General features: G+C 64.7%; 41 protein-coding genes and 2 tRNA genes (1 of these 43 only partly in view). 17 read left to right on the top strand and 26 right to left on the bottom strand.

Annotated elements, in window-relative coordinates; translation table 11 throughout:
- The 6 genes from VIM61_16440 to VIM61_16415 all read right to left on the bottom strand — a co-directional run.
- On the bottom strand, positions 1 to 1,643 hold a 1,643-nt coding region (locus VIM61_16440), incomplete at its 3' end, for a VWA domain-containing protein (GenBank protein ID HEY8902000.1).
- Positions 1,625 to 2,644: a VWA domain-containing protein gene (locus VIM61_16435; GenBank protein ID HEY8901999.1), complete on the bottom strand. Its 1,020-nt coding sequence runs from the start codon at positions 2,642 to 2,644 to the stop codon at positions 1,625 to 1,627. The genes VIM61_16435 and VIM61_16440, both read right to left, overlap by 19 nt.
- On the bottom strand, positions 2,641 to 3,168 hold the full coding sequence (locus tag VIM61_16430) for a DUF4381 family protein (GenBank protein HEY8901998.1): 528 nt from the start codon (positions 3,166 to 3,168) through the stop codon (positions 2,641 to 2,643). The genes VIM61_16435 and VIM61_16430 overlap by 4 nt, the downstream gene beginning before the upstream one ends.
- Positions 3,165 to 4,049, bottom strand: coding sequence for a DUF58 domain-containing protein (locus VIM61_16425; protein HEY8901997.1), 885 nt, complete (start codon positions 4,047 to 4,049; stop codon positions 3,165 to 3,167). The genes VIM61_16430 and VIM61_16425 overlap by 4 nt, the downstream gene beginning before the upstream one ends.
- A 33-nt stretch (positions 4,050 to 4,082) precedes the next feature.
- Positions 4,083 to 5,072, bottom strand: a complete 990-nt coding sequence (locus tag VIM61_16420) for a MoxR family ATPase (protein ID HEY8901996.1) — start codon at positions 5,070 to 5,072, stop codon at positions 4,083 to 4,085.
- A 100-nt stretch (positions 5,073 to 5,172) separates the two neighbouring features.
- Positions 5,173 to 6,363, bottom strand: coding sequence for a 5-(carboxyamino)imidazole ribonucleotide synthase (locus VIM61_16415; protein ID HEY8901995.1), 1,191 nt, complete (start codon positions 6,361 to 6,363; stop codon positions 5,173 to 5,175).
- Between VIM61_16415 and VIM61_16410 the strand changes: the two genes are divergently transcribed.
- Positions 6,362 to 8,272 carry a glycosyltransferase family 9 protein gene (locus tag VIM61_16410; protein ID HEY8901994.1) on the top strand — a complete coding sequence of 637 codons (1,911 nt, stop codon included), beginning with the start codon at positions 6,362 to 6,364 and terminating at the stop codon, positions 8,270 to 8,272. The two genes, VIM61_16415 and VIM61_16410, sit on opposite strands and share 2 nt — an antisense overlap.
- Here VIM61_16410 and VIM61_16405 read toward each other — a convergent pair.
- Genes VIM61_16405 through VIM61_16385 form a run of 5 tightly spaced genes read right to left on the bottom strand, consistent with a single transcriptional unit; the run spans position 8,269 to position 11,708 of the window.
- Positions 8,269 to 8,757, bottom strand: coding sequence for a hypothetical protein (locus VIM61_16405; GenBank protein HEY8901993.1), 489 nt, complete (start codon positions 8,755 to 8,757; stop codon positions 8,269 to 8,271). The two genes, VIM61_16410 and VIM61_16405, sit on opposite strands and share 4 nt — an antisense overlap.
- A 5-nt stretch (positions 8,758 to 8,762) precedes the next feature.
- Positions 8,763 to 9,323, bottom strand: coding sequence for a ribosome recycling factor (gene frr / locus VIM61_16400; protein HEY8901992.1), 561 nt, complete (start codon positions 9,321 to 9,323; stop codon positions 8,763 to 8,765).
- Position 9,324: 1 nt separating this feature from the next.
- Positions 9,325 to 10,098: a UMP kinase gene (pyrH, locus tag VIM61_16395; protein HEY8901991.1), complete on the bottom strand. Its 774-nt coding sequence runs from the start codon at positions 10,096 to 10,098 to the stop codon at positions 9,325 to 9,327.
- Positions 10,099 to 10,127: 29 nt separating this feature from the next.
- Positions 10,128 to 11,072 (bottom strand): methionyl-tRNA formyltransferase, encoded by a 945-nt coding sequence (gene fmt, locus VIM61_16390; protein ID HEY8901990.1) that lies wholly within the window; start codon positions 11,070 to 11,072, stop codon positions 10,128 to 10,130.
- Between the two features lie 15 nt (positions 11,073 to 11,087).
- On the bottom strand, positions 11,088 to 11,708 hold the full coding sequence (locus VIM61_16385) for a nucleoside monophosphate kinase (protein HEY8901989.1): 621 nt from the start codon (positions 11,706 to 11,708) through the stop codon (positions 11,088 to 11,090).
- 247 nt (positions 11,709 to 11,955) lie between these two features.
- Here VIM61_16385 and VIM61_16380 point away from each other — a divergent pair, with 247 nt between their 5' ends.
- The 3 genes from VIM61_16380 (at position 11,956) to VIM61_16370 (ending at position 17,240) form a co-directional block, all read left to right on the top strand.
- Positions 11,956 to 13,614 (top strand): GspE/PulE family protein, encoded by a 1,659-nt coding sequence (locus VIM61_16380; protein HEY8901988.1) that lies wholly within the window; start codon positions 11,956 to 11,958, stop codon positions 13,612 to 13,614.
- Between the two features lie 31 nt (positions 13,615 to 13,645).
- Positions 13,646 to 15,340 (top strand): ATPase, T2SS/T4P/T4SS family, encoded by a 1,695-nt coding sequence (locus VIM61_16375; GenBank protein HEY8901987.1) that lies wholly within the window; start codon positions 13,646 to 13,648, stop codon positions 15,338 to 15,340.
- A gap of 181 nt (positions 15,341 to 15,521) precedes the next feature.
- Positions 15,522 to 17,240, top strand: a complete 1,719-nt coding sequence (locus tag VIM61_16370; protein HEY8901986.1) for a tetratricopeptide repeat protein — start codon at positions 15,522 to 15,524, stop codon at positions 17,238 to 17,240.
- Here the strand turns inward: VIM61_16370 and hemB are convergent.
- A complete protein-coding gene (hemB, locus tag VIM61_16365) occupies positions 17,227 to 18,219 on the bottom strand; it encodes a porphobilinogen synthase (GenBank protein ID HEY8901985.1) in 993 nt (330 codons plus the stop codon). The two genes, VIM61_16370 and hemB, sit on opposite strands and share 14 nt — an antisense overlap.
- Positions 18,220 to 18,336: 117 nt before the next feature.
- On the opposite strand from hemB, the gene VIM61_16360 reads away from it, so the two are divergent.
- From VIM61_16360 to VIM61_16335, 6 genes are all read left to right on the top strand, one after another.
- Positions 18,337 to 18,993, top strand: a complete 657-nt coding sequence (locus VIM61_16360; protein HEY8901984.1) for a MotA/TolQ/ExbB proton channel family protein — start codon at positions 18,337 to 18,339, stop codon at positions 18,991 to 18,993.
- On the top strand, positions 18,990 to 19,427 hold the full coding sequence (locus VIM61_16355) for a biopolymer transporter ExbD (protein HEY8901983.1): 438 nt from the start codon (positions 18,990 to 18,992) through the stop codon (positions 19,425 to 19,427). Before VIM61_16360 ends, VIM61_16355 begins: the two co-directional genes overlap by 4 nt.
- An 18-nt stretch (positions 19,428 to 19,445) precedes the next feature.
- The gene (def, locus tag VIM61_16350; protein HEY8901982.1) at positions 19,446 to 19,997 is read left to right on the top strand and encodes a peptide deformylase; all 552 of its coding nucleotides are present in this window, start codon (positions 19,446 to 19,448) and stop codon (positions 19,995 to 19,997) included.
- Positions 19,998 to 20,027: 30 nt separating this feature from the next.
- Complete coding sequence (locus VIM61_16345; GenBank protein HEY8901981.1) at positions 20,028 to 23,102, top strand: glycosyltransferase; 3,075 nt, start codon at positions 20,028 to 20,030, stop codon at positions 23,100 to 23,102.
- Entirely contained in the window at positions 23,099 to 25,933 is a 2,835-nt protein-coding gene (locus tag VIM61_16340; GenBank protein ID HEY8901980.1) for a DUF2723 domain-containing protein, read from the top strand. Before VIM61_16345 ends, VIM61_16340 begins: the two co-directional genes overlap by 4 nt.
- Before the next feature lie 168 nt (positions 25,934 to 26,101).
- A complete protein-coding gene (locus VIM61_16335) occupies positions 26,102 to 26,605 on the top strand; it encodes a hypothetical protein (GenBank protein ID HEY8901979.1) in 504 nt (167 codons plus the stop codon).
- Positions 26,606 to 26,667: 62 nt separating this feature from the next.
- Here VIM61_16335 and VIM61_16330 read toward each other — a convergent pair whose 3' ends face one another.
- From VIM61_16330 to VIM61_16300, 7 genes are all read right to left on the bottom strand, one after another.
- Positions 26,668 to 26,913: a hypothetical protein gene (locus tag VIM61_16330; protein HEY8901978.1), complete on the bottom strand. Its 246-nt coding sequence runs from the start codon at positions 26,911 to 26,913 to the stop codon at positions 26,668 to 26,670.
- Entirely contained in the window at positions 26,906 to 27,118 is a 213-nt protein-coding gene (locus tag VIM61_16325; GenBank protein HEY8901977.1) for a hypothetical protein, read from the bottom strand. Before VIM61_16325 ends, VIM61_16330 begins: the two co-directional genes overlap by 8 nt.
- A gap of 85 nt (positions 27,119 to 27,203) precedes the next feature.
- On the bottom strand, positions 27,204 to 30,044 hold the full coding sequence (gcvP, locus tag VIM61_16320; GenBank protein ID HEY8901976.1) for an aminomethyl-transferring glycine dehydrogenase: 2,841 nt from the start codon (positions 30,042 to 30,044) through the stop codon (positions 27,204 to 27,206).
- Entirely contained in the window at positions 30,041 to 30,421 is a 381-nt protein-coding gene (gcvH, locus tag VIM61_16315) for a glycine cleavage system protein GcvH (protein HEY8901975.1), read from the bottom strand. Before gcvH ends, gcvP begins: the two co-directional genes overlap by 4 nt.
- 6 nt (positions 30,422 to 30,427) lie before the next feature.
- A complete protein-coding gene (gcvT, locus tag VIM61_16310; protein HEY8901974.1) occupies positions 30,428 to 31,501 on the bottom strand; it encodes a glycine cleavage system aminomethyltransferase GcvT in 1,074 nt (357 codons plus the stop codon).
- A 5-nt stretch (positions 31,502 to 31,506) separates the two neighbouring features.
- Positions 31,507 to 33,441, bottom strand: a complete 1,935-nt coding sequence (gene speA, locus VIM61_16305) for a biosynthetic arginine decarboxylase (GenBank protein ID HEY8901973.1) — start codon at positions 33,439 to 33,441, stop codon at positions 31,507 to 31,509.
- Between the two features lie 83 nt (positions 33,442 to 33,524).
- Positions 33,525 to 34,745: a hypothetical protein gene (locus VIM61_16300; protein ID HEY8901972.1), complete on the bottom strand. Its 1,221-nt coding sequence runs from the start codon at positions 34,743 to 34,745 to the stop codon at positions 33,525 to 33,527.
- Between the two features lie 27 nt (positions 34,746 to 34,772).
- Here VIM61_16300 and larC point away from each other — a divergent pair, with 27 nt between their 5' ends.
- Positions 34,773 to 35,996: a nickel pincer cofactor biosynthesis protein LarC gene (gene larC, locus VIM61_16295; GenBank protein ID HEY8901971.1), complete on the top strand. Its 1,224-nt coding sequence runs from the start codon at positions 34,773 to 34,775 to the stop codon at positions 35,994 to 35,996.
- Between the two features lie 7 nt (positions 35,997 to 36,003).
- On the opposite strand, the gene lpxA is transcribed toward larC, so the two are convergent.
- Positions 36,004 to 36,813 (bottom strand): acyl-ACP--UDP-N-acetylglucosamine O-acyltransferase, encoded by an 810-nt coding sequence (gene lpxA / locus VIM61_16290; GenBank protein ID HEY8901970.1) that lies wholly within the window; start codon positions 36,811 to 36,813, stop codon positions 36,004 to 36,006.
- Positions 36,810 to 37,508: a DNA repair protein RadC gene (gene radC, locus VIM61_16285; GenBank protein HEY8901969.1), complete on the bottom strand. Its 699-nt coding sequence runs from the start codon at positions 37,506 to 37,508 to the stop codon at positions 36,810 to 36,812. The genes lpxA and radC overlap by 4 nt, the downstream gene beginning before the upstream one ends.
- Before the next feature lie 114 nt (positions 37,509 to 37,622).
- On the opposite strand from radC, the gene VIM61_16280 reads away from it, so the two are divergent.
- Complete coding sequence (locus VIM61_16280) at positions 37,623 to 39,182, top strand: IMP dehydrogenase (GenBank protein ID HEY8901968.1); 1,560 nt, start codon at positions 37,623 to 37,625, stop codon at positions 39,180 to 39,182.
- Here VIM61_16280 and VIM61_16275 read toward each other — a convergent pair.
- Complete coding sequence (locus VIM61_16275) at positions 39,179 to 39,625, bottom strand: hypothetical protein (protein ID HEY8901967.1); 447 nt, start codon at positions 39,623 to 39,625, stop codon at positions 39,179 to 39,181. The two genes, VIM61_16280 and VIM61_16275, sit on opposite strands and share 4 nt — an antisense overlap.
- A 124-nt stretch (positions 39,626 to 39,749) precedes the next feature.
- Here VIM61_16275 and VIM61_16270 point away from each other — a divergent pair, with 124 nt between their 5' ends.
- Positions 39,750 to 41,606 (top strand): hypothetical protein, encoded by a 1,857-nt coding sequence (locus VIM61_16270; protein HEY8901966.1) that lies wholly within the window; start codon positions 39,750 to 39,752, stop codon positions 41,604 to 41,606.
- Between the two features lie 60 nt (positions 41,607 to 41,666).
- Here the strand turns inward: VIM61_16270 and VIM61_16265 are convergent, their stop codons facing one another.
- The 4 genes from VIM61_16265 to pdxH form a co-directional block, all read right to left on the bottom strand.
- Positions 41,667 to 42,263: an OmpH family outer membrane protein gene (locus VIM61_16265; GenBank protein HEY8901965.1), complete on the bottom strand. Its 597-nt coding sequence runs from the start codon at positions 42,261 to 42,263 to the stop codon at positions 41,667 to 41,669.
- An 80-nt stretch (positions 42,264 to 42,343) separates the two neighbouring features.
- Positions 42,344 to 44,659, bottom strand: a complete 2,316-nt coding sequence (bamA, locus tag VIM61_16260) for an outer membrane protein assembly factor BamA (GenBank protein HEY8901964.1) — start codon at positions 44,657 to 44,659, stop codon at positions 42,344 to 42,346.
- A gap of 160 nt (positions 44,660 to 44,819) precedes the next feature.
- On the bottom strand, positions 44,820 to 45,803 hold the full coding sequence (locus VIM61_16255; protein ID HEY8901963.1) for a ferritin family protein: 984 nt from the start codon (positions 45,801 to 45,803) through the stop codon (positions 44,820 to 44,822).
- A complete protein-coding gene (gene pdxH, locus VIM61_16250) occupies positions 45,800 to 46,435 on the bottom strand; it encodes a pyridoxamine 5'-phosphate oxidase (GenBank protein ID HEY8901962.1) in 636 nt (211 codons plus the stop codon). The genes VIM61_16255 and pdxH overlap by 4 nt, the downstream gene beginning before the upstream one ends.
- 251 nt (positions 46,436 to 46,686) lie before the next feature.
- Here pdxH and VIM61_16245 point away from each other — a divergent pair.
- The 4 genes from VIM61_16245 to VIM61_16230 all read left to right on the top strand — a co-directional run.
- Positions 46,687 to 46,762: transfer RNA gene (locus VIM61_16245), tRNA-Thr, on the top strand.
- 47 nt (positions 46,763 to 46,809) lie between these two features.
- The gene (gene tuf / locus VIM61_16240) at positions 46,810 to 47,994 is read left to right on the top strand and encodes an elongation factor Tu (GenBank protein HEY8901961.1); all 1,185 of its coding nucleotides are present in this window, start codon (positions 46,810 to 46,812) and stop codon (positions 47,992 to 47,994) included.
- Positions 47,995 to 48,018: 24 nt separating this feature from the next.
- A tRNA-Trp gene (locus VIM61_16235) sits at positions 48,019 to 48,091 on the top strand.
- Between the two features lie 103 nt (positions 48,092 to 48,194).
- Positions 48,195 to 48,289 carry the 5' portion of a preprotein translocase subunit SecE gene (locus VIM61_16230; GenBank protein ID HEY8901960.1) on the top strand. Its footprint extends 121 nt past the window's final position, so only the first 95 of its 216 coding nucleotides appear in the window; it begins with the start codon at positions 48,195 to 48,197; its stop codon lies off the right edge, out of view.

Below are 48,289 nucleotides of genomic sequence, written 5' to 3'. Positions count from 1 at the left end.
TGCTTCTGATCCTGCTTCTGATCCTGCTTCTGATCCTGCTTCTGATCCTGCTTCTGATCCTGCTTCTGATCCTGCTTCTGATCCTGCTTCTGATCCTGCTTCTGATCCTGCTTCTGGTCCTGCTTCTGGTCCTGCTTCTGCTGTTCCTGTTGCTTCTTCAGGTCCTCGAGCATCTTTCTGACGATGTCGCGGTTTGCCTTCGCATCGGCGTCGTTCGGTTTGATCTGCAACGTCTCGTCGTAGTGCGAGATCGCATCCTTCCAATCCTTCTCCTTCGCCTCGGTTGCCGTCGCCTTCTCCCCGCGACGCACCAGCGCATTCCCCAGGTTATAAGCCGCGCGCGCCCGCAGTGAGCGATCCTCCGACAACAACGCACCGGTGAAATGATCGACCGCCTTCGCGAAGTCCCCCGATTTGTAGGCGGCGGCGCCGGCATCGAACCGCGCCTTTTCCTTCTCCGGCGTCGTCGTCGCGCTTTGCTCGAACGACTTCATCGCGCCCGCGTAGTCGCCCTTCTGATACTGCTCCAGCCCGGTGTCCGCCGCATGACCCGAGGCCAGCGTCGCCAGCAAAAACGCCGCCACTCCCGTCGCCGCCCGGGCTGCAACGGCCCGCGTCTTCGCCCGGCCGCGGCCTTCCCCGAGGAGCACCCACGCCATCAGGCACAGGATCGCCGCGCCGAGCGGCCACTGGTATTGCTCGATCGGCTGCCGCGCCGACAGCATGCCCGTCTCGTGGGCGGCCATCGGCTTGATGCCCTTCGAAAAAATCTCCTTCGCGACATCGGGCGACAGCGCCGCGTAAAATCCGCCCGTCGCCTCGGCGATCTCCGTCAGCCGGCGGGAATCGAGTTTGGACTGCACGGGCTTGCCCGATTCGTCGCGCACGTAATCGCGCCGGCCATCCTCGGTCTCGATCGGGATCAGCGATCCCTCACCCGAACCAATGCCTACCGTAAAAATCCGCACGCCCTGCGAAGCGGCCTTCTTCGCCGCCGCGATGCCATCCGCATCGAGCTCCTCGCCATCGGTCATGATGACAAGCGCGCGCACCACGCCCTCGGCCTTGCCGAACGCCTCCGTGGCCGTCTGGATGGCCGCCGCGATGTTCGTGCCGCCGCGTGGAATCACATTCGTATCGAGCTCATCGAGCGACGCGCGCACCGCGTTGTAATCCAGCGTGAGCGGAGCCTGCAAAAAGGCGCCGCCCGCGAAGGCCACGAGCCCGATGCGATCGCCCTGAAGCAACCGCAGCAAATCTTCCGAGAGCAGCTTCGCCCGCGCGAGACGGGTCGGTGACACGTCGGTCGCCAGCATGCTGCGCGAGGTGTCGATGGCGAAAATCACATCGCGGCCGTGCGTCTTGATCTCTCGCTCGATCGTTCCCATGCGCGGCTTCGCCAGGGCGAGCACCGCAAATACAAGCGTCAGCAACACGAGCCCCGCGCGCAGCCCCCGCAACAGCGGACTCACTCCCGCGGCGAGCTGTTCCCGCAACCGCGGCGCCACCACGAGCGCGATCAAAGTCTTCCGCTTCGCCTGCGCCCAAAGGAACAGGCCGCCGAGCGCCGGCACCAGCAGCAGCGCCCACAGCCACATCGGCTCGCCGAAGGTCAGTCCGGTATTCAGGGCAGTCGTCTCCATATCGTTTGCGAAGCCGCGATTTCCAGCACGAGGAAGGAAATGCCCGCGGCGAGGAACCACGGGAAAAGGTCGCGATACTGCGCGATCTTCTCCACCTCGATCCTGGTCTTTTCGAGCTTGTCGATTTCCCCGAAGATCTCCTGCAACGACTGCGTGTCCGTCGCGCGGAAGTATTCGCCCCTGGAAATCTCCGCGATCTTCTTGAGCGTCTCTTCATCGATCTTCACCGGCATGTTCTGGTAGAACGTGCGACCGAAGGGATCCTGCACGGGGAACGGCGCCATGCCGCGAGTGCCGGCGCCAATCGTGTAAACCCGAATGCCCAGCGCCTTCGCAGCCTCCGCAGCCGTCAGCGGCGGCACCTTGCCGGCGGTGTTGTCGCCATCGGTGAGGAGCACGATGATCTTCGTCTTCGCCTTCTTGTCCTTGAGACGACTCTCTGCCGAGGCGAGCGCGGACCCGATGGCCGTGCCGTCCTCGACCATGCCGAGCTTCACGCGATCCAGATTCTGGATGAGCCAGTCGTGGTCGAGCGTGAGCGGACTCACGAGATACGGCCGACCGGCGAAGGCGACAATGCCGATGCGATCATTCGGGCGTTGTTCGATGAATTTCTGCGCGACCTGCTTCACCGCATCGAGGCGATTCGCACGCTGCCCGCCGATCGAAAAATCCTCGGCCATCATCGATCCCGACACGTCGAGCGCGAGCATGATGTCGATGCCGCTGGCCTGCGTGCGCGTGATCGTCTTGCCGAGCTGCGGCCGGGCGAAGGCAATGACGAAAGCCGCAAAGGCCGCCAGCGCCAGCGCCGTGAGCAGATCGCCGGCCCTCGAACGCCGCCGCACGCCGATGCTCCGAAGCGTTTCCGTGGACGAGAAGATCACGCCGGGAGTTCCGCCGAACCGCCCCTTCAGCCAGGCCAGCAGCGGAATGAGCAGCAGCAACGCCAGCGCCCAGGGCAGCGCAAACGTGATCCCGAAGAAATCCACGCCGCTCATTTTGCCGCCGCCTCCGTTGTTTGTTCCGTCCCACTTTTCACGAGACGTTCCGCGCTCTCGAGCAGACCTGCACAGTCATCCGCCGACGCATCCATGCGGGCAAACTTGATGAGGTCCGCCTTTTCCAGAAACGCCGCCAGGGCCTCACGCTCCTCGTCCCGGAAGACCTGTCCGCGACTGATGCTCTCCAGAAACTCTCGCGAAGTTTGCGTGGTGGCGCGCAGGCCGCGCGCCTCGCTGAGATAGCTGCGAAGCACGTTCGAAACCGCGATACTGAAGGCATACGGCTCCGTCGTCGCCACTCCGCCGCGCAGCCGGGCGAGTTCGGCCATGGCCCGCTCCGCGGGAGTCGGCACCGGCCCCGGACGTCGCGCCCGGAAAAAGAAAAACCACCCGAGGAGGGCAAGCAACGCCAGAGCCGAAACGCCTGCAGCGGCGACCACCCAGATCGGATACGGAAAGAATGCAATGGGCCCGGCAATGTCGTGCAGCGGAGCCGGCGTGGGAGCGGCTTGCGGGTTCACGCGGCCTGCCTCCGTTCACGGGTTTCGAAAAAGGAACGCAGCGGCAGCAGGTAATCGGTGTCCGTGCGCAACGGGATGGAATCGATCCGCCGCTGCCGGAACAACCGGGCGAGATCGACGTGCCGCTTTTCTTCGATCGCCGCGTAGGCATTCGCCACGACACGGCTGGAAGTATTGATGTCGATCTGCTCGCCGGTCTCGGCGTCCTCGAGCGTAAGAATACCGACGGACGGCAGCTCCTCCTCACCGGGATCGATCACGGGCATCGCCACGAGATCGTGGCGCTTTGCCGCGACGGTAAGCGGCTTCACGAAGTCCGGGCTCAGGAAATCGGAGATCATGAAAACGACGGCCCGACGCGAGGTGACCTTGTTCAGATATTCCAGGGCGGCCCCCACATTCGTGCCGCGGCGCCTGGGCTCGAAGTAGAGCATCTCGCGGATCACGCGCAGCGTGTGCAGGCGGCCCTTTTTCGGCGCGATGAACAACTCCACCTCGTCGGTGAAAAGGATCAGCCCGACCTTGTCGTTGTTCTGGATCGCGCTGAACGCAAGGATGGACGCGACTTCCGCCGCCAGCTCGCGCTTGCTGCTCTCGACGCTGCCGTAGATTCCCGAGGCGCTCACATCCACGAGCAACATCACCGTCATCTCGCGTTCCTCGGTGAACTTCTTCACATAGGGCGTGTTCATGCGCGCGGTGACGTTCCAATCGATCGAACGAATGTCGTCGCCAGCGGCATATTCGCGCACCTCCTCGAAGTTCATGCCACGGCCCTTGAACACGCTCTGGTAGGCGCCCGCGAACGAAGCGTTCACGAGGCGGCGCGTGCGCAATTCGATGCGACGAATCTTCCGCAGAATTTCTCCCGGCTCTTGCATGGCAGTAATGAGACGACCTGGCGTCGACGAAAATCAGGGGACCGGCAGACCGGCAAAGATCCGCTCGACGATGCTCTCGCTGGTCACCGACTCGGCCTCGGCCTCGTAGCTCACCGCGATGCGGTGGCGGAGGATGTCGGCGCCGATGTCCTTCACGTCCTGCGGCGTCACGTAGCCGCGGCCGGAGAGGAAGGCGCGCGCCTTCGCGGCAAGGGTGAGATTGATCGTTGCGCGCGGCGACGCCCCGTAGCGGATGAGGCCGTCGAGCTTGAGATTGAACGAGCGCGGCTCGCGCGTCGCCCAGACGATGTCGACGATGTAATTCTTCACGCGATCATCGACGTAGATCGCATTTACCACGTCGCGCGCGGCGATGATATCGGACGCGGACACGACGGGCGTAACCTCGAGCCGCGGGGCGGACGTCGCCATCGCGTCGAGGATCGAGCGCTCCTCGATCCGCGTCGGGTAGCCGACGTGCACCTTGAACATGAAGCGATCGAGCTGCGCCTCGGGCAGCTGGTAGGTGCCCTCCTGCTCGATGGGGTTCTGCGTGGCTAGAACCAGGAAGGGATCGGGGAGCTTGAACGTCTGGTCGCTGATGGTGACCTGGCGCTCCTGCATCGCCTCGAGCAAGGCGCTCTGGACCTTCGCGGGCGCTCGATTGATTTCATCCGCGAGGATGAGGTTCGAAAAAATCGGCCCAAGCTTGGTGGTGAATGCGCTGTCGCGGGGATTATAGATCAGCGTGCCGATGAGATCGGCGGGAAGAAGATCGGGCGTGAACTGCAGGCGCTGAAACCCCGTCTGGATGCACGAGGCCAGGGTGCGCACGGTGAGCGTCTTGGCGAGGCCGGGCACGCCTTCGAGAAGCACGTGACCATTCGTGAGCAGGCCCATGAGAAGCCGCTCGACGAGGGATTTCTGACCGACGACGACGCGACTGACTTCCTGAAGGAGGGGCTGCACCCATTGGCTGGATTGCTGGACCTGATTGTTGAGCTCTTGCGTGGTGACCGACATATGGGGTGAGGAGATGAGTAAAACCGAGCGGGGGGAAACCCGCGAATGGTGAATCTGACAGCCCCGGCGGGCGGGCGTTCATTTTTTCCGCCGGATTTTGCTACCGCCCGGAGAGACGAGACTTGATCTCCTCGGCGCGCTCCAGCGCCTCGTCCGAGGAATCCGCGAGCACGCAAAGGTGCCCCATTTTGCGCCCCGGACGCGCCTCGCCCTTGCCGTAAAGATGGAGCTTCACGTCGGGATCGCCGAGCACGCCGGCCCAATCTGGCTCACCCTCGGACCACAGATCGCCGAGCAGATTCAGCATCACCACGGGACGCAGCAATTCGGTCGAACCGAGCGGCAGCCCGCAGACCGCGCGCACCTGCTGCTCGAACTGGCTCGTAACGCAGGCATCGATCGAGAAGTGCCCGGAATTGTGCGGACGCGGCGCCAGCTCATTCACCAGCAGGCGACCGTCGGCCGTGAGAAAGAACTCCGTCGTAATGAGACCGACCACGTCGAGCGTCTCGGCGATCCGCTCGGCAATCACGCGAGCCTGGGCCTGCACGGCGTCGGGGATGCGCGCCGGCACGATCGAGAAATCGAGGATGTGGTGCGTGTGCCGGTTTTCCACGACGGGAAACACGCTCGTCGCGCCGTCCATGCCCCGGGCGCACACGATGGACAGCTCGTGCGAGAACTCCACCCAGCCCTCGAGCACGGCTCGATCGGAGCCGAAGCGCGCCCAGACATCGGCGGCCTCGTCACCGGTGCGCACGCGCATCTGCCCCTTGCCATCGTAGCCGAAACTCGCGGTCTTCAGGACGCCCGGACCGTTCAACTCCTCGAGCGCGGCCGCCAGTGTCTCCGCGGAATCCACCACCCAGAAGGGCGCGCAGGGGATGCCGTTCGCCCGCAGAAAATTCTTCTCCCGTTCGCGATTCTGGCAGATGTGCAGCGCGCCGCCGCGGGGACGCACCGACGTAAACTCCGCGACGGTATCGAGCGCGTGCAGCGGGATGTTTTCGAACTCGTAGGTCGCGACGTTCACCCCCGCGGCGAAGCGCCGGAGCGCCGCATCATCGTCATAGGGAGCATTCACTTCGCCGACACTCACCTGCCCTGCCGGGCAGCCGGTCTCGGGCTCGAAAATGCTGACGCGATAGCCGAGCCGGGCCGCCTCGATCGCGAGCATGCGCCCAAGCTGACCGCCGCCGAGCACGCCGATCGTGGCGCCGGGCAGGACGGTTGAATTGCTTGGCGTTCGCTCCGGGGAATCCGTAGTTTCGGGCTTTTCGTTCAAATTCATGGACCGCGTGGTTTACGCCATCGTGCTCGTGGTGGTCACGGCCATCCGGGCGCTTCCGCTCAAAGTTTGCTTCGCCCTCGGTTGGTCGATCGGGGCGGTGCTGTGGGCGATCCTGCCGGGCTACCGCCGGCTCGCAAGGGAAAATTTACAGCGGGCGTTCGACGGCGAAAAATCCCCGGCCGCCGTGCGCCGGCTGACGTTTCGCCACTTCACCGCGCTGGGCGCCAATGCGTGCTGCGCCTTCAAGATGGCGGCGATGACCGAGGCGCAGATCCACGATTGCCTGACGATCGAAAATGGCGAGAGGGTCCTCGAAGCCCTTCGAAAGAACCGAGGCGTCGTCCTCATCATCAGCCACATCGGCAACTGGGAACTCTTTGCGCAGCTCAGTCATCTCGGGCCCGGTTACCAGTTGGCCACGATCTACCAGGCGATTCGCAATCGCGGTGTCGACGAGCTCATCAACGGCGACCGGCGGCGGAAGGGCGTCATTCCCCTCGACCGCAAGCGCGGCGTCGCGCGGGCGATGTCCATTCTGCGCGAGGGAGGGCTCGTGGGTGTGCTCATCGACCAGCACGCGGGAGATGCCGGCATCTGGATGCCGTTTTTCAACTCGCTGGCATCGACCTCGCCGCTGGCGGCCACGCTCGCGACCCGCACGAATGCCGTGGTGCTGCCCTGCGCGATCTATACGGACGGATTCGCCCGCTGGCGTTTTGTGGTCGACGCAGAAGTCGATTACAATGATTCCGACGCCGATGCCCTTACCGCCACGCTCAATCGCACGCTCGAAACCCAGATCCGCCGCTCGCCCGCCGACTGGTTCTGGGTTCATAACCGCTGGAAGGTTCCCCATCCGGACTTCCTGCTCGCGCAGACGAAGCGCGGCCTCTATTTACCCGCAGGCACCGACCCCATGACCCTCCGCCCCTTCCGCATTCTTATCCGCTCGAGTAACTGGCTCGGCGACGCCGTGATGAGTTCCCTCGCCGTTCGCGCGATCAAGGAAGGCCGCCCCGATGCCCGCGTGACCGTGCTCACGCGCGACAAACTCGCGGACTACTGGCGCTCGATGCCCGAGGTCGACGAAGTGATCGGCGTGCCCGAGGACGCCGGTGTTTTCAAGGTCGGCTGGCGCCTGCGCGGTCGCTTCGACGTCGCGGTGCTGTTTCCGAATTCCGCCCGCAGTGCGCTCGAAGTCTGGATCGGAGGCATTCGCCGCCGCGTCGGCTATCTCGGCCACAATCGCGAGTGGATGCTCAACCAGATCATCCCCGAGCCGAAGAAGGAGATCCGCCCGCGCCATCATGCCGCCCGCTATCTGCGCATGGCCGAGAAAATGGGCGCTCCGTCGATCCCCCTCTCGTTCCCCACGGCCCCCTGCCCGACCGGGCCCATCCGCATCGGCGTGTGCCCCGGCGCGGAATACGGGGGCGCGAAGCGCTGGTATCCGCAGCGTTTCCGCCGGATGATGCAGCAGGTCTCCGCGCAGATCGACTGCACGTGGGTGGTCGTCGGCGTCGGCAGGGACGTGCCGCTGGCGAACGAATTACTCGAAGGACTCGACGGCAAGGTGGAGAACCTCACCGGACGCACATCCCTCGGCCAGCTCATCGAGGAGCTGCGCGACATGCACACGCTCGTGACGAACGACACCGGCACGATGCACCTTGCCGCCTCGCTCGGCACGCCGGTGGTCGCGCTGTTTGGCTCGACGGAGCCGCTGCTCACGCGCCCGCTCGGTCCCGATCACACGATCATCCGGCACCAGGTCGAATGCAGCCCGTGCTTTCAGCGGGAATGCCCTCTCGACTTCCGCTGCATGGAGGCGATCACGGTCGACGAAGTCGCCGAAGCCGTGATCGCAAAGGTGAACCAGCGGATGAATTCCGCCGTCCCAACGAACTAATCCCGTCGCAGCTTCTCCTGCACGGCGAAGCTCGCGTTCATGATGTCCAGCAGGCGCTGGGCGGGAACGACCTTCGTCGAGAGATAGTCGAGATTGCCGTCGGGCCCGATCACCGCGATGGTGAATCCTTTCGTGACCTCGTAGAGAAACGCCACCCGCGGAGCATCGCTGACCTGAACGAACGGAATGTTCGAACGCGTCACACCGCCCTCATTCGTGAAGGCCGTGAAAGCCACGAGCTTGTTCGCCGCGAAGCGCTGGTAGGCCTTCTGCAACTGACCCACCTGCGAACGGAACGTCCAGTCCCGCGGGGACGGTGCGATGAGGATGAACACGGCCTGGCCGCGCAGGCTCTTCAGGTCGCGCGCCTTGCCGGCATAATCCGTCCACGCAAATTCCGGAGCGGGCCGCACGACACGGGCTTCGGCCGTCAATCCTGCGGCTAGGAGAAGCCCCGCGAGCAGGCCGGTGAATAGACGGTTCATGCGCATCAGACCTTCATGATCTCGGCTTCCTTGGCCGAGAAATGCTGTTCCACCGAGGCGATCTGCTTGTCGGTGATCTTCTGGATTTCCTTTTCGGCGGACTCGAGGTCGTCCTCGGTAATGTCGCCTTCCTTTTCGAGTTTCTTCGCGCCATCGAGGGCGTCGCGACGGCAGGCGCGCACGCGCACCTTCGTATCCTCGGCAATGCCCTTGATCGTCTTCACGAGATCGCGGCGGCGTTCCTCGGAAAGCTCCGGAATCGGAATGCGGATCATCTTGCCATCGACGGCGGGCGAGATGCCGAGGCGGGACTCGTTGATCGCGCGCTCGATGTCGCGCGTCGTGGAGGCATCGAACGGCTGAATCACGATCAGGCGCGCCTCGGGCGTCGTGATGAGCGCGAGCTGCTTGAGCTTCATGTTCGACCCGTAGGCCTCGACGTCCATGTTCTCGACGAGCGCCGGCGAGGCCTTGCCTGTCCGGATCGACGCGAATTCGTGCGTCATGAACTCGACGGCTTTTTCCATGGCCTCCTCGGCCTCCAGCATGATTTCGTCCAAATCCATCTTAAGCAACTTCCGTGGTGTCCGAGACAAGCGAGCCGACAGGTTCGCCGAGCACGGCGCGGCGAATATTGGTCGAGTCGGACATGTCAAAAACGATAATCGGCATGCGGTTGTCCATGCAAAGGCTGAATGCCGTGGAATCCATCACCTCGAGCCGGCGACTGAGCGCATCGACGTAGCTGATCGACCTGAATTTCTTCGCGTCCGGATTCTTCATCGGATCGCAATCGTAGATGCCGTCGACCTTCGTGGCCTTGAGAATGACCTGCGCACCGATTTCGTTCGCGCGCAGCGCCGCCGTGGTATCGGTCGAGAAAAAGGGATTGCCCGTGCCGGCGACGAAGATCACGACGTGGCCGAGCTCGAGGTGGCGGGTGGCTCGGCGGAGGATGAAGGGCTCCGCGACGTTGTTCATCTCGATCGCGGTCTGCACGCGCACGGAGACGCCAATGTCCTCGAGGCCGCTCATGAGCGCCATGCCGTTGATGACCGTCGCGAGCATGCCCATGTAGTCGGCCGTGGTGCGGTTCATCCCGCGGTGGCTCGCCGCGAGGCCGCGCCAGATGTTGCCCCCGCCGACGACGACGGCAACCTCGACGCCGAGACTGCGGATCTCCGCGATCTGGCTCGCGATCGAGTTGACGATCTGCGGCGAAATATTATCTCGACTGCCCGGCTCGCGCAGGGCTTCACCGCTGATTTTAAGGACGATGCGCTTATACTTCGGGGTCGCGGGCTCGGTCATCTTGTGCTCGCGGATGAAATCGCAAGCCACCGGCCTTGGGAAGGAAAAACCCGCCGCGCTCAGCCGGCCCGGCCACCAGGGACAACCGCGTGCCCGCGCAGCCAGTCCACCGCCGCCATGCGCCGCCCGCCCTCGCCCTGAATCTCGAGCAGGCGCAGGCCGCCGCCCGCCGTCGCCACATCGACGCCGGCCGTGCCAGTCGAGAGAACCACGCCGGGGTCGCCAGCGACCTCGGGCAACACGGTCGCCGCAAAGACCTTCACTTTCGCCCGCGTGCCATCCGCCAAGGGAAGCTCGGTGGATGCAGCCGGCCACGGATTCATGGCCCGAACGAGCCGCTCGATCTCCACGGCGGGCCGCGTCCAGTCGATGCGGCCATCGTCGCGCGTGAGCCGGCCGGCATAGGTGGCGAGGGCATCGTCCTGCGGAAATCGCGGAGCGGAACCGGCCTCGAGCAGATCGAGCGCTGCCGCGAGCGCCTCGGGGGCGAGATCGGCAAGCCGGTCGTGAAGCGAGCCGCCGGTTTCGTCGGGAGCAATCGGAAACGATCGGGTCAGGAGCATGTCGCCGGTATCGAGGCCCTCGGCCATGTGCATGACGGTGACGCCCGTCTCGGCGTCGCCGGCGAGAATCGACGCCTGGATGGGCGCGGCACCGCGATGGCGCGGCAGGATCGATGCATGGAGATTGAGGCAGGCAAGACGCGGAAGATCGAGGACGCTGCGCGGAAGGATCTGTCCGTAGGCCATCACCACGATGACATCCGGGGCAAAGGCAGCCAGCTCCGCGACCGCCGCCGGGGCTCGCATTTTTTCGGGCTGGAGCACGGAAACTCCCGCCGCCTCCGCGACGATCCTGGTCTCCGGAGCGCGCAGGCGTTTTCCGCGACCGGCGGGCCGGTCGGGCTGGGTGACCACGGCCACCACCTCACAGCCGGGGCGCGCAAGCAGGGAACGCAGCGCCGGCAACCCAATGTCGCCGGTGCCCATGTAAACAACGCGCATGCGGAACCGCTCGGCCTAGACGGCGGCCATGCTGGCCGCAAGATCCCGTTCCGCATCCTGCGCGGCCGCGGCAATAATCTTCGAGAAAACGACGACCGGGGGCTCGGTGGCGTCGATGTCGTAAGTCAGCTCCGGGCCATAATAATTCAAGAGCGGCTTCGACTCGTTCTCGTAGGTCTGCAGGCGGCGACGAATGACGGATTCGTTCGCGTCGTCGAGGCGGTTGTCCCTGATCGCGCGCTTCTGCAGGCGGCTGACGAGCTTGGAGCGGTCGGGGCAGGAGAGATGAAAAATCCGACGCACATCAATGAGATCGCTCATGATCTCGGCCTGCGCGACGTTGCGCGGAATGCCGTCGAGCACGAGAATATCGATGTCGGGCTTGTAGGTGTGGGCCTCGACCTCCGCCTCGATGCGAACGCGCCAGAGTTCCACGGTGACCTCGTCGGGAACGAGCTCGCCCCGGCTGGAGTATTCCAGAAATTTCTGCCCGAGCGGGGTGCGCGTATCGATGGACCGAAAAACATCCCCGCAGGCGCAATGAAAGTAGCCCGGGATGGTGCCCAGCGTTTTGCCCTGCGTGCCCTTGCCGCTGCCGGGGGCGCCAAAAATCAAGTAAGTGCGGTATTTTTTCATTCAGGAGTGAAGAGGGGAACGGACTCGTTCGCGGAAAAATACCAGCATTTGCATCCTTCCGCGCCAAGCTCGATCTCGGCTCCTCGCTCACACCCCGTCGGGGAGGCTTTCGCGGGGTGTCGATGGCGTTCGCCGCCTTCCCTCGGCGGACCTTGTAAAAAATGCAACAATCCGGCGGCAAGAGGTCCGGGGGATTTGACATCACTCGATGCCCCCCCTAGACAACACTGAAAAAGGAAACCTCCCCGTGCCCCTGAACGACGATTACGTAGTAGATATCCTCCTCGAAGCCGGGCTCGTCACACGCCCCCAGATCCAGGAGGCCCGCGACCAAGCCGCCGGCGGCAACATCACCGAAGAGCTCGTGAAGGCGGGTCTCGTCACGCACGAGGATGTCTCGCGCACCCTTGCCGCGAACAGCGGCATGGAGTTCGTCAGTCTCGCGCAGATCACGGTGCCGCCCAACATTACCGGCATTCTCACGCCCATCGATGCGCGCCGCTACCAGGCGATTCCCATCGCGGAACGTGACGATGCGGTGACGATCGCGATCGCCGATCCCATGGCATTCGAGACGTTCGACAGCCTCGGCTTCCTTCTCAAGCGTCAGGTGGAGTTCGTCTGCACGACTCCCGACCAGCTCGAGCAGGCGCTCACGCAATACTACGGGGCCGCCGAGGGCGAAGGCGGTGGCGGCGATGCCTACAGCGTCGATGAAGACCAGGGCGAGGGCGATGCGCCGATCATCAAGATGGTGACGACGCTGCTCCTCGAGGCCTTCAAGGCCAAGGCGAGCGATATTCACCTGGAACCGCTCGAGCGCAGCTTCCGCGTCCGCTTCCGCATGGACGGCGTTCTGCACGAGATGCAAAGCCCGCCGAAGAAGCTCCAGGCTGCCATCCTCAGCCGCCTGAAGATCATGACAGGCACGATGAGCATCGCCGAAAAGCGCCTTCCGCAGGACGGCCGCATTCAGGTGAAGATCGGCAAGCAGGCCATCGATCTGCGCGTTTCCACGATTCCCACCGTGCACGGCGAAAGCGTCGTCATGCGTATTCTCGACAAGTCCTCGCTCGTGCTCGGCCTGCCGGAACTCGGCTTCCTCAGCGACGACCAGAAGAAATTCGAGAGCCTCATCAATCTTCCCGACGGCATCGTGCTCGTCACCGGCCCGACGGGCTCGGGCAAGACGACCACGCTCTACGGCTGCCTCAACGTCATCAACCGCCCCGACCGCAAGCTCATCACGGTCGAGGATCCCGTGGAATACCAGATGTCCGGCATCAACCAGGTGCAGGTGAACGCCAGCATCGGCATGACGTTTCCCGCCGCGCTTCGCTCCATGCTGCGCCAGGCGCCGAACATCATCATGATCGGTGAGATTCGTGACCCCGAGACTGCGAGCATCGCCGTGAATGCCGCGCTCACGGGTCACCTCGTGCTCTCCACGCTGCACACGAACGACGCGCCGAGCGCCATTCCGCGTCTCGTCGATATCGGCGTGCAGTCGTTTCTCGTTTCCAGTGCGCTGCGGGCCGCCATGGCCCAGCGTCTCGTGCGTCGCCTCTGCCCGAAATGCAAGGCTCCGGCCGAACTCTCCGAATACGAACTCAAGACCCTCGGCCTCGAGGCCTCCCAGCTCGCAAATGCCACTCCGATGAAGAACGTCGGTTGCGACGCCTGCCGTGGGCGCGGCTTCAAGGGCCGCATGGGCATCTTCGAAATCTTCGAGATCGACGACGAAGTGCGTCACATGATCAACAACAACGCCTCGACCATCGCGCTCCGCCAGCGCGCCCGGGAACTTGGCATGCGCACCCTCCGCGAGGACGGCGTTCGCAAGGTCCTCGCCGGTCTCACCACTGCCGAGGAAGTGATCACCACCACCATGGCCGACTCGCACTGAACCGACCCGAGGTCGCCTCCCCCTTCGCACCATGAACACCGATCAAGTTCTCGATATTCTCAAAGACTCCGGCCTCATCGGCACCTCCGAGGCCGAAGACATCGGCCGGGAATGCTCCGAGACGGGCAAGCCCGTCGAGGAAGTCGCCATCAACCTTGGCTACGTCCCCGAGGAATCCTTCTACCAGGCCATCGCCGACTCCATCGGCGCCGAACGCTACGACCTCTCCGAGTTCACGCCGCCGCCGGAAGTCCTCGCCCTCATTCCGGGCGGCCTCGCCCGCCTGCACGGCGCGCTGCCGATCGGCGCGAACGAAAACACGATCTACGTCGCGCTCGTCGATCCGCTCGTCAGCCAGTCGGTGGAAGACCTGCGCTTTGCTCTCGGCCGCGAAATTCAACCCTGCGTCGGCCAGAACTCCGCCCGGGTCCGCTCCCTCCTCGAGTCGAGCTATGGCAACGAGGACACCAGCATGGACGACGTCCTCGCCCAGCTCGGCGAGACGAAGTTCGAAGTCACCGAAGGCGACGAAGATGCCTTCAACGCCGCCGAGGCCGCCGCCGAGGCGAACCAGACACCCATCATCCGCTACGTCGACCTCATCATCGACAAGGCCGTGCAGGCCCGCGCGAGCGACATTCATTTCGAGCCCTTCGAGCTCGAGTTCAAGGTCCGCTATCGCGTCGACGGCGCCCTCTACGAGATGGATCCGCCGCCGCGCCACCTCGCGCTTCCGGTCATCTCCCGCGTGAAGGTTCTCTCGAATCTCAACATCGCCGAGCGCCGCCTCCCGCAGGACGGCCGCATCCAGCGCGTCATCGCCGGCAAGCAGGTCGACCTCCGCGTCTCCACGCTGCCCACGCAATTCGGCGAGAGCGTCGTGCTGCGTATTCTCGACCGCTCCTCGGTGAACCTCGACCTCCACACTCTCGGGATGCCGAAATACATCCACGAGCACATCCTCGAGACCATCGAGAAGCCGAACGGCATCTTCATCGTCACCGGTCCCACCGGCTCCGGCAAGACGACCACGCTCTACGCCTGCCTGCGCCTCATCAACACCATCGACACAAAGATCCTCACCGCCGAGGACCCCGTCGAATACGAGGTCGAGGGCATCATTCAGGTCCCCATTCACGAAAGCATCGGGCTGAACTTCGCCCGCGTCCTCCGCGCCTTCCTGCGCCAGGACCCCGACAAGATTCTCGTCGGCGAGACCCGCGATCAGGAGACCGCCCAGATCGCCATCCAGGCCGCGCTCACGGGTCACCTTGTGTTCACCACGCTGCATACGAACGACGCCACCGGCGCCGTCACGCGCCTGGTCGACATGGGCGTCGAGCCGTTCCTCATCTCCGCGTCGCTCGAATGCGTGCTCGCCCAGCGTCTCATTCGCCGCATCTGCACCCGCTGCCGCGAATCCTACGAGCCCACCGAGGCCGTGCTCGCGAGCCTCGGCCTCTCGCCCTACGACATCGGCGACAAAAACTTCTACTACGGCAAGGGCTGCGAAGCCTGCAACCACACCGGTTACAAGGGCCGCAAAGGCATCTACGAGCTCCTCAAGATGTCGGACCCGATTCGCGAACTGGTCAACCAGCGCGCTCCGGGCGTGGTGCTCCGCCAGAAGGCGATCGAGCTCGGCATGACGACCCTCCGCGAGGACGGCCTCCGCTCGATCTACAACGGCGAGACGACCATCGAGGAAGTGTTGAAATACACGTAGGCACTCGGCGGCGGGGCGGGATGCACCAGGGAAACAAAGCCTGATGATTCCGCCCGACGTCCCTCCACCGCTTCCGACATTCTCATCCCCGCCGCCGGAGGCCTCGCCGCCCCCATTGCCTCCTCGCGCGGCTCCGCCTCCCCGGGGATTCTGGTGCGCTCTAGGCCTCGGCCTCCTGGGAGTGCTTTCCCTGCTCGCCGCGCAATTGATCGCGGGCTTCCTGTTGGGCGCGTTTCGCGGATTCCAATACTACATGGAATACCACCGGGCGATGCCCCGGGCGGAGCTCTCCCGGCTGGCCACCGACCCGCTCCTGCTCGCCCTCAGCACGCTGCTCGCGATCCCCATCGTCGGCGCCGCGCTTTTCGTGATGGTGCGTCTCCAGCGCGGCGGCCCGATGCGGACATTTCTCGCCCTTCGGGGATTCAGCGCGAAACAGTTTTTTCTGTGGCTCGCCGTGCTGGCCGCCGTGCTCATCGGAGGGGAGATCTTCCTGCGCTCGATCGGGGAAACCAGCGACCGCGATTTCACCCTCGGGTTATTGCTGACGGGGACTCATCTGTTCTGGGTCGTTTTCGCCATCGTCATCGGGGCCCCGCTGGTCGAGGAGCTCCTCTTCCGCGGGTTCTTTTACGGCGGGATGGCCCGCTCCCGATGGACCACGCTCGCCGCCATCCTCGTCCCCAATTTCATCTGGCTCGCGCTCCACACCCAATACAAAGGGCCCACGCTGCTCGTGCTCTTCGCCATGGGGCTCGTCCTCGCCCTCGCCCGTCATTTTTCCCACTCCACGCTGCTTCCCCTCGCGTTGCACATCATCAACAACGCCGTCGCCATCATCGCCGCGCTCCTGCTCCTGCACCCCACCGGCCCCTCCGGCATCGATTTCTCCCGCTCCACGACCCTCGCTTGCATGATGCGCGCGGACGCCGCCGAGAAAGCCGGTGACGACTATGCGGCGATCGATGCCTACACGGAGGCCCTCGCCATCGATCCCAGGAACCAGAAGGCGCTCGAGCAACGCGGCCTCCTTTATCAATCCACGGAAGACCCCGCCGCCGCAGTCGCCGATTTCACCTCCCTCCTCGGCCTCACGGCAGAGCCCGAGCGGATCCGCTATCTCCGCGCGGACGCCCTGGCCGACAGCGGCGATTCCGATGCGGCTCGACTCGATCTCGACAGCGTCATTTCCCACGACCCGGGCGCCTTCCGGGCCTACACCCTGCGCGGCGATCTCATGAGCCGGGCCGGCGACTACGACCTCGCCATCGCCGACTACCAGAGCGCGCTCAGGATCAGGCCGGCCCACCTTTCGGCGCTCCGCGGCCTGGCATCGGCCTGTCTCGAGAAAAAAGACTACGACCTCGCCATCAGTCAGCTCGACCAGGCCATCCGCCTTTCCCCGCGAGCCGACCTCTTTTTCAAGCGAGCCTACGCCTATGGCGCGAAAGGCGAGACCGACCGCGCCATCGCCGACCTCGATGAGGCCATCCGGCGGGCCCCACGCTACGCCGCCGCCTACGGCAACCGCGCCTACGCCTGGCAGCAAAAGCGCGACTACCGCAAGGCCTACCGCGATTACCAACGCTCGCTAAAGCTCTTTCCGAATGACGCCGTCACCGCCAATTCCTTCGCCTGGTTACTCGCGACGTGTCCCGACCCCATCTTCCGCGACGGTCCGATGGCCCTGCGCTACGCCGAACGAGCCTGCAAACTGACCAAGTGGCAGATGCCCGCCTGCATCGACACTCTCGCCGCTGCCCTGGCCGAGCACGGCGAATGGGACAAAGCTGTCTGGTGGCAGGAACAATGCCTGAAAAGGTTTCCGAAAGCGCAAATCACAGACGCGCAGAAGCGACTCGATCTCTACCGCGCGCGGAAGACCTTCACCGAGCCTTGAACTCCTCCGCCACCTCGCGCGCGAAGTAGGTGAGGATCATGTCGGCGCCGGCGCGCTTGATCGCCAGCAGCGACTCGTCGCGGGTGCTTCGGTAATCCAGCCAGCCGAGCTGCGCGGCGGCGTGGATCTGTGAATATTCGCCGGAGACCTGATATGCCGCGAGCGGCAGCGCGGTCGTCTCGCGCACGGCGCGAATGACGTCGAGATACGCTCCCGCGGGCTTCACCATCACGATGTCGGCGCCTTCGTCCTCGTCGAGCGCGATCTCGAGCGCGGCCTCGCGGACGTTCGCGGGGTCCATCTGGTAGCCCTTCTTGTCGAGCGGAACCGCCCCCTTCCTACTCCCGACGGCGTCGCGAAACGGCCCGTAATAGGCGGACGCATATTTCACGGCGTAGCTGAGGATAAGTGTCTTCTCGTGCCCCGCGGCGTCCAGCGCCTCGCGGATCGCGCCGACACGACCGTCCATCATGTCCGAGGGCGCCACGATATCGGCGCCGGCCTCCGCTTCGCGCACGGCGAGACGGCACAGCGCCTCCACGGTTTCGTCGTTCGCCACGGCGAGGCCGTCGGCTTCGAGCACGCCGTCGTGGCCGTGGCTCGTGTAGGGATCCAGCGCGACGTCGGTAATCACAAGCAGGTCCGGACAGGCGCGCTTCACCGCCGCAACGGCCGCGAACAGCAGATTCTCGTCCGCGGTGGCGATGGAACCGGCATCGTCCTTCAATGCCGCGTCGATCTTCGGAAAAATGGCGACGGCCCGCAGTCCGGCAGCAGCGCAGCGGCGGCATTCCTCGACGAGCGAGGCCTCGGAGTGGCGAATCACCCCCGGCATCGAAGCCACGGGCTCCGGCTCTCCGGCATGCACGAAGAGAGGTTGGATAAGATCGTCCACTCCGACGGTCGTTTCGCGCGCGAGGGCGCGAATGGCAGCAGACGAACGATTGCGCCGCATCCGGCGCGGCAGGGACAGACTCATGCGCGAGAATTCGCCGCGCCCTCCGCCCCGGTCAAGGCCCAAGCGCCATTCCCCCCGCTCCCCGGCAAGCGCGCTCTTGCACCCTGCCTGCCGCCCGCTATTTTCCTCCCCTTACCCATGGACCCACTTTTCGCATCGGCCTTCGAGTCCATCGCCAAATTTTTTCTCCAGGGCGGCATCTTCATGATCCCGCTGCTGGGGCTGTCGGTCTGCGCCGTTACCGTGATGCTCCTTCGCGGGTTCGCCCTGCGCGAAGCGGCCGTCATGCCCGCTGCCATCGGCCAGGAAGTGCGACGCCTCGAACCCGGCGACGAACTCACCCCTCTGGCAGAACTCCTTCGCGACAATCCCTCGCCGCTCGGCCACATCCTCGGTGCCCTCATCCGGCACCTCACCTGGCCGCGCGCCGACAACGCGGACGCCGTGCAGACGCAGGCCCGCCACGAGACCGCCCGCATGGAAAGCGGCCTGGTCGTGCTCGAGATCGCCACCGGCATTGGGCCGCTCATTGGCCTGCTCGGCACCCTTTCCGGCCTCGTGAGCATGTTTTCGAACATCGGAGAAGGTGACCCGATGGTCATCGCCCACGGCATCGCGGAGGCGCTCAATACCACCATCGTCGGCCTTTCCGTCGCCGTGCCCAGCCTCGTCGCGCACAATTACTTCATGCGCAAGATCGAGGTGATGTCCGTCGAGATGGAAGCGGTCGCCGCGGAGCTCCTCGGCAAGTGCTATCCGAATCCGGACCAGCAACCCTCGATCGAGCGAGAATGAGATTCTACACGCGGAAGCGGCGCACGCCGGTCATCAACATCGTGTCGCTCCTCGACATCGTGGTGATCCTCCTCATCTTTTTCATCGCCACCTCGACCTTCAAAAAGAACCAACCGCAGCTCGAGATCAACCTGCCCGATTCCAAGACCGCCACCGCCGCAGCCAGGGCGGAGAGCGAGCCGCTCATCCTCGCCGTGAAGAGCGCCGACCAGATCACCCTCGATGACAAGCCTGTGACCGTCGACGGCCTCACCGCCGCCCTCCAGGCCGCCCGCGCCCAGGCTCCGCAGCGCCCCATCGCCATGCAGGCCGACACGAAGGCCCCGTTCGGCGTCGTCGTCAAAGTCCTCGACGCCCTCAAAACCGCTGGCGTGAAAAACATCCCCGCCTTCACCCAGCCCGAGGCCGCGGCCCCCGCCGCGCCCGCACCCTGATCTCCACTCCGCATCTCCATGGTCCTGCCCATCGTTGAATACGGCCACCCTGCGCTTCGCGCCAAAGGCCGCCGCATCGAAAAAATCGACGCCCGCATCCGGAAACTCTCCGAAGACATGATCGACACCATGGTCGACGCCAACGGGGTCGGCCTCGCCGCCCAGCAGGTCGGCCTGCCGCTGCAACTCTGCGTGATCGACGTGCTCGATGCCGAGGAGCCCGGCGAAATGCTCATCGACGGCGCCGCCGTCCCGCTCGAGGACTACATGCCCCTCACCCTCATCAATCCCGACCTCACCCTTTCCGGAAACGTGGAGTCGATGAAGGAAGGCTGCCTCAGCTTCCCGGGCATGCAGGGCAGCATCCCGAGGCCCGCCGTCGTCCAGGTGACCGCGCGCACGCTCGACGACCAGCCCCTCGAATTCACCGCCACCGGCCTGCTCGCCCGCGCCGTCCAGCACGAGCATGACCACCTCCACGGGATCCTTTTCATCGACCGCATGGAGCCCGCCGACCGCGAGGCAACCGCCTCCGTGGTCGAAAAACTCCTCCGCCGGAACTCCCTGTAGTCGCCGCCGTCCCGTTTCCCCTCGCGAGCCATGCGCCGTCCCCTCCCGGTCTTCCTCTGCGTGCTCGCGGCCTGCCTCGCCGTGCTCGCGGGGAGCTGGCTGCCGCAGACCGGATCCTCCGGCGAGCTCCTCGGCCATGCCGCGAAGATCGAGGCGATTCTCCGTCTGCTGCGCACCGGCGACTTCGCGTGGTTTCCCGACTATCTCACTGGCTCGCCGAGCGCGACCCTCCTCAGCTTCGCCCTCTCCGTGCCGGTTTATGCGCCCGGCCTCCTGCTCGCGAGCAACCCCGTGATCGGGATGAAGATCACCGCCCTTGTCCTGTTCGGGCTCGGCGGTCTCGCTGCGTTTGCGTTCGGCCGCCGGCTCGCCCGCGATGGATGGACCGGCTTCGCCGTCGGCAGCGCATATCTCCTCGCCCCGCAGCTCCTCCAGCGCATCGGCTGGCAGGAGCACATGACGATTGTCGTCGTCATCCCGCTCGTTCCGCTCTGCTTCCTCGCCCTGCTGCGCGTGGCCGACCGCGGCACGCCCTGGGATGGCGTCCTGCTCGGTGTCGCCTTCTCCGCCGCGCTCCTCGCGTGGAGTAAAATGGGCGCCACGCTGGCCATTCCGCTCGCCCTTTTCGCCGCCTGGCAATTCCTCACCCGCCCCGAATGCCGCACGCACCTCCTGCGCGGCGCGCTCTGGGCCGTCCCGACCGTCATCCTGCTCGGCGTGCTTCCCCTCCTGCCGCTGCTGCGCGAGCGCGCCTTCATGACCGTCTTCGAGCTGGACCCGCTCCGCGCCTGGCAGGGCATCTATTCCGTGCGCACCGCGACATCGTGGTTCGATCGCGCGGGAGAACTTTTCGCGCCGCTCGCCCGCTCCGACCGGATGGACCGCGGCGGCTACTACCTCGGCCTCGTCGGGTTTCTCGCCGTCGCCATTACCATCTTCCTCACCTGGTCGCCCCTGCGCCGCAGCCGCGAGGTCGCCGCGATCCGCTTCTTCCTGCTCATCGCCCTCGCGATGTTCTGGATCTCCTTCGGCCCGCGCAGCGTCATCGCCGGCCATTTCGAATTCCTCAGCCGCGCGCAGGAATTTGCCGACCTCGGCATCCCGCTGCACTGGCTCGCCCTCGCCGCGCAGGGCGTGCTGCTCTTCTGGTGCCTCTCGATCACGCGGTGGCGCGTCCCGATTTTCTGCGTCGTCTTCGCGATCTATCTGTTCGTGCCCGCATTCCGTCTGCTGGAGCGATTCCCGCTCTACGCCGACCTGCGCGCGCCGGATTCCTTCTGGATTCTCAACGGCACCTTCGCCTGGGCCGTCGCATCCGCGCTGGCCCTCGTCTTCGTGCTGCGCGCCGTGCCCAATCCCCGGCTCCGCCCAATCCTAGCGGCCATCGCCTTCGCCGCCGCCGTGGCGGACATCTCTCCGTATTTCGCCAGCTTCTCCAAACCCGGGCTCAGCGCCGGCCTCTTCGCAAAATACCGGGAGGTCACCGAGAAGCTTCACGGCCCGTCGGACCGCATCTTCGCCATTTCCGGTCGCTACTTCTACCTCGATCTCCCAAACACCACCGGCCGCCCGCTCTCGAGCGAAGCGCTCAACCGCTACCTCATGCCGAAGCACACCGCGCGCCTGCAATCCGCCGCGCAGAGTTCCGCCACGGACATGATCTCCTACCTCCGGCTTGCCGGCATCTCCGACGTGTTCATCGAGCGGCGGGATCCCGATGTCTCCGGAAACTTCCAGCGCTGGTTCCGCGCCATGCTCCCCCTGCGTTTCGAAAACGACGCCTTCTTCGTCCTCTCGAATCCCGGCTCGCTCCACCCCGGCTTCTTCGCGGAATCCGCCGTGCCCGCCGACGCGAACAACGGCCAATACGTCCAGGCCCTCAGCCTCGCGCAGGCGCACCATCTCGCCGTCGCCAGCCTCGACGACCTTCCGCTCGACTCCCTGCCGGGCATGAAATCCCCCGCGGAAGCAGCTGCCGCCCCCGGACCGGACTTCATCCGCCTCCAGCTCGCCGGCCCCCGCACGCCCGCGACGGTCACATTTTCCGCCCCCGGTCGCGCCGGCTGGATCGTCCTCGACGAATCCTGGCATCCCGACTGGAAGGCCCTCGTCGACGGCGTCCCGAAGCCCGTCTACCGCGCAGCTGGCGCCTTTCCCGCCACGTCCGTATCCGCCGCCGCGCACCGCGTGGAGTTCCAGCTCCGCCCGCCCGCCTGGTATTCCGGCTGCCTCGCCACCGCCTCGATCAGTTGGCTCGCCGCGCTCGGCTTCCTCATCGCGGTCCCGCTGCTACCCGCTTCCGTCCGCCGCAAACTCTGGCCCCCCTGCCCCGCCGCGCCGCTACGGGTCGATCCGAACGCCCCCCGCCCCGCCGTCATCCGGCCACTCGCGATCATCCCGACCTACAACGAGGCCGAGAACATCTCCACGTTGCTCGATCGCATTCTCGCCGCCTCGCCGGACATCGAGGCCCTCATCGTCGACGACGCCTCGCCTGATGGCACCTCCGCCCGTGTGAAGGAGCATCCCGCCTTCGGCGGCCGCGTTCACCTCCTCGAGCGCGCTGGCAAACTCGGCCTCGGGTCCGCCTACCGCACGGGCTTCGAATGGGCCATCACCCACGGCCACGATGCCGTCCTCGAGATCGACGCCGATCTCTCCCACGATCCCGCGGACATCCCGCGCCTGCTCGCCGCTCTCGACGCCGGCGCCGACGCCGCCATCGGCAGCCGCTACCTCGACGGCGTCCGCGTCATCAACTGGCCCGAACACCGCCTCCTGCTCAGCGCCGGCGCCTCCCGCTACGTTCGCGTTCTCACCGGCCTCCCGCTTACCGACGCCACCAGCGGCTTCAAGGCCCTGCGCACCTCCGCGCTGCGCGAGATCGATGGTTCGCAGCTCCGCGCCGACGGCTACGGCTTCCAGATCGAGCTCCACTGGCTGCTCTGGACGGCCGGCTTCCGCCTCGTGGAAGTCCCCATCGTTTTCACCGAACGCCGCGTCGGCCAGACCAAGATGACTCTCGGCATCGCCCTGGAAGCCGCCACCCGAGTGCTCCAGCTCGCCTGCCTCCACCCTTCCCGCCGCGCCGCGACTCCGCAATGAACTCGCGCATCTTCCAACGCGGCGACTGGATCTGTGGCGCCATTGCCGCCCTCGTCGCCTTTGTCGTTTACGCCTGGACCACCGCGCCCAGCGTCACCCTGCTCGACTCCGGCGAGTTCCTCGTCGCCGCCCAGCACTTCGGAGTGCCCCATCCCACCGGCTATCCGCTGTGGACCCTGCTCGCGTGGCTGTTCCAGCTCATTCCCCTCGGCAATGTCGCGTGGCAGGTTGCGCTCTTCAGCGGCATCTGCGGCGCCCTCTGCGTCGGCCTCGCCGCCATGCTCATCCGCAGCACCGCGCTCTGGCTCGCTCCCGCCGTCGCGGAGAAATCCCTCGCCAGCATCGCGGCCATCACCTTCAGCCTCGTCTTTGCCTTCAGCCAGTCGATGTGGTCTCAGGCCGTCATCGTCGAGGTCTACACCCTGCACGCGCTCCTCGTCGGCCTCTACCTCACCAGCCTCTACGTCTGGCTGCGCCGCCCCGACCGCATGGGGCCCCTCTACGCCAGCGTCTTCCTCCTCAGCCTCGCCTTCAGCAATCACCAGCTCACCCTCGCGCTCGCCGTGCTGCCGGTCATCATCGTCCTGCTCGTCCGCCGCGACCTGTTCTGGGATCTCCTCCTCGCGGGGACCGTCACCGCCCTCATCGCCTACCTCTCCTTCGCCCTCCTCGCGGACAATCCCCTCGTCATCAAAGCCGCCATCCGCCTCGCCTGGCTCGTCGTCACGATCCTCGTCATCGCGCTCATCCTCAAGCGCGGCCGCCTGCACTGGAAGCTCATCGCCTTCCTTCCCGCGCTCATCGCCCTCGGCCTGCTGCCCTACCTTTACATGCCGATCGCCTCGGGAACGAATCCCCCGATGAACTGGAGCTACACCCGCACTCCCGAGGGTTTCTTCTACTCCTTCAACCGCTCGCAATACTCCGGCAGCCTCTCCGACCTCAGCCTGCGCGTCTTCAGCAAGATCCTGGGCGTCGCCGATGAAAAGCCGCTCTTCGACGAAACCCCGCCCTCGATCGACGGCAAGCCGCCATCCCTCCTTCGCGACCTCCAAACGTGGTCCTCGTTCTTCTGGGCCCGCACGTTCGCCAGCTTCACGCCACTCGGCATTCTCTTCTTTTTCGCCGTATTCATTGGCGCTCTTCGCACTCCCAGGGCCTGGGTCACCCGCCGCGTCTGGATCTACCTCCTCGTCTTCGCCTTCTGCCTCGCCATGGTGTTCCAGCCCGTGCTCGAGCACGCCACCACCGACCGCGCCGGCTGGTGGCTGCAGATGCCCTACCACACCTACACGAATTTCATCTTCACCCTGCTCGCCGGCATCGGGGCCTTCATGGTCCTCCAGGCCTTCGCCGCGCGGCTCCCGCGCCTGCGTCCCGTCACCTGGGCCCTCGTCCTTCTCCCCATCTGGCCGCTCCTCGAGAACGACGCCTCTTGCAGCCAGCGCGGCCGCCTCTTCGGCTGGCAATACGGGCGCGACATGGTCTCCGTCATGCCCAGGGGCAGCGTCATCTTTGGCGGAACGGATGCCGGCCGCTTCGTCCCCACCTACATGATCTTCGGCGAGAGTTCCCTCCCGCCTTCCCGCCGCATCGATCCCGCCTTCGACCGCAGCGACCTTTATATCCTCACCCAGAACGGCCTCACCGACCGCTTCTACCTCCAATACATCCGCGACCAATACACCGATCAACGCCCGCCCGTTCGTGGCGCCTTCGAGCGCTGGCTCGGCCGCGAAACCGCTTATCCAAAGGATCCGCTCGTCCTCCCCACCTTCGAGGAAATGCGCGAGATCAGCAAAAAGGCCGTCAGCGAGCTCAAGGCGAAACAGCCCAATGCTGACATTCTCGCCGTCAACCGCGCCATGCACAACGCGACGGCCCGGTGGATCTTCGAGCACAACAAGGCGAAACACACCTTCTTCGTCGAGGAGAGCTTCCCCATGCGCTGGAGCTACCCCTACGCGATTCCCGACGGCCTCGTCTATCGACTCAATCCCGAGCCCCTCGCCAGACTCTCCGACGACATCGTGCGAAAGGATTTCGCGTTCTGGACCGACTACGTCGCAAAGCTCAAGGCCGACCCCAATTTCGCGAAGGACTACGACGCCCAGCGCAACTTCTCCCGCCTCCGCCTCACCACCGGCTACCTCTACCAGCACCGCGACATGAATGTCGCCGCCGAGGGCGCCTACCGCCAGGCCATCGACCTGTGGATCGGCAACCTCGACGCCATCATTTCCCTTTCCGGCATCCTGTGGGAGCGCCGCGAATTCGACGAGCCCATCGCCCTCTTCGATCTCGCCCGCGCCTACGATCCCAACAACCCCGAGATGCTCCGTTACCGCGCCCTCGCCGGCCTCCGCAAGGAGAAGCAGATCGAGATCGACCGCACTCTCGAGACATGGCGCAAGCATCCGCAGGACCTCGTCCCGCTCCGCCGCCTTCTCGAGCTCACCATGCAGGTCGGCGCGAACGATCAGGTCGACGCCCTTCTCAAGGAATCCATCGGCAAACTCGGCGACAACCCCGACTTCCTCGCCCTCGTCCTCGAGGTCTCCGAGGCCCGCAACGACTGGCCATCCGCCCGCGACGCCGCCGACCGCTGGGCGAAGGCCCGGCCCGATTCCGCCGAGGCCTTCTACCGTCTCGCCCGCGCCGAATTCATGCTCGAGAAGAAGCAGGAGGCCGTGAACGCCCTCGTGAAGTCCGTCGATGTCGGCGGCGTCGAATACCGGGAACGCCTCTTCAGCGACCCGGTCTTCCAGAGCCTCAAAGACGTCCCCGAACTCGCCCGCCTCATGGTCGCCCCTCCGCCAGCTGCGAAATAACCCGGAAGGCGAGGCTCCCGCCGAGCCGTCGCATCAGAACCGCGCCCTACGCCGGTCTCGACTCCTCCTTCGCCTCGCGCCAGCTGCCAAGGTCCACGATGATGCGCTCATTCTGTTGTCCACCTTCTCTCTCTTCCGCAGGTCACCTTCGCGCCTGCCATTCCCCGATTGAGCATCTACGCTCTCTTCTCGATGAGAAAGCAGCGCGTTGAGTTCTTCGATGAGGAACAAGCGGACGAATTGAAGAAACTCGCCTTAGAGAGGATTCGACGCGCTGCAGCGGACGGTCGCTTGAAAGGGCTCCCATATCTTTCATTCGTCCTTTGGCGATGGAACCGATGGACCGAAGGGACCGATGAGGTCAAAGCTTGGGTTAGAAGTCAGATCTCAACAACCGACGATGCGATGTGGTTCCTTTGCACAATCACACAAGCCATGACAAGTGGCTCAAAAATCATCCGATACGTGGATATCTCCACCGTCGAAAGATTCAGTGAAGTTGCGCGGCTTGAGGCACTGACAGCATCGCTCGATCTCAGTTCTCTCGATGCAGACCGGCAGCGATCACTTCGTGGTTTCCGGTGTGCAGTGCGATGGAAGAACGAAGGTAAGAATTTCGATTACCGCGGGGAATATGAAACTGGTGGCAATCCGCTCGTTGAAGACAGATGACTCATGATGCCGACGAGGGCAATGAAATCAGCGGGCGCGAAAAGGGCGTGCGTCGAAAAACATCAACGCAACTCCTCGCCAGCGGGCGCCTGCCCCAGGCGCAAAAAGGTTTTCACCAGTTCGCCCTCGCCGCAGGCGATCATGCCGGGGAAGCGTTTGAACCACTTTCCCTCCGGAACTTCCGGCTCCGTGTCCAGCCACTCCGCCAGCAAACCGAGTTGCTCCGCCGGGATTTCCCGGGCAAGCATCCGATCCCGTAGATGATCGAGCACCGTCCGCGGCACATTGCGGCGGCGGACTTTAGGCATCCGGCTCTTTGCCGTAGAAACCCGCCGCAATCCGCTCCCACGAAGCTCGGGCCTTGGTCGGATCAGTCTCGGCGGTCATCGTGGCCGCCGCCTCGCTCAGCTCCGGCCCCGTCCATTGCCGCCCCGCGTCGAGCTGGCGAACGAACAACACCACGCGAGCCTGTTCGCCGGGCGACAGATGCCTGATCTCATCAATGATTTCCACGGCGTCCATCGCTGGAAGCTAGCAAAGAGCGGCCTTGCGAGCAAATCGAAACCCGGAACCGCAAAAGAGGTCGCGGGCGCTCCAGTCAAACCAGCTCGTCCATCGACGGGCAGGTGCAGAAGATATTGCGATCGCCGAAGACGTTGTCGATGCGCGCGACGGCCGGCCAGAACTTGTGCTCGCGCAGCCACGGGGCCGGGTAGGCCGCCTGCTCGCGCGAGTAGGGCCGGTCCCACGCGTCCGCGGTCACCTGTCGCGCCGTGTGCGGCGCGCGCTTGAGCGGGTTGTTCGTCCGGTCGAGCGTGCCGGCCTCGATGGCGGCGAGCTCGCCGTGGATGGTGATCATCGCGTCGCAGAAACGGTCGAGCTCCGCCTTCGATTCGCTCTCGGTCGGCTCGATCATCAGCGTGCCCGGCACGGGCCAGCTCATCGTCGGGGCGTGGAAGCCAAAATCCATCAGGCGCTTGGCGAAATCCTCCACCTCGACGCCGGCGCGGTCCTTCCACTCGCGCACGTCGAGGATGCATTCGTGGGCCACGCGCCCGTTCGTGCCGCGGTAGAGCACCGGGAAATACGGCTCGAGCCGCGCGGCGATGTAGTTCGCGTTCAGGATCGCGATCTTCGTCGCGGCGGTCAGGCCGTCCGGCCCCATCATCGCGATATACATCCACGAGATCACGTCGATGCTCGCGCTGCCCCACGGGGCCTGCGAGACCTCGCCGATCGCCTTTTCGCCGCCGGTCTTGACGACGGAATGCCCCGGCAGGAACGGCGCGAGGTGCGCCGCGACCGCGATCGGGCCGACGCCCGGGCCGCCGCCGCCGTGCGGGATGCAGAAGGTCTTGTGCAGGTTCAGGTGGCAGACATCGGCGCCCACCGCGCCCGGCTGGCAAAGGCCGACCTGGGCATTCATGTTCGCGCCGTCCATGTAGACCTGCCCGCCCGCGGCGTGCACGATCTCGCAAATCTCGCGGATGGTCTCCTCATACACACCGTGCGTGGAGGGATACGTGACCATGATCGCCGCCAGCTTCTCCGCGTGCTTCTCGACCTTCGCGCGCAGGTCGGCGAGGTCGATATTGCCCTGCGAATCGCAGGCGACGGGAACGACGCCCATGCCCGCCATCACGGCGCTCGCGGGATTCGTCCCGTGCGCCGACGTCGGGATGAGGCACACCGTGCGATGCGTATCGCCGCGCGACAAATGGTAGGCGCGAATCGCGAGCAATCCCGCGTATTCGCCCTGCGAGCCGGCATTCGGCTGCAGCGAGCAGGCGGCAAAGCCGGTGATCTCGGCCAGCCACGACTCGAGCTGCGCAAACATGCGCTGGTAGCCCTCGGCCTGCTGCGTGGGCGCGAACGGATGCAGCGCGCCGATCTTTTCCCATGTCACGGGATACATCTCCGCCGCGGCGTTCAGCTTCATCGTGCACGAGCCGAGGGGAATCATCGACGTCGTGAGCGACAGATCCTTCGACTCGAGGCGCTTCAGATAGCGCATGAGTTCCGTCTCGGTGTGGTAGCGATTGAAGACAGGGTGCGTGAGGAAAGCCGACTTGCGCGTCAGCTCGCCAAAGCCGATCGCGTCGTCCTCCTCCTCGGTGAAGGTCACCGGATTGCCGTGATTGAAAATTTCGCCGAAGGGCGCGAGCGAGCCCGTCGTCTCGTCGAGCGAGATCGTGACGGTGTGATCGTCCAGCGCGCGAAGATTGATGCGATAGCTCTCCGCGAGGCGCAGGATTTCGAACGCCTGCACGGACCCGAGGCGCACGGCGATCGTGTCGAAGAACGGGCCTTCCTCCACCGTCCAGCCGAGGCGGCGGAGCAGCGCGGCGAGGGCGAGCGCCTTGCGGTGAACGCGCTGCGCGATGGCGGTGAGCCCCTCGGGCCCGTGATAGACCGCATACATCGAGGCGATCACGGCGAGAAGCACCTGCGCGGTGCAGATGTTGCTCGTGGCCTTCTCGCGGCGGATGTGCTGCTCGCGAGTCTGGAGCGTGAGGCGCAGGGCGGGATTGCCATCCGCATCGCGCGAGACGCCGATCAGACGGCCGGGCATGCGGCGCTTGTGGGCATCGCGCGTGGCCAGGTAGGCGGCGTGCGGGCCGCCGTAGCCGAGCGGCACGCCGAAACGCTGGGAGGAGCCGATCACGATATCGGCCCCGCACTCGCCGGGAGGCTCGATCAACGTGAGCGCGAGCAGATCGGCGGAAACGATCGCCAGCGCGCCCGCGGCGTGAATTTTTTCCACCAGCGGACGCAGCGGCCGGATCCGGCCGTCGGTCGCGGGATACTGGATGAGCGCGCCAAAGCAATCGGAGGCAAACTCCGTGATCGGCCCGGTGATAGTCTCGATGCCGAGAGGCTCCGCGCGAGTGCGCAGCAGCGCGATCGTCTGCGGATGCGTGTCGTCACCGACAAAAAATTTTGCGCCCTTGCCGACCTGGTGGGCCATCACCATCGCCTCGGCCGCGGCGGTGGCTTCATCGAGCAGCGACGCATTCGCGATCTCCATCGCCGTGAGATCGCAGATCATCGTCTGGAAATTCAGCAGCGCCTCGAGACGACCCTGCGCGATCTCGGCCTGATACGGCGTGTAGGCCGTATACCAGCCGGGATTCTCGAGAATGTTCCGACGAATGACCGCCGGCGTGTGGCAGGCGTTGTAACCCATGCCGATGCACGACTGGAAAACCTGGTTCTCGCCCGCGATGGCAGCGAGATCGGCGAGCGCCTGCTCTTCGGTGCGGGCGGCGGGGAGGTCGAGCGGCTTCGTCGAGCGAATGCCCGCCGGCACGGTCTGCTCGATGAGCGCGTCGAGCGTGGGCGCCGCCACGGTCTCGAGCATGACGGGGATGTCCGCGGGTTGCGGGCCGATGTGACGCCGGGAGAACCGGCCGAATGCAAAGACCGCGCTCTCGCTCATTCCGAGATCTGCGCGCGGTAGTCTTCGGGCGTCTTCAGGGCGTCGAGTTCGCCAGGATCGGAGAGCTTGATCTTGAAGATCCAGCCGTCGCCGAAGGGCGCGGTGTTGAGCAGGGCGGGATCCGCATCCAGCGCCTCGTTGACTTCGACGATCTCGCCGGAGACGGGCGTGTAGATGTCGCTCGCGGCCTTCACGGACTCGACGACGGCGACGGCATTGTGCGCGGCAAAGGTCGTGCCGACCTTCGGCGGTTCGACAAAAACGATGTCGGTCAATTCGGCCTGCGCATGGTCGGTGATGCCGACCGTGCCGATGCCATCCGCCACCCGGATCCACTCGTGGGATTCGGCGTATTTGAGGTCGTCGGGAACGTTCATAAATTTTTAATCGCGCTTGAGAAAGGGCTTCTTCACGACGCTACCGGGGTAGCGTTTTCCGCGCACTTCAATTTCCACGGCCTGCCCCACTTTGGCGCGGGCGGCCGGCAGATAGGCCATCGCAATGCCATGGCCGAGGCTCGGGGAGAGCGCGCCGCTGCATGTCTCGGAGACCGCCTCGCCGTCGACGAGCACGGGATAGTGCGGGCGGATCGGCGGTGACTTCTCGGTCACCGCGATGGCCGCGAGCCTGGTGGGCAGGCCGGCTTGCTTCTGCGCCACGAGCGCGGACTTGCCGATGAAGTCATCCTTGGAGAGATCGACGAAAAAGCCGAGCCCGGCCTCGAGCGGGGTGCGATCGGGCGACAGATCGGAGCCGTTGAGCGGGTAGCCCATTTCGAGGCGCAGGGTGTCGCGGGCACCGAGACCGCAGGGCTTCGCCCCGGCGGCGACAAGGGCGTCCCACAGCGCGCCGGCGACGGCATTGGGCACGACGACCTCGAATCCGTCCTCCCCCGTGTAACCAGTGGTGACGACGAAGCCCTCCGCGCCGCCAAAGGTCACGGTGGCCACGCGATTACGCTCGGTCGCAAGCGCTTCCCCGAAGACGGACTGGAACACGCCCCGGGCGACAGGCCCTTGCACGGCGAGCGCCGAATATTCCCCGCTGCGATCCGCGAAGGTCGGGCCATTTGCCGCGTGCGCCTCGAGCCACGCGGCGTCCTCGTCGATCTTCGCGGCATTGACGATGAGCAGGTATTCCTCGTCGCCGAGCCGGTAAACGATGAGATCGTCGATCACCCCGCCGCGCTCGTTGAGAAGCAGCGTGTATTGCGCCTGCCCCACGAGCAGCTTCGTGACGCCGTTCGTGAGCAGGCCATCGAGCCACGCCGTCGAGCCCGGACCGCTCACGAAAAACTCGCCCATGTGCGAAATGTCAAAGACCCCCACGGCCTCCCGCACGGCGCGATGCTCGTCGAGGATGCTCGTGTATTGCACCGGCATCTCCCAGCCAGCGAAGTCCACCATCCGGCCCCCGGCCGCGACGTGTTGATCAAAAAGTGCGGTGCGATTCGCCATGGTCGTCAGGATTTGGCCGCCTCGGCGGTCTGGTCGTCGAAGTTGAGATACGTGTAGCCGGTCAGCGCCTTTTCGTAGTCGTCGAGCAGACGCATGCCTTCCTTCGGCTTCAAGCGATCGCTTTTGATCGCCGCATCGGTCTGCTTCTTCATGCGGCGGGCGAGCTCGTTCGTCTCCCATTGCGTGAGCGCGAGCACCTGGGCAATCGTGCTGCCGGGGAGCACCTCCTCGACGTAGTAACCGCTGTCTTCGTCCTCATCGAGGAAGACGTGCATCTCGTTCACGCGGCCAAAGAGATTGTGCAGGTCGCCCATGATGTCCTGGTAGGCGCCGGCGAGGAAGAAGCCCATGTAGTATGGCTGCCCGGGCATCCAGCGATGCAGCGGCAACGTTTCCTTCACGTCCTGCAGGTCGACGAACTTGCTGACCTTGCCATCGGAATCGCACGTGATGTCCACGAGCGTGGCGTTGCGGTCCGGCTGTTCGTCGAGGCGATGAATCGGCATCACCGGGAAGAGCTGACCCAGCGCCCAGTGGTCGAGGAGCGACTGGAAGACGGAGAAATTGCAGAGGAACTGATCGCCAAGCGCGACCTCCATTTCCTTCACTTCCTCGGGCACGTAGCGCATGCCGCGGAACATCTCGACGACGTTTGCGGCGATCTCCCAGTAGATCGTTTCGACCTTCGCCTTCGCGGGAAGATCGAGCAGACCGAGGTCGAACATCCCCTGCGCGCGCTCGCGGATTTCCTGCGCGTCGTGGAGATTCTCGAGGCGATTCTTGCTGCCGAGGTTATCGCGAACCTCGACCATTTCGTGAACGGGTCTCGGATCCTCCTCGGTCGCCTTCACGGACTTGCCGCCCTTGCTCTTCTCGATCGAGCCAAAGGCCTCGACCACGAGCACGGAGTGGTGCGCAACGATCGCGCGACCGCTCTCGCTCACGATCGTGGGATGCGGCACTTCCTCCGCGTCGCAAATCTCCGCGATGCTGTAAACGATGTCGCGGGCGTATTCGTCGAGCGAGTAGTTCGTCGAGCTGTCGAAGGTCGTGCGCGAGCCATCGTAATCGACGCCGAGACCGCCGCCGACGTCGAGGTAGCCAAGCGCGTGCCCCATTTTCTGGAGCTTGCCGTAGAACCGGGCCGCCTCGCGGGTGGCGCGCTTGATCGTGCCAATGTCGGGCACCTGCGAACCGACGTGGAAATGCAAAAGCTTGAGCGCATCCGCCAGGCCCGCCTTGTGGAGCATCCCGCTTGCCTCGACGAGTTCCGCCGTGGAGAGGCCGAACTTCGCGTTCTCGCCGCCGCTCGTCGCCCACTTGCCGGCGCCCTTGGAGAGCAGACGCACGCGCAGGCCGATGTTCGGCGCGACGCCCATCTTCTTCGAGACCCGCAGGATGTGCGCGAGCTCCTCGAGCTTCTCGACGACGAGAATGACGGTCTTGCCCAGCTTGCAGCCGAGCAGCGCCATGCGAATGAACTCGGTATCCTTGTAGCCGTTGCAGATCACCAGGCTGTCGTGATCGGTATGCACCGCGAGCGCAGCCATCAGCTCCGGCTTGCTGCCGGCCTCAATGCCGAAATGGAAGGGCTTCCCGGCATCGAGAATCTCCTCCACGACTTCGCGGAGCTGGTTCACCTTGATCGGAAACACGCCCCGATAGACGCCGCGGTAATTGTGGCCGGCGATCGCCTCGGCGAACGAACGATTGATCGTCTCCACGCGATGGCGGACGAGATCCTGGAAACGAATCACCATCGGAAACGCCAGCCCGCGAGCCTGCGCCTCGACGACGAGCTCCATGAGGTCGATCTCCTCCTTGCGGCGAGCGGTCGGTCGCACCGCGACATGGCCATCGCGGTTGATGGTGAAATACCCACCACCCCAGCGATCGACATTATAAAGAGCGATGGCGTCAGCCGTGCCGAAATCAGACATTGGACCGGTCAGTTAAAACAGGGCGGCGCGGGAAATCCACTGCGCAATCGCAAAAAATGCGAAACCCCTCTTCCGGGAATTCCCTACCAGTTCACCACCGTGAATTCCCGCTGGCTGATGGCGTTCGCCTCCTCGACGGTAATCCAGCGCTCTGCGAACTGCGGCCCCCACGAATCCGAAATCGCGATTTCGCCGGTCGCCGCGTTGTAACCGATGATCATGCACATGTGCCCGCCCTGGGTGTCCGAGCGGATTCGGTCGCCAATTTTCCGCAGCGGCTTGAGCGCCTGCGTATAGGCCGCCCAGTCGGTCACCTGCCGGCGTTCGACGGAACGCGTCGTGAGATCGCGATTGATCCCGGGAACAACATACATGCCCCACATCACAGGCAGGCCGACATCGATGAACCCCGCAACCGGCCGCACGGTGATACGCCCGCTCGTCGTAACGAGGCGGCGGCCATTCCGCCGCACAAGTTCCCCGGCTCCGGCCGCCATCGCCGAGAGATTCGTGCCGCCGCCGGCCTCCGTCTGGCCTGCCATCGCCAGCACATACATGTCTGCGGGAATGCCCAGATAGCGCAGCGCCCGCTCCCAGGTCGCCGGCACGCAATAGCCCTTCGGCCCCTGGTCCACCATGGGGATTTCCTTGAGGATCACGTCGCCATTAGGCCGGTGCTCGACCCGAGTCTTCAACTTCTCGCGCAGCGCCGCATCAGTCACTCTCGCGGCAACTTCCCCGTCCGCCACGGCGACGGGCAGAATGCGCACGGCGACATATTCACCCCTCGGCGCGGCCAGCAGGATCGCATGCCCGTTCCAGTCCCACCGCTCGACGCGCTCTCGCGTCTTCACGCCCTGCCCGAACTGCGCAATCTTCGGCGGCCCGAGCTCGGCCGAGAGCACCTGGCTGATTTCCTTCGCATCTGCCGCGATCTGCTTTTTGTAGGCATCGCCCGCGACGAAATCGCCGCCGATGTCCCCCTTGTTCGCAAAGACCATCGAGATTTGCTCGACCCGACCGTTTCGCCCGTAAAGGGCCAGCGAAAAAGGCCGGGCTCCGAGAATCCGGGCGTTGGGCCCCGCGTATTCCCGAAAGCTCGAGTCCTCCTGCGTGCGCGACTCGGGCCGCCAGCCAAGCCGCTGCGCAGCCTCGGAATCCACGTCGTCCCACAGATTATCATCCGCCCAGAACGACGCGCCGAACGTGGCATTCAACGAGGCGGCATCCGCCCCCACCGCCAAGGGACGCAACGCGAGGAGGCAGAGCGCGGCGACATTGCTGAAAAGGAACACACGTGACACAGTCGGAGACTTGTTCATTTCCGCCCTATGCGCACTTTGTTTCTAGACTGTTTTTCGGGCATCAGCGGCGACATGGCCGTGGGAGCTCTTTGTGATCTGGGGGTGGAGCAGACACATCTCGCGCAGGAGCTCGCGAAGCTCAGGCTCGGCGACGAATTCCATCTCCACTTTTCCCGGCAAAGCCGCCGACACATCGAGGGCGTGAAGTTCGACGTGCATCTCCACTCCCACCCGCACGAGGGCCATTCCCATGAGCATGCCCACGAACATCCCCACGACGACCCCCACTCACACGGTCGGAGCTTTGCCGATATCCGGACGCTCCTCGAGGGCAGCGCCCTTTCGCCGTTCGTGAAGTCGCGGGCGCTCGCCGTTTTTCAACGCATCGCCATCGCGGAGGGAAAGATTCACGGCATGCCGCCCGCGGACGTTCATTTTCACGAAGTCGGCGCGGTCGATTCCATCGTCGACATCGTCGCCTTCTGCGTCGGGGTCGAGGCGTTGGGCGCGCCGCGCGTGCTCGCATCGTCGCTTTTCGAGGGCACCGGCTTCATTCACTGCGCTCACGGCCACTTCCCCCTCCCCGCTCCGGCCACGCTCGAAATTCTCGCAGGCATCCCGCTCCGGCAGGTCGAAGAGCCGATGGAATTCATCACGCCGACCGGCGCGGCCCTGCTCGCCGAATTCGCCGAAGGCTTTGCCCCCATGCCGGCACTGGCCGTCACGCGGATCGGCTACGGCGTCGGCACCCGCGACACGCCGAAACGACCAAACGTCCTGCGGGCCGTGCTCGGTGAAACCGCCGAAGCTCCGGAGTCCGACACCGTCACCGAGATCGAGACAAATCTCGACGACCTCCCGCCGGAGCTGCTGGCCGCCGCCACCGAGCGCCTCCTCGAAGCGGGCGCACTGGATGTCTTCGTGGCCCCGATTTCCATGAAGAAGAATCGCCCCGCGTTCCGACTCACGGTGCTTGCCGTTCCGGAGCGCGCTGACGAATTCGCCCGACTGATCCTGCGTGAGACCAGCGCCTTCGGCGTGCGGATGCACGATTGCCGGCGCCTCAAGCTGCGGCGGGAAATTGCGCCGGTGGCGACCCCCTTCGGCCCGATCGACATCAAGCGCGGCTGGCTGGGCAACGAGCTCGTGCAGGCCGCGCCGGAGTTCGAATCCTGCCGCCGCGCGGCCGTGGCCGCCGGCGCAAGCGTGCGTGAAGTTTATCTCGCAGCGCAAGCCGCGGCCCGGGATTGACCGACCATCACGCCTCGTCGTCCGGCGGGGCGGATCCGTTTCGGGGCTGATCGACGCAGACGCCGCGCTTCGAGGTGCGGACGAAGTCGAGCAGCTCGCGCGCCTCGGCGCCCCACTCCGTGCCGTCGGCCTCCTCGAGGGCATCGTGCAGGTTTCTTCCGGACCGGAAAATCAACCGGAAGGCGCGCTTGATTTCGAGGCGCGTCTCGCTCGCAAATCCCGCCCGGCGCATTCCGATCACATTCAATCCCGCGAGCAGGTTCTCCCCGTCGCCCATCGCGAACGGCACGATGTCGCGACTGAAACGCGTGCCGCCACAGACCATCGCCAACCGGCCGACCCGCATGTGCTGGTGGAACGCCGTGCCGCCGCCGAGCACGGCGCGATCGCCGATTTCCACGTGGCCGGCGAGCAGACAGTTGTTCGCGATGATCGTGCGATCGCCGATCCGGCCGTCATGGCCGATGTGCACGCCGACCATCACAAAATTGCCGTCGCCAACGGTAGTCGCATGGCCGTCGCGGGATCCTCGATGCACGGTCACGTATTCGCGGAAGGTGTTCCCGTCGCCGATCCGCACCTCGCTCGCCATCGTCTCGTCGTAGCCGAGATCCTGCGGCGGCGCTCCGAGCACGGCGCCATAGCCGACGAGATTGCGTTCGCCGAGGGTCACCCGCCCGGCAAGGACGGCATGCGCAAGGATGCGGCAACCGGCGCCGACAACGGCTTCCCGGCCGATGGATGCATAGGGACCGACTTCGACCTCCGGGCCGAGCACGGCCCCGTCCTCGACGATGGCGGTGGGATGAATTTTCACAACAGACTGTTCTCCTTGAAGCTGAAATAGGGCGGACGTCCCTCGTCGGGCGCACCGATGATCACGTGATCCACAAAGCGGAGCTGGAGCAGATCGGCGGCTTCGCGGAGTCGGCGGGTGAGGCGCTTGTCGGCCTCGCTCGGCGATGGATCGCCGGAGGGATGGTTGTGCGCGAGCACGAATCCGTAGGCAGAATGGATCAGAGCCGGCCGCAGAATTTCCCGCGGATGCGCGACACTTTCATTGAGCGAGCCGATCGAGACGACCTCGGTCCAGATCAGCCGGTGGCGGGTATTGACGAGCAGCACGCAGAGCCGCTCCCGATCGAGCGCGTGGAACTCCGGCGCGAGCAGGTCGAAAACGGCCTGCGGCGAATCGAGTTTCAATCGCGCCCCCGGGCCGCGCGCCAGGCGCTTGCCGACCTCGAAGACGGCGGCGAGTTCCGCGGCCTTGGCCGGGCCGATCCCCTTGGCGGAATTTTTGATCTCCTGCACGGTCGCCCGGGCCAGGGCATGCAGGCCGCCTCGGGCCGCGAGCACCTCACTGGCGACGTTGATGACGCTCTGGTCCCGCGTGCCGGTGCGGAGAAAAATCGCGATGAGCTCGGCATCGGTGAGGCTGGCGGCGCCTCGCGCGGTCAATTTTTCGCGGGGTCGGTCCGATTCGGGAATTTCACGGATTCTCGCCGCGCGCATTGCGCGAAAAGATAGTCGGCAGACCTTTGAAGATTAAAGCGGAAATCCACCCCATCGCCGCACACCGGGCGGAATTCTCCTTGAGCCGGAAATCGCTCCCGAGCAATATCCGCTATGGAATTCTACCACGACGCCGATTCCTTCTTTCCAAGCTGCCAGCCTTCCGGCCTGACGTTTGACGACGTCTCCCTGGCCACTCGTTACTCCGACGTTCTGCCCCGCGACACGAATCTCGCGGTCACGCTCTCCGACCAGCTCGCCCTGCAGATTCCCGTGATCTCGTCCGACATGGATACCGTCACGGAGTCACGCATGGCCATCCAGATGGCCCTCAACGGCGGCCTCGGCCTCATCCATTACAACATGCCCGACGAGGCGCAGGTGAAGGAGGTCGCCCGGGTGAAAAATCACATCCACGGCTTTATTCAGGAGCCGATCAAGGCTTCCCCGACGCAAAAGGTCGGCGAGGTGCTCGATTTCATGGAAAAGCGCGGATTCCGCTTCAGCACCTTTCCCGTGGTGGACGACGAAGGCCGGCTGCTGGGCCTGCTTTCCGGATCGGTCGTCCGCGAGCGTTACCGCGATCGGCTTGTTTCCGAGGCAATGACCCCGCGCTCCGCGCTTTTCACGCTCCCCGAGAGCGAGATTCGCAAACAGCCGATCGAGACCGCGGACCGCTTCTTCACGGAGCACATGGGCATCCACAAGCTCCTCGTCGTCGATGATTCCGACCGCCTGCGCGGGCTCTTCACGCTGAGCGACATCGAGCGCATCGGCGAGGAATCCCGCCGCATCGTGAAACCGGCCCGCGACGCGAAGCTGCGCCTGGTCTGCGGCGCCGCTATCTCACCGCACCGCAAGCCCGATGGCACGCTCGATCGCGACCGCATCGTCTCGCACGTGGGAGATCTCATCGCGGAAGGCATCGACGCGATCGCCGTCTCGACCGCCCACGGCTTTTCCAAGGGCGTTGGCGACGCCGTGCGTCTGCTTCGCGAAGAGTTCCCCGACCTCACGCTCATCGCGGGTAACGTCACCTGCGGCGACGGCGTCGAGTTCCTCGCCGAGGCTGGCGCAAACTGCATCAAGATTGGCCAGGGACCGGGCTCCATCTGCACCACTCGCATCGTCGCGGGTGTCGGCATCCCGCAGATGACCGCGCTCTACGTGGCCTCACGCGCCGCGGCCAGGGTCGGTGTTCGCACGATCGCCGACGGAGGCATCACGAAATCCGGCGACATGGTGAAGGCTCTTACCCAGGCGGACGCCGTGATCTGCGGCGGCCTGCTGGCCGGCTGCGACGAGGCGCCGGGCCGCATCATCGAGATCGGCGGCAAGCTCTACAAACAGTATCGGGGCATGGGCAGCCGCGAGGCGATGAAGGAAGGCTCGGCCGCCCGCTACGGGCACGAGCGCAAGGACGCGACGACGAAAGCGGCGCCGGAAGGCATCGAGGCGCTCAAGGAAGCCGCCGGCCCGCTCGACAACGTGCTGCGAGAATTGATCGGCGGCGTGCAGGCCGGAATGGGCTATCTCGGCGCGAAGGACCTTGGCGAATTGCGGAAGAAGGCCCTCTTTGTGCGAGTGACGCCCGCGGGGCAGCGGGAATCCGCGCCCCACGACGTGCTGACCGTGACAACCTCGAAAGAGGCCACCAACGCTCCCCGGGCTTAGTTGCCCGCGGGAGTCGAGCTAAAGGGATCGGCCGGAGCGGCTTCTGCCGGGGCCTCGACCGCCGGAGCGGGAGCTTCCTCCATCGCCGGGGCCGGCGGAGCGACAGGCGCGGGAGCGGAAACCGCGGCCGGAGCGGGCTCCGGAACCGCAGGCACGACGACCGTGGCCGTCACGGGCGGAAGCGGGCGATAGGCCACCATGCCGCGAGGAGCCTGCGGCGGGATCATCAGGCTCTCGGCGATCCACGTTTGATTGATCGGCGCGATGAGGCTGTAGCCGCCCTTGCCATCCGGCAGCATCGGCGTGCCCCACATGTTGCGGCATACCACCTGATTCGAAGGGATCGCCTCCCCCTTGAGCGTGTGGTTATCGATGATTGGCCAATTGACGGCTTGAACGTTGGCGGCTACGGAAACACCGCCGGCGATGAGGAGGGAAATCATGGAACCGCATTCAGCCGAAGATCGCGGGGGATTGTCAATGCCGAAGCCGCGGAAAACATGAGAGATTCGACCGCCAAGAATCCCGCTTGAATGCCCGGCCTCAAAGGCGCTCAATGCGGTCGGCATGAAAGCCTGGGCTCCCCTCCTCGTCGTGGCACTGGTGGCATTCGGCCTCGGCTACGGATTCGCAATCCTCGGCTCTCCGAGCCCGGGACCATCCTCGTCGCTTGCCGCATCTTTCGGGGACGACCGGGAACCGGCCTCCGCCACCGGCGGCGCCTCCACAGGCCGATCGCCGAGCAACTCGCTGCGCTCCATCCAAGGTGGCGGCTCCCGGAAGAGCGAAGATGTCGCCGCGGCCATCCGCGATGCGGTGAACGACCCGGACGACATGCAGCGGATGGGGAATCTCTGGTGGATCGGCAAGAACGGCGTCACCCGCGAGAATGCCCGCGCCGTGGCCGACTCGATCCGCAATTCCGGTGGAGGCATGCAGCGCAACATCGGCCTCAATGTCGTCCTCGGCGCCTGGGCTCGAACGGATCCCAAGGCCGCTCTCGCCTACGCGCAGCAACTGCCCCCCTCGGCCATGCGCCAGCAGAACATTCTCGCCGTGATTTCCGGATGGGCGGCGACCGACTACGACTCTGCCGCCCTCTGGGCCAAATCCCTGCCCGTCGGCGAGCTGAAGCGCAATGCGGAGCGAACTCTCCTCAGCGCCCTCGCCACGCAGGATCCCGAGCGGGCCTTACAGATCGCGCTGCAATCGAAGACCGCGAACAGCGGCTTCAACGTGGCCTACCCCGTCTTCTCCCGGCTCGTCCGGCAGGATCCCGCCGCCGCTGCCGAGCGCGCGGCCTCGCTTCCTCCCGGGCAAATGCGCCAAAGCGCGATCTCGATTGTCGCCAGCAACTGGGCGTTTGAGGATCGCGACGCCGCCCTGGCCTGGGCCCAGAGCATTCCCGAAAAACGCTCTCGCACCCAGGCCCTCTCCACCGTCGCGCAAAACTGGGTCCAGGAGGATTTCGACGGTGCTTTCGCCTGGCTGGAGAAGCAACCGGCCGGGGCGGAACGCAACTCGCTCGTGCGCGATCTCAGCTACGCCGCCATGCGCGGCGATCCGCAGAACGCCATCGCCATGGTGGATCTCGTCAGCTCGATCTCCGAGCAGGACAACATGCTCCGCAATATCGCAAACAACTGGGCTCGCCAGGATCCCGCCGCCGCGCAGAAGTGGATGGATTCCCAGACTGACCCCAATGTGAAGAAGAACATCACGCAGGGCGTGATCTCGGGATTGACCTCCGAGAATCCCGAAGCCGCCGCCGCCATGGCCGCGGCACTACCGCCCGGCGACAATCAGCGCAACGCCATCACCAACATCGCCAACAACTGGGCCAACGACGACCCCGTCGCCGCCGCACAATGGGCGACGAAACTGCCGCCCGGAGAATCCCGGAACACCGCGCTCCGATATATCGCCGGCCAATGGGCGGAGACCGACCCTGCCTCCGCCGCCAAATGGGCGCAGTCCCAGATTCCCGTCGGCGACGCCCTCAACAACGCCCTCTCGAACATCGCCAGCAACTGGGCGGAGAACGATCCCAGCGGCGCCGCACAGTGGAGCGCCACCCTGCCCGCCGGCGACACGCGCACCGAAGCCCTCGGCTCTTCCATGCGCGCCTGGGTGGAACAGGATCCCGACAAGGCCCTGTCCTGGTTCTCGAGCAATGTCCAGACAGGCAAGGATCGCGACACCACCATCGTCCGCTTCTGGTCCGCCGCCTTCGACAAAAGCCCCCAGCTCGGAATCCAATGGATGAACTCGATCAGCGACCCGGCTCTGCGCGCCACCCATTATCAATACCTGGCCAAGCACTGGATGAAGACCGACCCCGCCACCGCCCGCACCTGGATCAGCAGCAGTCCGCTCATCACGACCGCCACGAAGCAGCAGCTGCTCTCCGCACCCAACCCCTGAGAGAAAGAAAAAGGGCATCCCGAGAACCGGGATGCCCTCACAAAAGATCTTGGCGGTGGCTTACTGGGCCGAGGGCTTCACCTTGGGAGCGTTCGCATTCAGCTTCGAGATGATGTCCTTGCTGAAGTCCATGTCGTCGCGGGAATAGATGACAACCGGGATCTGGCCCATGCTGAGGCCGGACTTGTCGAACACGAGATCGTAGCCCGCCGAGGAGACGCGGGCGGTCACGACCTTCATGATGTCGTCGATGATGTCCTTGCGCATGCGGAGGAACTGCTCCTGGAGCTGGCGCTCGCGGGTGCCCTTGAACTCGTTGACTTCCTTGTCGAGGTTGCGGGCCTCGGCGACCTTGGTCTCGCGATCCTTGAGGATGGCGTCTTTCGCGTCCTTGCTCAGCTCCGGGCTCTCGATCTTCGCGTTGAGTTTGGTGATCTCCTCCATGCTCTTCTTGAGCGTCTCGATGCGATCGTCGAATTCCTTCTTCGCTCCCGCGCGCTGCTCGTTGAGCTTAGCCTCGGCGTCCTTCGTCTTGTAGTATTCGGTGAAGACGCGGTTCATGTCGATGGTCGCGACCTTCAACTCGGCGTGGGCCAAGGGAGCAACGGCGCCAATCGTGCCGATGAGAAGGAGCGTGCGGATGGATTTCTGGATCATGTTGGTGGGTATTACGGTGGTGAATACGGAAATGCTCGGGGGACGAGTGTCAGGTGTGACCGCCCCCGGGGCGGATTCGTTCAAAATTGGTAGCCGACGTTGAAATTAAATTTGCCGGTGCCGCCGTTGTATTGGTCGTGGATGACGGGGATACCGTAGTCCACGCGCACGGGGCCGATGGGCAGTTCCACGCGCAGGCCGATGCCGATGTCGGCATTCACGTTGTCGCCGGAGAAGTCCCCTGCCTCGCCATTCACGAAGCCCCAGTCGGTGAACAGGGAGCCGCGAATGCGCTCGATGATGGGGAAGCTGTATTCGATCGTGCCGTAGGCGAGCGTGTTGCCGCCGATCGGGTTGCCGTCATCATCCTTCGGCCCGACGTCGCGGTAGTCGAAGCCGCGCATGTTGTTCGCGCCGCCGAGGTAGAGACGGTCGAAGATCGGCACGCCGAGGCCGCCGTTCGTGGCGCCGCCCCAGGTGTCGACCACGCCGATCTGCCCCTTGAACGTGAGGATCGTGTCCCACGGGAGCAGGATGTATTTCGAGGCATCGAGCGTGATCCCGGTATCCTGAACGGTTCCTCCAAGGAAGCCGCCCGCAAGGAAGCCGCCGAGGCGGACGTATTCGCCGCGCCGCGTGAGGCGCAGGTCGTCACGGCTGTCCCACACAAGGCCGGCCGTGATGGCGCTGCGCGTGTAGGTGCCGGCGGAGTCTTCGATGAACTGCCCGACGTTGTCGGTATCGACATCGAAGATGCGAATCTGCTCGATGCGGTATTCGGCATCGGCCGAAAGGAAGTTCGTGATCGGCTTCCGGAAGTTGAAGGCCGCACCGAGGTTGGACTGGTTATAGACGGCCGAGAGGAAGTTCGCCTCGCGGTAGTAGCCTTCCACGCCAGCGGAGAGCTTGTAGCCGAGGAACCAGGGCTCCGTGAGCGAGATCACGTAGTCCTGGCGCTGGAGACCGTATTGCAGACGGATGCGGAAGCGCTGACCGCCGCCCGTGAAGTTCGGCCAGTTCATCAGGTCGAAGTTCGTCTGCTGGAGTTCGGCAAAACCGATCAGGCTGTCGATCGTGCTGAAGCCGGCACCGAAGTTGAACGAACCGGTGCGCTTCTCCTCGAGGATCACGTTGAGATCCTTGCGGCCGGGCACCACGGTGTCCGACGGACTGATCGTGATGTTCGAGAAATACTGCAGGTTGTCGAGGCGGGCCTTGCTGATGTCGACAAGCGTCGTGTCGTAGACCTCGCCGGGCTTGATCGCGAGCTCGCGACGAATCACGCGGTCCTGCGTGCGGGAATTGCCCTGGATATTGATGAGATTCACGTAGGACTGCACGCCCTCGTCGATCTTGTAATTGATATCCACCGCGCCCTGGCCGGCGGGCGTGACCTGCGGCGTCGGCCGCGCATCGATGTAACCACGCTGACCGTAGAAGGTCTGGATGGCCTTGAGGTCGCCAACGAGGCCGCCCTGTTTCGGCGTGGACCCGGGAGGCCCCGGCAGCGGCGCGGACGGCGTGAAGAGCGACCCCTCGCGCATGGAAAGCAGGCCAAGAATCTGGTCCGCGGGAACCACGTTCGCGCCTTCGACGGTGACCTTGTTGACGCGATATTGGACGCCTTCCTGAATGGTGACGATCACTTCGACGCCGTCCTTCCGGTTCGGCATCTCCTGCGTGGCAATGTCCGTAATCTGGACATCGGCGAAACCGCGGTTCTGGTAAAGCAGGCGCAGGGCGACCTTGTCCTCATCGAGCTGCGTGGTGGTGAGGCGACCGCTCTTGTTGAAGTAATAGAGGAAGTCGCGCACCTTCGTCTTCATGACCTTGCGCAGGTCCTTGTCCTTGACGCTGTAGTTCCCGATGAAGGTGATCTTGCTGACGACGAGCTTCGGCCCTTCCGTGATCGAGTAGATGACGCGGGCCTTGTTGTCCGGGAGGTCCTCGATCTTGTATTGGACGTCGACGTCGGAGTAGTTGCGATCCTGATAGAGCTTGAGGATCTTGCGGCGGTCATCCTCGATCTTTTCCTCGCTCAGGCTCACGCCAGGCTTCACGCCGACCTCGCGACGCACCCGGGCCTGGCTGATCTGCTGGGTGCCCTCGATGAGCACTTCGGAGACGATTGGACGGCCCTGCAGGAGCACCGTGACCTTGACGCCGTCCTGGAACGGTTCGCCGAACATGCGGACGTTCGCCAGCGTGCCCGTCGAGTAAAGGCTGCGAATGTCTTCCTCGACCGCCTGTTCGCTGTAGGGCTGGCCGACCTGCGTGGCGAGGTTCGCGAGCACGCGGTCCTTCGACATGCTCTCCTGGCCCACGTATTGGACGTCGATCTGCTTAACGATCGGCCCCTGCAGCGGCGCCTGCTGCGCCCGAGCAAAAAGAGACACCGCCAGGGAGGCAGCAACGGCTAGAAACGAAAGTCGGAGAAGGCGGTTCATTGATAAGTCGAAAAGGGCGCGCCAGCGGCCAAACGCGGAGTAAAGACGACAATGCCCGGCAAAGGTCAAGCGGGGAATCTCCCGTCGCCCGCTCGCGGCAATCGCCACCCTACGCATTGCCGATCAGCACACCCGCAAGGAACACCAGCGCCCCACCGAGAACGACCTGCAAAATCGTCGGGAGCAACGGCGTATCCATGTAACGATGCCGGATCCAGGCGATCACGCCGAGCTCCACGAGCACGACACCGAAGGCGATCCCCATGGCAAGCCGAAAATCGGCCACGAGGAACGGCAGCGTGTGCCCGATGCCGCCCGCGGTCGTCATCAATCCGCAAACGGTGCCGCGCAAATACGGCTGCCCACGCCCGCTCAACGCCCCGTCGTCCGACAGTGCCTCGGCAAATCCCATGCTGATCCCCGCGCCAATCGACGCCGCCATGCCCACGATGAATGCATCCCAGCTATCCTTGGTCGCGAAAGCCGCGGCAAAGACCGGGGCCAGCGTCGACACCGAGCCATCCATCAAACCCGCGAGCCCCGGCTGAATGATCTGCAACACGAACCGCCGCCGCTCGTCCACATCCTCCCGCGCCGCCGCGCCGGATGTCGCCAGCTCGTCCTCGAGCGCCGCGGCCCGTTGCGCGTGGTTCCCCTCTTCCGCCGCCAGCGTGTCGAGCAGCTCGCGCGTCGAGGCATCCGTCGCCCGCCCCGCGGCAGCCTCGTAAAATCGGCGCGCCTCGCGCTCCATCGACTCCACCTCGCGCCATGCCCGATCGACCGGCAGCACGCGATTCAACCAGATCGGGCGGCGCGACAATCCGCCCTTCACGTCCTGCCGGCGCAGAAAAGGCAGGTGCTCGCCGAACCGGGCTCGGTAGCGCGCGAACAACCGATCCCGATGGCCGGATTCCTCGTCGCGCATTTCCGCAAATGCCGCCGCCGAGTGCGGTCGACTCTCCGCGAACCGCTCGGCAAACGCGCCATAGATGCGCCCATCCTCTTCCTCCTGCGAAATCGCCAGCGCGAGCAACTCCCGCTCGTCCAGCTCGGAAAAGGCCCGCTTCGCCCGGCGAATCCCGAAAACGTTCATGGCGCGAGACGGTGGATGGCCCAGCCGCCCCCCGCGCCACGCGTATAGCGAAAGCGGTCGTGCAGGCGACTCCTCCGCCCCTGCCAGAACTCGATTGCCACGGGCCGCACGAGATAGCCGCCCCACTGCGGCGGCCGTGGCACCATCCCGTCCGCGAAACGTCGTTCCGTCGCCGCGTAGTCCGCCTCCAGTTCGGCCCGCGACGCAATCACCCGGCTCTGCGGCGAGGCCCATGCACCCAGACGGCTCGCCAGCGGGCGCACCTGGAAATAGGCGTCCGACTCGTCGCGCGAGACTTTTTCCGCGCCGCCTTCGATGCGCACCTGCCGCTCGAGCGGCGCCCAATGGAACAACAGCGCCACCTCCGCGTTCGCCGCGATCTCCACGCCCTTGTCGCTTTCGTAGTTCGTGAAAAAGCGAAAGCCCCGCGCGTCACAATCCTTCAGCAGCACGATGCGCGCGTGCGGTCGCCCCGTCGCATCGACCGTCGCCAGCGTCATCGCGTTCGCCTCGATCACCCCCTCGGTTTCCACCGCTTCCCGAAACCATTGCTCGAACTGCCCGAGCGGGTCGGCCGCAAGATCCGCCCGTCGCAATTCTCCCGCCGCATAGTCCCGGCGCATCGCTTCCATCTCCATTTCCCAAACCTGCCCGAGGAACCCCGCCGAACCCAACTCAAAATCTCCTCGCGCAAACCCCAAAATTCGCTTTGACAGCCTCGGACCGCTCGATATTCTGCCCGTTCAGTTTCCGCCGAAAGGTCGCAGGGCATCGCCGTTTCTCCAGGGAGATACGGGCGGGGTCCTTCACCCTTTTTTCGGAGATTGAAAACAGACCCGCTCGCGGATCTACAGATAACCCATACGGCCCCCGAGGCCCCAAGGCCCACATAGCTCAGTTGGCAGAGCACGTCCTTGGTAAGGACGAGGTCACCGGTTCGATCCCGGTTGTGGGCTCCACGATTTTAGCGCAGCGATTCACCCGACAAACCCTACACGACACCAAGATGGCTAAAGACACCTTCAAACGCGAGAAACCCCACGTGAACATCGGCACGATCGGCCACGTGGATCACGGCAAGACCACCCTTACTGCTGCGATCACCACCGTGCTCGCGAAGACCGGCGGCGCAGTTGCCCGTAAATACGAGGACATCGACAACGCTCCCGAAGAAAAAGAGCGCGGCATCACGATCAACACCTCGCACCAGGAATACGAGACCGCCAATCGTCACTACGCTCACGTCGACTGCCCCGGCCACGCCGACTACGTCAAGAACATGATCACCGGCGCCGCCCAGATGGACGGTGCGATCCTCGTCGTCAGCGCTGCCGACGGCCCGATGCCCCAGACCCGTGAGCACATCCTGCTCTCCCGTCAGGTCGGCGTTCCCGCCATGGTCGTGTTCCTCAACAAGTGCGACATGGTCGACGATCCCGAGCTCCTTGAGCTCGTCGAGATGGAAGTTCGCGAACTCCTCTCCAGCTACGAATTCCCTGGCGACGACATTCCGATCGTCAAGGGCAGCGCCACGAAGGCCCTCGCTGGCGACCCTGAGTTCGAAAAGGCCATCGTCCAGCTCATGGAAGCCGTCGACGAATACATCCCGCTCCCCGAGCGCCCCGTCGATCAGCCCTTCCTCATGCCGATCGAAGACGTGTTCAACATTGAAGGTCGCGGCACCGTCGCCACCGGCCGTGTCGAGCGTGGCATCCTCAAGAAGATGGACGAAGTCGAACTCGTCGGCATCCGCCCGACCCTGAAGACGACCGTCACCGACATCGAAATGTTCCGCAAGCTCCTCGACGAGGCGCGCGCTGGTGACAACGTCGGTCTCCTCCTCCGCGGCACCAAGAAGGACGACATCGAGCGCGGCATGGTCATCGCCAAGCCGGGCACGATCAAGCCCCACAAGAACTTCAAGGCTGAGATCTACGTTCTCTCCAAGGAAGAAGGCGGCCGTCACACCCCGTTCTTCTCCAACTATCGTCCTCAGTTCTACTTCCGCACCACGGACGTGACCGGTTCCATCAAGCTCCCCGAGGGCGTGGAAATGGTGATGCCTGGTGACAACGTTTCGATCGAAGTCGAGCTCATCACGCCCATCGCCATGGAAAAGACCATCCGCTTCGCCATCCGCGAAGGTGGTCGCACCGTGGGTGCCGGTCGTGTGTCCGACATCATCGCCTGACAACGCTTAGCCCCTTGTTAGATTAGGCCAGTAGCTCAATTGGTAGAGTAGCGGTCTCCAAAACCGTTTGTTGGGGGTTCGAGTCCCTCCTGGCCTGCTCTTTCAAAATTGTCCTTAGATCAACGCCGATTACACGGTCCTTTCTGTGCAAATCGGCGAAATCTGCGGACAGAATCCGCAAATCAGTAAACTTTAACGCGATGTTTGGAAAACTAGGACGATTCACTTCCGAGGTCCGCGGCGAACTTGCCAAGGCCTCCTGGCCCTGGGACCCGAACGAAAAAGGGTTCAAGCG

It is taken from the genome of Chthoniobacterales bacterium (assembly GCA_036569045.1).
Lineage (GTDB): Bacteria > Verrucomicrobiota > Verrucomicrobiia > Chthoniobacterales > JAATET01 > JAATET01.
This window is presented reverse-complemented; position numbering and strand designations above follow the sequence as displayed.

What these genes read in the sequence shown, in the direction of transcription:
- VIM61_16360 (HEY8901984.1), top strand. Translation starts at nt 18,337, where the DNA reads ATGGACCCACTTTTCGCATCGGCCTTCGAGTCCATCGCCAAATTTTTT.
- VIM61_16385 (HEY8901989.1), bottom strand. Translation starts at nt 11,708, where the DNA reads ATGAAAAAATACCGCACTTACTTGATTTTTGGCGCCCCCGGCAGCGGC.
- larC (HEY8901971.1), top strand. Translation starts at nt 34,773, where the DNA reads ATGCGCACTTTGTTTCTAGACTGTTTTTCGGGCATCAGCGGCGACATG.
- VIM61_16270 (HEY8901966.1), top strand. Translation starts at nt 39,750, where the DNA reads ATGAAAGCCTGGGCTCCCCTCCTCGTCGTGGCACTGGTGGCATTCGGC.
- gcvP (HEY8901976.1), bottom strand. Translation starts at nt 30,044, where the DNA reads ATGAGCGAGAGCGCGGTCTTTGCATTCGGCCGGTTCTCCCGGCGTCAC.
- VIM61_16410 (HEY8901994.1), top strand. Translation starts at nt 6,362, where the DNA reads ATGGACCGCGTGGTTTACGCCATCGTGCTCGTGGTGGTCACGGCCATC.
- VIM61_16345 (HEY8901981.1), top strand. Translation starts at nt 20,028, where the DNA reads ATGCGCCGTCCCCTCCCGGTCTTCCTCTGCGTGCTCGCGGCCTGCCTC.
- VIM61_16340 (HEY8901980.1), top strand. Translation starts at nt 23,099, where the DNA reads ATGAACTCGCGCATCTTCCAACGCGGCGACTGGATCTGTGGCGCCATT.
- fmt (HEY8901990.1), bottom strand. Translation starts at nt 11,072, where the DNA reads ATGCGCGTTGTTTACATGGGCACCGGCGACATTGGGTTGCCGGCGCTG.
- frr (HEY8901992.1), bottom strand. Translation starts at nt 9,323, where the DNA reads ATGGATTTGGACGAAATCATGCTGGAGGCCGAGGAGGCCATGGAAAAA.
- VIM61_16330 (HEY8901978.1), bottom strand. Translation starts at nt 26,913, where the DNA reads ATGCCTAAAGTCCGCCGCCGCAATGTGCCGCGGACGGTGCTCGATCAT.
- VIM61_16420 (HEY8901996.1), bottom strand. Translation starts at nt 5,072, where the DNA reads ATGTCGGTCACCACGCAAGAGCTCAACAATCAGGTCCAGCAATCCAGC.
- VIM61_16405 (HEY8901993.1), bottom strand. Translation starts at nt 8,757, where the DNA reads ATGAACCGTCTATTCACCGGCCTGCTCGCGGGGCTTCTCCTAGCCGCA.
- gcvT (HEY8901974.1), bottom strand. Translation starts at nt 31,501, where the DNA reads ATGGCGAATCGCACCGCACTTTTTGATCAACACGTCGCGGCCGGGGGC.
- VIM61_16265 (HEY8901965.1), bottom strand. Translation starts at nt 42,263, where the DNA reads ATGATCCAGAAATCCATCCGCACGCTCCTTCTCATCGGCACGATTGGC.
- radC (HEY8901969.1), bottom strand. Translation starts at nt 37,508, where the DNA reads ATGCGCGCGGCGAGAATCCGTGAAATTCCCGAATCGGACCGACCCCGC.
- VIM61_16280 (HEY8901968.1), top strand. Translation starts at nt 37,623, where the DNA reads ATGGAATTCTACCACGACGCCGATTCCTTCTTTCCAAGCTGCCAGCCT.
- VIM61_16415 (HEY8901995.1), bottom strand. Translation starts at nt 6,363, where the DNA reads ATGAATTTGAACGAAAAGCCCGAAACTACGGATTCCCCGGAGCGAACG.
- hemB (HEY8901985.1), bottom strand. Translation starts at nt 18,219, where the DNA reads ATGAGTCTGTCCCTGCCGCGCCGGATGCGGCGCAATCGTTCGTCTGCT.
- VIM61_16275 (HEY8901967.1), bottom strand. Translation starts at nt 39,625, where the DNA reads ATGATTTCCCTCCTCATCGCCGGCGGTGTTTCCGTAGCCGCCAACGTT.
- VIM61_16255 (HEY8901963.1), bottom strand. Translation starts at nt 45,803, where the DNA reads ATGAACGTTTTCGGGATTCGCCGGGCGAAGCGGGCCTTTTCCGAGCTG.
- VIM61_16435 (HEY8901999.1), bottom strand. Translation starts at nt 2,644, where the DNA reads ATGAGCGGCGTGGATTTCTTCGGGATCACGTTTGCGCTGCCCTGGGCG.
- gcvH (HEY8901975.1), bottom strand. Translation starts at nt 30,421, where the DNA reads ATGAACGTTCCCGACGACCTCAAATACGCCGAATCCCACGAGTGGATC.
- VIM61_16355 (HEY8901983.1), top strand. Translation starts at nt 18,990, where the DNA reads ATGAGATTCTACACGCGGAAGCGGCGCACGCCGGTCATCAACATCGTG.
- speA (HEY8901973.1), bottom strand. Translation starts at nt 33,441, where the DNA reads ATGTCTGATTTCGGCACGGCTGACGCCATCGCTCTTTATAATGTCGAT.
- VIM61_16375 (HEY8901987.1), top strand. Translation starts at nt 13,646, where the DNA reads ATGAACACCGATCAAGTTCTCGATATTCTCAAAGACTCCGGCCTCATC.
- VIM61_16425 (HEY8901997.1), bottom strand. Translation starts at nt 4,049, where the DNA reads ATGCAAGAGCCGGGAGAAATTCTGCGGAAGATTCGTCGCATCGAATTG.
- pdxH (HEY8901962.1), bottom strand. Translation starts at nt 46,435, where the DNA reads ATGGAAGCGATGCGCCGGGACTATGCGGCGGGAGAATTGCGACGGGCG.
- tuf (HEY8901961.1), top strand. Translation starts at nt 46,810, where the DNA reads ATGGCTAAAGACACCTTCAAACGCGAGAAACCCCACGTGAACATCGGC.
- def (HEY8901982.1), top strand. Translation starts at nt 19,446, where the DNA reads ATGGTCCTGCCCATCGTTGAATACGGCCACCCTGCGCTTCGCGCCAAA.